Origin of the sequence: Ancylomarina salipaludis, from assembly GCF_004122035.1 — a bacterium.
Lineage (GTDB): Bacteria > Bacteroidota > Bacteroidia > Bacteroidales > Marinifilaceae > Ancylomarina > Ancylomarina salipaludis.
The window spans coordinates 173,015-230,685 of the sequence record NZ_SAXA01000001.1 but is presented as its reverse complement, the minus strand read 5'-3'; the positions used below and the strand labels follow the sequence as shown (position 1 = coordinate 230,685).

Here is a 57,671-nt window from a genome sequence, read left to right as displayed (position 1 = left end):
GTCCTTTTTTAAAATATTGTTTGGTGAACAAGTCGAATATCAAATAACCACCTGGCTTTAGCGCTTTGCGCACTTTGGTCAAAAGCAAGTCTCTTTCCTGATGTGAAAGAACACACAAATCGCCATAAATAAGGGTGATTACATCAAATTCGTTGGTGTAATCAATTTCCAAATAATTTTGGCAGAGGTATTCAATATCGTATTGTGAGGCTTTGGCTTCTTCTTTTGCATAGTTGATAGAACTTTGTGAAAAGTCAATACCAGTTACCTTAAAACCTTGTCCGTGGAAATGTTCGCTATATAAGCCTGGGCCACAGCCCAAATCGAGTAGACGTGCTCCTTTGGGCAGATCCATATATTCGGAAAGCCACAAAACAGATTTGATAATAGTCTCATATTTTCGGGAACCTTCATCACTTTCATCGTCTAAGTGCGCATACAAAATGTGTTCGGAGATGTAAGGATCCTGCCAAAAGTTGATTTTGTCTTTAGTGAAAAGTTTGGGTTTTTTAGTAATACTTTCCAATTGGGAAAAATCGAGTTTCCCATTATTAATTAGGTTCATATGCTTTTTTGTAGATGTAATATTTTGATTGAATAGGATCAGACAATTTGCTGGAGTTTAACTCGTTGTACGCCTTCGATCTGACCAATTTCTTTAGAAAGGGTATTGATTTTTACATTCTCGTTAATTTGAATAACAAAATAAAGGCTGGTTCGTTTGTCATCAAAGGTTTGTTCAATATCTATTGTACGAATGCTCACTTTATGCTTTTTCAGCAGATCTGAAATGGGATCAGTTTGCAGGTCATAACCAGCCGAAGAATATATCCTTAGGTATTTGATGAATTTTGCAGGAAACATCCATTTCTCAATAATATCAAGGAAAATCAATGCAAATAATAAAATTAGTGTTGCAATAGTTGTTGCCCAGTACATACCGGCACCAACAGCTAAACCGATAGCTGCAATCACCCAAATGGATGCTGCTGTGGTTAAGCCTTTAACGTTAAAGCCAAATTTCATGATGGCTCCTGCTCCCAAAAAACCAATACCCGACACAACTTGCGCAGCCAATCGGGCAGGATCAGCAGGTTTGTATTGGCTGAATGTTTGAGGAATATAAATAGAAAGCAACATGATAAGCGTGGCTCCCATACTAATGAGAATGTGTGTGCGTAATCCGGCAGGTTGTTTGTGGTATTCACGTTCGAATCCGACTACAGCACCAACAATAAGACTCAATAGCATTCTGAAGGCTATTGTTTCTGTAGTAATGCTCTGTTCATTTATTATGTGTTCAATGAAACTCATAGACTCTTATTTTGAGTGTAAAGATAGAGATTAAGGCTAAAGTGTCAAGTTGCAGGTTGATGTTAAAATGTTTAAAGAAAAAGAAATAAAAGAGATTGTTGCGAATAAACAGATTTATCCATTTTCACTTTTGATTACATACACTTGTCCGGTTTCGTATCTGATTACTTTAATCTCGGTGTTCTTATTGATAAAACCATCTTCTGATTTGGCATCGTAAATTTCATCATCAATTATCACTTTACCCGAAGGACGAAGATCTGTAGAGGAAATACCTTGTCTGCCAATTAATGTTTTTGGACTCATATCAACTCCGATAAAACCTTCCTCGATTTTTCCTTCTGTATTCAGAGCCAATTTGCCAAGGAAACCACTTCCGGCAAAAAGTCTTTTACTGAGATTAATTGACAAAATAACTGATGCGAGCATTGAAAAGGTGACAAGTAGAATGGCTCCTAAAAGGGATTTGACATGTCGGGGTTCAAATTCAAAGTTGACATTATCAATCAAACTTAAACTAAGACCAGCGATGATAAGAATGATACCAGAAACACCGGCAACACCAAATCCGGGAATGACAAATATTTCAACCCCAAGTAAGATGACACCTAAAACGAAAATTATAATCTCCCAGTTGGCAGCCAGCCCATCAAGATAAAGTGGCGAGAAGTATAGGAAAGCACCAATAATGGCGACAATCAAAGGAAAACCAACTCCCGGCGACTGCAATTCGAAATAAATGCCTCCAACGATGAGCATGATGAAAATACCTTGTAACATAGGATTCAGCATAAAGTCAATTAATTTCTCAATGCCGGATGGTTCGTATTTTTTAATGACATATTCTTTAACATGCACTTGTTCCAAAACTTCTTCAATCGAATTGGCGATGCCTTCACAGTACCCATTTTTAATAGCTTCGTTGGGTGTAAAAGTTAATACCTTACCCGTATCAATTACATTTTTGATATAGGTGCGCGGGTCAACCATCGCTTCAGCTATCAGAGGATCTCTTTTCCATTTTATAATGGTATCACCATTTTGAATCAGGGTATCTTTCCCATGGGATTCAGCCGTGGCTCGCATGGTTGAACGCATATAGGATTGATACTTGTCAGGCATAGCTTGTCCTGTTTGATTTACTACAGTTGCAGCACCAATATTAGCGCCCGTACGCATATATATACTATCGCAGGCTATAGAAATAAGAGCACCTGCAGAGGCTGCATTATTATCGATAAAGACATAAACCGGTATTTTACTGTTGAGAATTGCAGTGCGGATAGAGTCGGCATGAACCACCATTCCTCCATAGGTGTTCATATGAATGAGAAAGATGTTAGCTTTCCACTCTTTAGCCTCAGAGAAGGCATCTTTGGTCTGTCGCCAAACCGGAGGCCCGATTTCCTGTTTAATATCAAATTGATATACTTTGACTTTATTTGACTCTAAACTATCATTGGTTTGTTGTGAAAATGAAACAAAAGGAATGATAAGCAGAAATAATAAATGGACTATGCGCGCCTTCATATCTAAAAAGAATTGAGTTCTGATGATGTAATATTTATTAAAGATAATCATTGCGCTTAATTCATCGATTTAATTACAAAAAAACTTAGTCATAATTTTCTGTGTAGAAAGAATAATATAAGATCAGGATACATGTATTTTAAAGTATAAGTCTCAATTTAATTTGTATTTTCGAAGCTGATAAAAATTCAAGCTAATTACAAAAGACAACAAACATTTAGTTAAAAATAGATATGGGAAATTTGAAAATAACACTTCGTGATAATGCATGGATTCGTTGGGGAATGCTACTTATGGTAGGTTTTGTATTGGCAGCAAACTATTATTTTTATGATGCACTATCGCCTTTAAAATCAAAATTGACCGAAGAGTTTGGTTTTTCATCAACTGATTTTGGACTTTTTGTTTCTGTATATTCGATTCCCAATGTGTTTTTATTAATGGCCGTATTGGGTGGTGTTATTCTTGATAAATTGGGAATACGTCGAACGGGTTTCATGTTTGTTTCGTTTATGGCTTTTGGTGCTTTAATTACGGCCTATGGCGCTAGTGATATCTATACCAACGGGGGCTGGGGATACGGATTTATGTCTTCATTTATGCCATCCTATTCTCCGGAATTGAAGATGATGCTTCTAGGGCGTTTCCTTTTTGGATTGGGTGCTGAGACCAGTATTGTGGTTATATCCAAAATTATTGTGAAATGGTTTAAGGGTAAAGAGTTGGCCTTGGCTTTTGGAGTGAAATTAGGCCTGGCAAGAACAGGTTCTTTTTTGGCTTTTAATTTGTCTCCAATTTTGATTGAATCTCCGGCAGGATGGACAACAGCCATTTGGTTTGCAGCCTTCTTTGTAACAGCTTCCTTAATTGTTTTCATGATTTACATGATGCTGGACTTGAAGCTTGATAGGCAAAGTCAACAAGATGGTGAGCTTGTTAAAAGTGATCCATTCAGACTATCTGATTTGAAGAAGCTGATTCTGAATCCGTCGTTTATGTATGTGACTTTATTGTGTTTGACTTTCTATTCAGCTGTATTTCCATTTTTATCGTTCTCAGCCGATTTTTTCTTAAATAAATTTGGTTTAAGTGTGAAAGAATCGGGCTTTATTTCATCCATGTTGCCGGTTGGGACGATGTTTTTCACCCCTCTTTTTGGTTTTGTTGTTGATAAATACGGGCGTGCTGCCAGTTTGATGATTTACGGGTCTTTAATCTTAGTGTTAGTACATACTTGTTTTGCATTTACGACCATTAATCCATATGTATTGATGGTTATTTTGGGCATTGCATTTTCATTGGTCCCTGCTTCAATGTGGCCTTCAGTTGCTAAAATTGTTGATGAAAAACGTATTGGTTCGGCTTATGGATTCATGTTTTCGATTCAGAATATTGGGTTGTGGATTTTCCCTATCCTGGCTGGAGTGGTATTGGATAAGACAAATGCTGAAGGAGTTGAGAGTCTCAACTATACGTTTACTCTAATCATGTTTGCAGCTCTTGGGATTCTGGGATTATTATTTGCAATCCTTTTAAAGCGTGAAGACAAGATCTCTGGTTATGGCCTTGAGCTGCCTTCCAATTCAAAATAAGAAATATCTCATTTGATAAAAATTAGGCCACGGGTTTAAGAATTCGTGGTCTTTCTATAGTTTTACATGGTATGAAAGCAAATACAGAAGCTACAAGTCTGCATTGGAGAGTCATGGAATTTAATGATTTCACCCTTGATGAATTGTATGATTTAATGCAGCTGCGATCGCAAATTTTTGTTGTAGAGCAGGATTGTGTTTATCTTGATCAGGATGGTAAAGACAGAAAAGCTTTGCATGTTTTAGGCTGTAAGGGTAAAAAGATTTGTGCTTATGCACGTCTGTTCAATAAGGGTGATTATTTCGACGCTTGTAGTATTGGGCGGGTTATTGTTGCAGAAGATGAAAGACGATATAGTTATGGACATGCTTTGATGACTGAGAGTATTAAAGCTATAAAAGCCCATTACGGGGAAGACCGAATTAAAATATCAGCTCAGAAATATCTGAAGAAGTTCTACGAAAGCCATGGTTTTGTCCAAATGGGGGAGGAATATTTGGAAGATGGAATTCCACATATTGGAATGATTAAGGAGTAAGTATTTTCAGTATACCCTTTAAAAATATATAACCACGAATTCACGAATGAAATTTTAATTAATTTGTGTTTTTTTAAGAGGTAAGTGTATAAAATCTCACTTGTATTTATAATGATGGGAATACTAACTTCAATTTGGATTATAATACAATTCGTTTACTTGTTAAGCTTGGTTCTCCAAAATTGACAATTAAAGCTAACCTATTATTTGAAACTTTAAGATAATTAAATGCTTGTGAAGTAAAAGCTGCGTGCAACTGCGCTATGGCTTTTATTTCAAGAATTATTTTATCGTACAAAACGAAGTCTGCATAAAATTTATGTGGTAAAATAACGCCTTTATAGTTGACTTCATATTTTTTTTCTCTTTCATAAGGGATTCCAGCTTTTTTAAATTCATATTCAAGCGCATCTTTATAGACGATTTCTAGAAAACCAAAGCCTAAATTATTATGCACAGTAAAGCACTTATTCATAATTTTATAGCTTTCTTCTTTATACAAGATTTCAGTCATACAATGCAGATGGTTAAATGATTGATATTAAAATTAATAAAATAATTTAAAAAACTTAATTCGTGAATTCGTGGTGAATTATTGAAAGCTGCTAATTGTCAGTTTTTCTATTCAAAAAAAGTCATAACTTTACAGAGTTACTAAAAAGTCTGTAAGCAAGATGACTAAAACCGTAATACAAAAACCTTCCTATAAAGGCCTCTACGAATGTTGGATTTGTTGATCCGACCTCCATTTCTATATCCAAATTTTTGGAATTAATATCGACCGATATCCTACCGGTTGATAATTATACTCACATTTTATGAATTGTAATACGAGTACCAGGGCATATCCTTAATGGGATAATTGCAACTTGTTGCTAGCTCGTATTTTAAAGTTTGAAATAATGCAAGCAATTGTATTTGATATTAAACGCTATGCTGTGCATGATGGGCCAGGGATTCGAACTTCTGTTTTTTTTAAAGGCTGTCCCTTGCGTTGTGTCTGGTGTCATAATCCGGAATCTTATAAGGCAGGTATTGAGCCAATCTGCCGAAGCAATCGCCTGGGGGATATCGAAGTTGCTGATGAGTCGCAGATTGGTAAAGTCTATTCGCTTGACCAATTGATTTTTGAGATAGAAAATGATCAGCTCTTCTTTGATGAATCGGGCGGAGGTGTTACGTTTAGTGGTGGAGAGCCTTTGATGCAAATCGATTTTTTAGAGGGCATACTAAAGGCTTGTAAAGAAAGAGAAATCCATACAGCTTTGGATACCACAGCTTATGCAAAAAGGGACAAACTTGATCGTATTATCGATTATGTCGATCTTTTCCTTTTCGATTTGAAACACATGGTCGATGAGGACCATCGAAAGCACACAGGTGTTTCCAATCAGTTGATTCTGGATAATTTGGTTTATCTGTCAGAAAAAGGAAAGCGTATAATTATTCGTTTCCCTATGATCCCAGGCTATAACGATTCGAAATCAAATATCAATTTGATGCTCGATTTTTTGAACCAATTGCCTAGCAAACCCGAATTTCATATTCTACCCTATCATCGAACCGGACAGGATAAATTCCGACGCTTTGGAATTGAAACAACTATGCCTGACATCCCTTCTCTCTTGGAAGAAGATACTGTTTGGGTACAGAATGTTTTTAAGGCAGAGGGGTATACAGTGAAAGTAGGAGGCTGATTTACAATTAACGATTTACAATTAATAATCAATAATTACTAATTAAGAATATGAACACTAGAATACAAAAATTAAGAGAACAAAGTTTAAATGCAATCAACTGCATATCGCCGGAGCGTGCTTTGTTAATGACCGAATTTTATAAATCAGATGAGGCACAAATGGTTTCTACACCAGTGAAACGTGCCATGTCTTTCCAACATTTTTTTGCAAATAAAAAGATATGCATCAATCCTGATGAACTGATTGTCGGTGAGCGTGGACCAGCACCTAAAGCCTGTCCGACTTATCCTGAAATTTGCATTCATTCATTGGATGATCTCAAGATTTTGAATGAAAGAGAGAAAGTGTCTTTTAAAGTAGATGAAGAAACATTTAAGATATATGAGGATAGTATTATCCCATTTTGGACTGGCAAAACCAATCGGGACAAACTGATTGGGAATATGACTCCTGAGTGGTTAAACGCTTACGAAGCGGGTATTTTTACCGAGTTTCAGGAGCAAAGGGCTCCGGGACACACAGTTTTGGGAAAGAAAATGTTTCAAAGAGGTTTTCTTGATGTAAAAAAGGATATTGAAGCAGCGATAGAGGCGTTGGATTTTTTTTATGACAATGAAGCCTACGATAAGCAGGAAGAGCTGAAAGCCATGGATATTGTTTGCGATGGCATTATCCATTTTGCAAAGCGTCATGCTGATGAACTTGAACGTTTGGCTAAAGTAGAAGAGGATGCTATAAGAAAAGCAGAATTGGAGCAGATGGCTAAAGTTTGTCGCAGGGTGCCTGCGCATGCACCGCAGACAATGCACGAGGCATTACAGCATTATTGGTTTATACATCTGGGTGTGATTTCAGAGCTTAACCCATGGGATTCCTTTAATCCGGGCCGATTGGATCAGCACTTGTTGCCTTTTTACGAGCAGGAAGTCAAGACGGGAAAATTAAGCGAAGAGAGTATGTACGAATTACTGCATGCTTTCTGGATTAAATTCAACAATCATCCTGCACCACCTAAAATGGGGGTGACGGCTAAAGAAAGTAACACCTATACCGATTTCTGTTTGATCAATCTTGGAGGTTTGAAGGAGGATGGTTCTGATGCTGTGAACGAGATGTCATATGTTCTGTTGAATGTGATTGAAGAGATGCGTCTCTTGCAACCAAGTTCGATGGTTCAGTTGAGCAAGAAAAACCCGGATCGCTTTATCAAAAGAGCGCTTCGAATTGTAAAGACGGGTTTTGGTCAGCCTTCAATTTTCAATACCGATGCGGTGATTCAGGAGATGTTGCGTCAGGGAAAAAGTATCGAGGATGCGCGTAATGGTGGCTGTTCGGGTTGTGTTGAAACGGGTGCTTTTGGAACAGAGAACTACAGTCTGAGTGGTTATTTCAATTTGGCTAAGATTCTTGAAGTGACCATGAATAATGGTGTAGATCCACGTAAGGGTAAACTGATTGGTTTGCAAACGGGTGATTTGTCAAGCTTCGACTCTTACGAAGAACTGTTTGCTGCCTGGCAAAAGCAGGTGAAATATTTTGCTGATATTAAACTAAGAGGGAATAATGTGATTGAGCGTTTGTATGCGACTTATTTGCCAGTGCCTTTCCTTTCGGTTTTAGTTGACGATTGTATCAGCAAAGGAAAAGATTATAATGCAGGCGGTGCCCGCTACAATACCTCATACGTTCAAGGGGTAGGTTTGGGCAGTTTGACTGACATGTTGGCTTCTATAAAATTGAATGTTTTCGAAAAGAAGATGTTGAGCCTGACAGAGCTTAAGAAAGCCATGGATGCTAATTTCGAAGGTTACGATCAGTTGCGAAGCGATTTGATTTATAAGACACCCAAATATGGTAACGATGATGATTATGCTGATGATTTAGCTGTGGATATTTTTGAAACTTTTTATGAGGCAATAAATGGCAGACCTACAGCAAAGGGAGGCGTTTTTCGTATCAATATGCTTCCGACGACTTGTCATGTTTATTTTGGAAATATTATGGGCGCTACTGCCGATGGACGTTTGGCAGAAATGCCTCTTTCCGAAGGGATTTCGCCTTATCAGGGTGCCGATACCAAAGGTCCAACAGCCGTGGTGAAATCGGCATCAAAGATTGATCATTTGCGTACAGGAGGAACGCTTCTGAATCAGAAGTTCAGTCCACAGTTTATGGAAGATGAAGCGGGGATCACTCAAGTGATGAATTTGGTTCGGTCTTATTTTCGTATGGATGGACATCATATTCAGTTCAATGTGGTTAGTGCCGATACCCTTCGCGACGCACAGAAAAATCCGGAATCGTATAAAGATCTGATTGTGCGTGTAGCAGGATACAGCGACTATTTTAACGATTTGGGTGAGGATCTTCAAAATGAGATTATCCGCCGAAATGAACACACAGAATTTTAAACATCAACTCAATTAGTTTTAGTTTGGTAAATAGTTGGATTGCTTCTTTAGAGGCAGTTCAACTATTTTAAACTTAACCTTTATTCTTTAACCATATAATATGAAACGACTACTCCTAATCCCCTTATTATTGATTGCATTTATTGTTGGGGCACAAAATGGCGACAAGACTTTTTCGTTGGAAGATGTGACGTTAAAAGGAACTTTCAATGCTCAATCGGTTTACGGCTTGCGTTCGATGAACGATGGCTCGCATTACACTATTCTAAAAGATGGGCAACGAGTTGAAAAATACGCTTACGCTACCGGACAATTGATTGAAGTGCTTTTCGATTTATCTAAGATAGAAAAGACAGATATCAAGCGAATTGATAGTTACCAATTTTCCTCAGATGAGAAGAAACTTTTGTTGGCAAGTAATCGAATTAATATTTATCGCCACTCCTATTCGGCTGAATTTTTTGTTTACGATAGAGAGAATAAGAAATTAGAGGCCCTATCTTCAGGGCGTCAGCAGTTGGCCGATTTTTCACCTGCAGGCGATCAGGTTTGTTTCTTTCGAGAGAACAATTTATTTATTAAAGATCTAAAAACCAATAAGGAGAAGCAATTCACTTTTGATGGCAAATACAATCATATTATTAATGGGGCTCCGGATTGGGTTTACGAGGAGGAATTTTCGTTTAGTAAGGGTTTTCAATGGTCGCCTGATGGAAAGCGCATTGCTTTTATGCGTTTCGATGAATCTCGTGTAAAGCAGTTTAATATGACGGTTTTTAAAGGCCGATACCCGGAGAAGAAAGCCAACGCTTTATATCCTGAAAATTACACTTTCAAATACCCAAAGGCTGGTGAAGATAACTCAGTGGTAAGTATTCATGTTTACGATTTGGCTTCGGATAAAATTCAGGCTATGGATGTGGGTGAGGAGACTGACCAGTATATTCCCAGAATCAAATGGACACATAATCCTGAAGTGTTGAGTCTGGTTCGTATGAATCGTCATCAAAATCATTATGAGCTTTTGTTTGCAGATGCCCAAACGGGTGAGACTAAGCTGATCTACGAAGAGAAAAATAAGGCTTGGATTGATGTGAACGATGATTTAACTTTTACCAAAGATGGAAAATCGATTATTTTAACGAGTGAGAAATCTGGTTACAATCACATTTATCTTTACGATATTGAAGGGAATTTTAAGCGTCAGATTACTAAAGGAAATTGGGACGTGACTCAATTTTTGGGTTATGATGAGGCACACAAGCTTTTTTATTATCAGGCTGCAGCCGTTTCACCTTTGCAACGCGAGATTTATTGTGTTGATATAAAGGGAAAACGAACCAATAAAATGAGTACTGATGTGGGAACGAACTCGGCTGTTTTTTCTAAGGGATTCAAATACTACATTAATTATTTTTCGAATACTCAAACACCAACTTTGGTGACTTTGCATAATGCTAAAGGCAAACAGATTCGCGTGCTTGAAGATAATGCAGACTTGAAAAAAAGAATGGCAGCTTATCAATTGCCGCAACGAGAGTTCTTTTCTTTTAAAACCACAGAAGATGTGGAGTTGAATGCCTTTATGATTAAGCCAACAAACTTTGATGCGACGAAGAATTATCCGGCTTTACTAACTTTTTATGGAGGGCCTGGATCGCAGCGTGTTTTGGATCGTTACCGTTTCGAGTGGTTCGAATATTTGGCTCAGGAAGGTTTTGTGGTAGTTTGTGTTGATAATCGTGGAACAGGAGGTAGAGGAGAAGCCTTTAAAAAATGCACTTACATGCAAATTCAGAATCTGGAAGCCATCGACTTGATTGAAACCGGTAAATATATGGCTGGTCTGGACTATATAGATGGTAATAAAATAGGTGTGTTTGGCTGGAGTTTTGGTGGACAAATGTCTTCACTATGTATGTTTCGTGGAGCGGATGTTTTTTCTGCCGGAATAGCTGTGGCTCCTGTGACAAACTACCGTTATTACGACAGTATTTATTCTGAGCGCTACCTGCGTACACCACAGGAAAATCCCGAAGGCTATGATAAGTATGCACCAATTAGCTTTGCCGATCAGTTGAAAGGGAAATTTCTCTTAATTCACGGGACTTCTGACGATAATGTACACATGCAGAACAGCCTTGAATTGGCAGAAGAGTTGGTTCAGAACAATAAAAAATTTCAAATGCATTTATACACCAATCGAAATCATGGTATTTATGGTGGTAAAACACGCTTGCACCTTTATGGGATGATGACTGACTTTTTAAATGAGAATTTGAAGTAGGAAAGTTAAAAAGATAGGTAAGTTTAATAGCCGGGGGAAGTCGTTCCTTCGGCTTTTTTTATTTTTATTTCCCTCGAATAGTCATTAACTTAGTTAGGAAATAAGTTTAATAGCTATTATTTCCTTTCGATATGGATGATTCCTACCTCGTTAAAGCTAAAGGCTTCATTGGATGTTTTGTCTTTCTGTTGTTTTTCTTCAGCAGTCCCCATCTTATTGCCCAGGATGACGAAACTTGTATGATGTGTCATGACGATCCGTATATTGTCAGAGAAGGGAAGGCTAAAAAACAATCCGTTTGGGTGGATTATCCGCTCTTACTTAAATCCATTCATAAAGATGTAACTTGTATTTCTTGTCATCCTGAAGCGGCTGTTGGTGATGATTGGCCTCATCCTTCTATAATGAAGCCTGTTGACTGTGGAATTTGTCATGAAGAGGCTATGGCTAAATTTAAAGAGGGGATTCATGGTAAAGCCCTTGCTAAAAAGGCAAGATATGCTCCCGATTGTAGAGAATGTCATGGCTGGCATGATATTTTGTCCCATTCTAATCCTGATAGTAGAACTTATAAAATGAATATTCCCATTCTTTGCGGGAGGTGTCATCGTGAAGGTGCCCCTGTGGCTCGAACCTATAAGATTACCGAGCACAATATTTTGGAGAATTATAGTCAGGGTATTCACGGTAAAGGTTTGTATAAAAGTGGTTTGATTGTGACGGCAACCTGCAATAATTGCCATGGGAATCATTTGATTTTGCCTCATACCAATCGGCATTCCAGTATTTCTCTCAACAATATTGCTGCAACTTGTATGAAATGCCATGCAAGAATTGAACAGGTTCATACCAAGGTGATTAATGAACAGCAGTGGGAGAAAAAACCGGGTGCCATTCCCGCCTGTACTGATTGTCATCCTCCTCATGTGGTTAATATCCAGAATATTCTTGAGACGATTTCTGATCGTTCATGTTTGGTTTGTCACGAAAAGAAAGAGATTCATAAAGTGGTTGGATTGGATACCATTCCTCTTCAGGTTGATGTGAATTTTCTGACAAGTTCTGCCCATAACAATATTACTTGTGTAAAATGTCATTCAGATGTTTCTGCCAGAAAGAAACGGCCTTGTGAAACGGCTGGTAAAGTGGATTGCTCCTCTTGTCATGCCGAAATATCAGAGATTTATACTATAAGTGGCCATGGAGTCGCTCATCTCGAAGGGAAAGAATCGGCCCCTTATTGTACCGATTGTCACGGAAAACATCTGATCAAAACCAAAAAGGATGAAACCTCACCTGTTTATCGTCTTTCAATTCCAACACTTTGCGGAGGTTGTCATCGTGAAAATGGGAGGGCAATTCAGCAAACAACACTTAAGGAAGTGGATGCTTATCACGATTATTCTTTAAGTGTTCATGGTAAGGGGATGATTAAAAAGGGACTTTTGTCAAGTGCTGTGTGTACCGATTGTCATACGACCCATTTTGTGCTGAAAGATAGTGACAAAAGATCTTCGGTTTATCCGAAAAATATACCGGCAACCTGCGGGACTTGCCATAGAGGAATTTACAATACTTACATCAAGAGTGATCATAGTATTGTGAATGATAAGGAGAAGGAAAAATACCCGACCTGTACGGTTTGTCATTCGGCTCACCTGATCACCGAGATTGATAAGGATAAATTTATGCATGAAATTACCCATCAATGTGGGCTTTGTCATAAACGTTTGTCGGATACTTATATGGAAACCTATCATGGGAAAGCATATCAGCTTGGTTATTTACAAGCCGCGCGTTGTTCCGATTGTCATGGGGCGCATTCAGATATGAATGTCAAGCATCCCAACTCAGCTGTTGGCTACAACAATATTGTGGCGACTTGTCAGAAATGTCATGAGGATGCCAATATGGGATTTACGGGTTTTTTAACGCATGCCACTCACAATAATCGCGATAAATATCCGGTTTTATATTACACCTTCTGGAGCATGTCTTCGTTGTTGATTTTTGTTTTTGGATTCTTTGGTCTGCACACCTTGTTGTGGTTACCTCAATCCTTAAGGGAGAGACGGAAAAGAAAATTGCATAAACCTAAGGGCAAGGCGGTTTATATTAGACGTTTCACTGATAGTCAGCGGTATACGCACATTTTTGTCATTCTAAGTTTTGTGGTTTTAGCTTTAACAGGAATGATGCTGAAGTTTGCCAATATGCAATGGGCCAGATATCTGGTTGACTTATTGGGAGGTGTTGAGACAGCAGGTATTTTGCATCGTATGGGGGCTGTTGTGACCTTTTCATATTTTGTTTATCATCTTTATAGTCTTGTGCAGAACAAGCGTCAAAGGGGACTGAAATGGTCGGCGTTTATATTTGGCAGACATTCACTCATGTTCAATGGTCAGGATCTTAAAGATTTTTGGGCAAGTTTGAAATGGTTTGTTGGGAAAGGGAAGCGTCCAGAGTACGGACGATGGACCTATTGGGAAAAATTTGATTATTTTGCTGTATTTTGGGGCGTTGCGATTATTGGCTTTACAGGATTGATGTTGTGGTTTCCTGAAGTTTTCACCAAATTTCTACCGGGATGGTTGATCAATGTTGCCCAAATCATACATAGTGATGAAGCCCTGCTAGCTGTAGGCTTTATATTTACCATTCATTTTTTCAATACACATTTCCGTCCCGAATCTTTCCCTATGGATACGGTTATTTTTACAGGGCATGTTTTGCTTGATGAGTATAAAAATGATCGACCAAGAGATTATCAGGAACTAAAAGATTCCGGAAAATTGGATGAGCAGCTTGTCGAAATGGAGATTACAAAAGAAAGACGTCTGTCTGTTAAGCTCTTTGGTTTCTTCTTCCTGTTCCTCGGTTTCTTGTTAATTAGTTTGATTATTTATTCTTTGCTTTTAGGTGTGAAGTAAAGATTATCAGTTTCAGATTGGCGTCTTTTGTCCGGATTTAAGCTGTGAATATTCGGTTTCAAACGGTTCATTTTGTTTCAGCAGATTACCCTCTGTGCTAGATATCATAAGCATTCTTATTCGAAAATGCATTAGTAAAAGAGCGTAAAAAATCGTATCTTATAAAGAATGCAAAAAAATGAATAATGGTATCGAAAGGACATCAACTTGATCATATAGCTATTAGTGTTAAATCGCACATGCTTTTAAAACAACTTTTAAAAGTAAGTCCGATTTTAGAAGAGATTATGAGTCAGGCTAAGAATTCGACGGAAGCTTTGGAGGGAGTTCGGTATTGGGTGCTTGCAGAACTGAAAAAACACGAGGATGCTTATCGGTTTTATAAGGGGAAAGTAAAAGGCCGGGATGCCTATGAGAAATTGTCCTGGCGCGATTTTGCAGCCATTAGAATACTCGACTATATCGATAATGCCGGGCGTGAATTCCATGACCCCAACATTGGGAATGAAAAAGCGGTCACCAACCCTGTTAAATTAATTTGGCTTGCTGTTAACTACGGGACGGGCGGGGCAAAACCCTATTTTTTCAATGATATGCTTTATTTATTTCGTCAGTTTTGTGGCACTTACAAGCGCGAAATACCTGCTCGTGAAAGAATTGAGGCCTGGATGGATCGTTGGTGTACAGGGCTTGATCCCCGAATTATAAAACTCCGGGAAGAAAATAGGGAACGTATTGTTAACGTTCTGATTGAGAAAATAGATTCGGGTGAAATAAAAAGTAAGACTTATATTTTTCCTCCCGACTTGAGCGATGAGCAAAAATATTTTCTGATGCTAAAATGGTGGGATGATTACAGGTTTCACTTAAGCTTTGCGGTTCGTTCCCCCGATTTGTTAAACGAGTTATTGGATGAATCCCTCGACCCCGATTCAATGAAGATTCTTTATAAGGCTGAAAAGAAGGGGATTCCCTTTTTTGTTAATCCTTATTATTTATCCTTACTTCATGTTCGCGTCCCTTATTTTGCGATTGGTGCCGATTTGGCCATTAGGTATTATGTGCTGTATAGTCAACAATTGATTGATGAATACGGCCATATTGTGGCTTGGGAGAAGGAAGATTTGGTTGAGCCTGGAAAACCCAATGCTGCGGGTTGGCTTTTGCCATCGAATCATAATATTCATCGTCGCTATCCTGAGGTGGCTATATTAATCCCCGATACCATGGGACGAGCCTGTGCAGGCCTTTGTGCTTCCTGCCAACGCATGTTCGACTTTCAGAGAGGAAATTTGAATTTTAATCTCGACAAGCTTAAACCTAAAGATAGCTGGCCCGATAAACTAAATCGCTTGCTTGAGTATTTCGAATTTGATTCTCAATTGCGCGATATTTTAATTACAGGTGGCGATGCTTTTATGTGCTCGAATCAATCCTTAAAACAAATTTTGGATGCCGTTTATGATATGGCTGCACGAAAAAAGAAAGCGAATGAAAAGCGCCCGGATGGAGAGAAGTATGCTGAGATTTTAAGAGTTCGTTTGGGAACAAGAATACCTGTATATCTACCCCAAAGAATTAATGCTGAGTTTGTGCAGGTTTTGAAGGATTTTAAACACAATGCATCGCAATTGGGCGTGAAGAAGTTTATTGTACAAACGCATTTTGAATCGCCCATGGAACTGACACCCGAAGCACGGGAGGCGGTGCGTTTACTAAATAACGCAGGGTGGACGGTTACCAATCAACTGGTATTGACTTCGGCAGCATCACGACGGGGGCATTCTGCGAAACTCCGTCAGGTTCTGAATGAAATTGGGGTTTTGAATTATTACACCTTTAGTGTAAAAGGTTATATGGAAAATAGCTTTAATTTTGCCACCAATGAGCGATCGGTTCAGGAGTTAACTGAGGAAAAAAGAATTGGTCAGATTCCGCCTGAGTACGAAGAGGAAATATTCGAATACGCAAATCATGCTGAGGACTTAGTTGATAATATTCGAAATTTGATGCGAAAATTAGCTTTGCCATTTCTTGCGACGGATAGGAATGTTCTGAACCTACCAGGGGTAGGAAAGAGTATGACATTCAGGACGATTGGCATCACTCGTTACGGTCGTCGAATATTGGAGTTTGAGTTGGACAAAACCCGTGCCCACAGTCCGGCTGTACACGAGATGGATAAGGTGATTATTATTGAATCGAAGTCGATTGGAGAATACTTAAACCAATTGGAAGAAATGGGTGAAGAGATTTCCGATTATGAAAGTATTTGGGGTTATTCTATTGGCGAAACCGAACCCCGAATGAGTTTGTTTGAGTATCCTGAATACGACTATAAATTGACCGATGAAGTGACCAACTTGGGAGAGATTGAATAATTTTTTTTTAAGTTGAATAAATATATAGCCTTTGAAAAAATAACTAATTACTATTAATTTAATCAGTAAGAAAAGCTGTGAAAGTAATATGAATTATAAAATCTTTTAAAAATAAGAAAGCCCGTTAATAAAGGTGTTTTTAGATATTATTTAGAATGAATTGAAGGGCTGGAAGCAGGCTTGGGAATCGTAGGATTTGGAAATAAAGGATTTTATCACCTATATTTGTAGCATAGATTTGTCAGCGTAATCAGATCGAAAGAGAGATTGTAAAGGTTCGTTGACAAGATTAAAACAAAAGGATTTCAATAAATTAATGAGGAATCCGGAAATAGAAAAAGCAATATGCAATTGAATACAATCATTATTATTAACGTCATTATTCGCGTCCTAATTGGACATGAATCGAGGTTGTGCATATTAAACTAAACGAAACAAGTTTTACAAAATATTCAAAGCCTCTTCCGAAACGAAGGGGTTTTTTTTTAGATCAGATTATTGTATGTTATCAAGTAAGCTAGTCATTATTATCATTATTATGGTCATCGTCATTATTAAAATGAGGATGAGGGAAAGCGTGCACACACAATAATTCGAACAAATGAATTGATGAGCGCTCTTCCCGAAATGGAAGAGCGTTTTTTTTTGCTTTGACTCCGCTTTATTAAGCGACAACAGACAACTGATAAACGAGATTAGGATAAATAACTTAACATTTAACCAAAATGTATAAAAACCAATTACGCAGCAGCCAAACCACCGAGGGCAGACGCATGGCAGGAGCCAGAAGCTTGTGGCGGGCGAATGGCATGAAAGAGGAAATGTTTGGGAAACCCGTAATAGCCATAGTGAACTCATTTTCGCAGTTTGTTCCGGGGCATGCACACCTGCAGGATGTTGGACAAATGGTGAAAAAGCAGATTGAGAAATCAGGTTATTTTGCTGCTGAGTTCAATACCATAGCCATTGATGATGGTATCGCCATGGGACACGATGGCATGTTGTATTCGTTGCCATCTCGCGAGCTGATAGCCGATAGTGTGGAGTATGTGTGTAATGCACACAAGGTGGATGCGATGATTTGCATATCGAATTGTGACAAGATTACTCCGGGTATGATGATGGCTGCTATGCGATTGAATATCCCCACCGTTTTTGTGTCGGGTGGACCTATGGAGGCTGGCGAATCGAAAGGCGAAAAGCTTGATTTGGTTGATGCCATGGTTAAAGCTGGAGACGATAGCGTGAGTGATGAACGTCTTCAGGAAATTGAAGAATCGGCTTGTCCAACCTGTGGATCTTGTTCCGGTATGTTCACGGCCAATTCGATGAATTGTCTGAATGAGGCTTTGGGATTGGCTTTACCTGGAAACGGCACTTTATTGGCGACACACAAGTTACGCAAGGCTTTGTTTTTGGATGCGGCTGACTGCATTGTGACAATAACAGATGCTTACTACAAGCAGGGCGATGCTAGGGTTTTACCCAGATCAGTTGCCACACGTGAGGCTTTTAAGAATGCAATGACATTGGATATTGCAATGGGCGGTTCAACCAATACGGTGCTTCATCTTTTGGCTATCGCCAATGAGGCCGAAGTTGATTTTACAATGAAAGATATGGATGACTTGTCGCGCCAAACGCCAAACCTGTGTAAGGTCGCGCCCAACTCCGACAGATATTATATCGAAGATGTGAATCGCGCAGGTGGTATCATGAGCATATTGGCCGAGCTGGACAAGGGTGGCCTTTTAAACACCGAAGTGACTCGTGTTGATCAGAAAAGTTTAAAGCAAGCACTTAAGGAATATGATCTGTCAGCAGAAAGTCTGACAGAAAAAGCAAAGGCGATTTACCATGCTGCACCGGGCCGTAGTGGACGTAACTTGAGTTTTGCTTCACAAGCTTCGGAATATAAGCAAGTAGATATTGATAGAGAAGAGGGTTGTATCAGAAGTATTGCCAATGCCTATTCTCAGGATGGAGGATTGGCGGTTCTCTTTGGGAATCTTGCTCCTGATGGTTGTGTGGTGAAAACTGCCGGAGTGGCTGAAGAGGTTTTCAACTTTAAGGGAAGAGCCAAGGTGTATCATTCACAGCGGGATGCTTGCGAAGCCATTCTCACCAGACAAGTAAATGCGGGCGATGTCGTGGTTATCAAGTTCGAGGGGCCAGCGGGAGGACCTGGTATGCAAGAGATGCTTTATCCAACCTCTTACCTGAAAGCCATGGGATTGGGAGCCAAGTGTGCCCTGATTACCGATGGCCGATTTTCGGGAGGCACCTCAGGTTTATCAATCGGACATGTTTCACCCGAAGCTTCAGCGGGAGGCGCCATTGCCCTGATTAAAGAGGGAGATGTGATTGAAATCAGCATCCCAAACCGAAGCCTGAACATTTGTATTTCGGATGATGAATTGCAAGCCCGAAGAAAAGAAGAAGAGGCCTTTGGCAACAAAGCGTTCACACCAAGAGGCAGAGATCGGGTCGTATCGAAAGCCTTACAAGCCTATTCGAAACTGGTCAGTTCAGCAGACAAAGGGGCTGTGCGAAACGTTTAAAATATTCAAAGATAAAGGTTAAAGTGACGATTTGTGCTGTGTGGAAAAATGACTCATCAGTGACTATCGACCAAAGATAAATAACAAACAGAATGGAATTAGCAACAGAAACTCAGGATACGAATACCATGACTAAAGCTACAGAGCATTTATCTGGTGCAGAAATATTAGTTAGAAGTTTGATTGAAGAAGGTGTCGACAGCATATTTGGTTATATCGGTGGGGCGATTATGCCTGTATACGATGCCTTATACGATCATCAGGATGAACTGCAGCACTATCAGGCGCGTCACGAGCAAGGGGCAACTCATGCGGCACAGGCCTATGCGCGAATCAGTAAAAAGCCAGGTGTTTGTTTCACAACATCGGGACCGGGAGCCACCAATGTTTTGACCGGATTGGCAGATGCTTATCTGGATTCAACCCCACTTGTAATTATCACCGGACAGGTAGCCAGTGGCTTTTTGGGATCGGATGCTTTTCAGGAAACCAACATGATTGGTTTATCCATGCCGGTTACGAAGTGGAATTTTCAAATTACCAAAGCCGAAGAGATTGCAGAGGTGATGGCTAAAGCTTTTTATATCGCGCGCTCGGGGCGCCCGGGGCCTGTTTTGGTTGATATCACCAAGGATGCACAGATTGCAACAGCGGATTATAAATATAAAAAGTGTGATTTTATTCGCTCATACCAACCTGTACCGCAGCTGGATATGAGCCAGATAGTAGCAGCAGCCGAATTGATCAATAATGCGAAGAAACCCTTATTGCTTGCTGGTCAGGGAATTCTTTTATCAGGAGCAGAAAAGGAGTTGATGACCTTTGTTGAAAAGACTCAGATTCCGGTGGCTTGTACTCTTTTGGGCTTGTCGTCTTTCCCGACGTATCACCCCCTCTATGTGGGCATGTTGGGTATGCATGGTAATTACGGACCTAATAAAAATACTAACGAATGTGATGTGTTGATTGCTGTGGGTATGCGTTTCGACGATAGGGTAACAGGTGATACCGCGAAATATGCCCGACAGGCCAGGATTATTCATATTGATATTGACCGATCGGAACACAATAAAAATATAAAGGTTGATGTGCCCGTATTGGCTGATGCCAGACAGGCTTTAAGTGAATTGAATAAATTGGTTAAGGGAGTAGAGAAGCTTGAGTGGATGGACACTTTTAAAGCTTACCATCAGCTTGAATTTGATAAGGTAATCAGGAAACAAGCCTATTCGGACAGGGAGCAGATTAATATGGCTGAGGTGGTTCGATTGGTGTCGGAACAAACTAAGGGAGAGGCTGTTTTGTGTACTGATGTGGGGCAGCATCAGATGGCCTCAGCGCGTTATTATGAGTTTAAGAAACCCAATACACAGATTACTTCAGGCGGTTTGGGAACCATGGGATTTGGTTTGCCTGCGGCCATTGGAGCACAGATTGGAGATAAAGAGGCCACGGTTGTTTCCATATCAGGTGATGGTGGTTTTCAGATGACTTTGCAGGAATTGGCTGTAATCAGACAATACAATTTGCCAGTGAAAACCATTGTTTTGAATAATTCATTTCTGGGTATGGTTCGACAGTGGCAGGATTTGTTTTTTGACCAACGTTTTTCATGTACCCGATTGGATAATCCTGACTTTGTTAAGATTGTGGAGGGCTACGGCATACAAGCGAAACGGGTTAGTAAACGGGATGAGTTGGATGCTGCGATCAGGGAAATGTTGGAATCACCCAATGCCTATTTTCTTGAGGTTGTTGTCGAAACCGAATCAAATGTATTACCCATGATTGCACCGGGAGCAGCCGTTTCGGATATGAGACTGGAGTAAAGTTAAAATAAGGAACTAAAATTTAAAGAGATGAAAGAATATACAATAACCGTTTTTTCGGAAAACAATATTGGTCTCCTAAATGAAATAACCATCGTTTTTTCAAGAAGAAAGATCAATATTGAAAGTCTGACTGTTTCGGAGTCAGAGGTAAAGGGAGTGTCCCGATACACGATTGTCGCCTTCATGGACGAAAGTAAAGTTGAGAATATTGTGCTTCAAATTGAAAAGATTATTGGCGTTTTCAAAGCGATTTATTTCGAAGCAGAAGAGATCGTTCATCAGGAGGTCGCTCTGTTTAAAATTTCAAATTCAACCCGTTTGAATGGGAATCTTGAGGCTCTGGTCAGAAATTATAATGCAAAGATTCTAACGGTGAGTACTGATTTTATGGTGATTGAGAGAGTAGGTTATAAGGCCGAAAATCAAGACTTGTTTGAGGAGTTAGAGCAATATGGCGTATTGCAATTCGCACGATCTGGACGCGTTGCGGTATCTACCTTGAAGAAAGATTTTACAACATATTTAAAGGAATTGGCTGAAGCCAGTTAAGGCTAATTTCAGAATGATGAATTCTGATTTTAGAATTGGAAATAAAAATTGAATAAATAATAAAATGGGATAAAAGATGTATGAATTTGGTTTTCAAATCTTATATCCCGGATAAAAAATTAAAAAAGATGGCAACAATAAATTTTGGAGGAACAGAAGAACAGGTTGTAACACGAGAAGAGTTTTCATTGGAAAAAGCGCGTGAAGTGATGAAAGACGAAACCATTGCTGTTATCGGTTATGGTGTACAAGGACCGGGACAGTCTCTAAATCTGAAAGATAATGGTTTCAATGTCATCGTTGGACAACGTAAAGATTCCAAAACCTGGGATAAGGCAGTCGCTGATGGCTGGGTTCCCGGTAAAGATCTTTTCGAGATCGAAGAGGCTTTGGATAGAGCGACTGTTATTCAGTATCTATTGTCAGATGCGGGCCAGATTGCTGTTTGGCCAACAGTTCAGAAATATTTGAAGCCCGGGAAGGCGCTTTATTTCTCTCACGGATTTGGCATTACTTATAAGGAGCGAACCGGTATTGTACCTCCGGCTGATGTTGATGTGATATTGGTTGCACCAAAGGGTTCTGGCACCAGTTTGCGTCGTATGTTTCTTGAGGGACGTGGATTGAATTCGTCTTATGCCATCTTTCAGGATGCAACAGGTCGTGCTTTCGATCGTGTGGTTGCGTTGGGTATTGGGGTTGGTTCGGGTTACCTTTTCGAAACCACTTTCAAACGTGAAGTTTATTCTGACCTGACAGGTGAGCGTGGTACTTTGATGGGATGTATTCAGGGAATCTTTGCAGCTCAGTACGATGTTTTGCGTGCTAATGGTCATTCGCCATCAGAGGCTTTCAATGAGACGGTTGAAGAATTGACCCAGAGTCTGATGCCTTTGGTTGCTGAAAATGGTATGGATTGGATGTATGCCAATACATCGACAACCGCTCAGCGTGGCGCACTGGATTGGTGGAAGCCTTTCCGTGATGCAACCAAACCCGTTTTCGAAAAGTTATACAAGGAGGTTGCTGCCGGAAACGAAGCGCAACGTTCCATCGACTCGAACTCTCAGGAGGACTACCGGGTGAAATTGGATGCTGAATTGGAAGAGTTACGTGATAGTGAAATGTGGCAAGCCGGAACTGCGGTTCGTAAGCTTCGCCCGGAGAACAACTAAGTAAAGACTTAGTTGATTAGGTGTAAGACATATTTACACCTTGTTAATTTGCAATTAACTATTGGTTCCCCATACCCATTTTGGGGTGCCAATAGTATAAATGTTAAGTCGATTTAATTAAAAAAAGGATGTTGAATAACCCATTCAGTTCGAAATAGATTTGATTTTTAAGTTTCAGTCTTTTAGGTGTTTGATTAATGTTTGTTTATATGAATTTGAATCCCGAATTGATTTGAAGATCGTAATTGAATCGGATAAATTGTTTTCACTCAAGTTGTATAGTTTTTAGGTTTGTTCGGCCATCGGGAAAAGAGACTCGATGAGATATATCGCAGTAAAGAAAATATCATGAAGATGAATCTTATTCTTATTGGTTTAATTCTCATTATCGACCTCATTATTATGAGATCGAGAGGGAAGACTGTGCTGTAATTTAAATCCGATCAGATAAAATTATACGAAGTTCTTCCCATAAGGAAGGACTTTTTTTTTGGCTATTAACCGAATAAAACTTAACCACAAAACACAAGAAAAAATGAGTGATAGATTATTTATTTTCGACACCACATTGCGTGATGGGGAGCAGGTCCCTGGCTGTCAGTTGAACACAATTGAGAAGATTGAAGTCGCAAGAACGCTTGAGGCTTTAGGCGTCGATGTGATCGAAGCGGGTTTTCCTGTATCAAGTCCGGGAGATTTTCAATCTGTAGTCGAAATAGCCAAAGCAGTGAGCCATCCTACAATTTGCGCATTAACCCGTGCTGTTGAAAAGGATATTGATGTGGCTGCTCAGGCACTTAAGTTTGCTAAAAGAGGTCGAATTCATACGGGGATTGGAACCTCGTCTTATCACATATTTAATAAGTTAAATTCAAATCCTGATGAGATTCTTGATCGTGCCGTTCGAGCGGTAAAATATGCCAAGCGTTATGTTGAGGATGTGGAATTTTATTGTGAGGATGCAGGCCGCTCGGATAATGCATACCTGGCAAGAGTGGTTGAAGCTGTGATTAAAGCAGGAGCAACCGTTATCAATATTCCGGATACAACAGGCTATTGTTTGCCAAGCGAATATGGTGCGAAAATCAAATATCTGATGGAAAATGTATCCAATGTTCATAAGGCGATCTTGTCGACGCATTGTCATAACGATTTGGGTATGGCCACAGCCAATTCATTGAGTGGTGTGATCAATGGTGCGCGTCAGGTTGAAGTGACTTTGAACGGAATTGGCGAGCGTGCGGGGAATACGTCTCTTGAAGAAGTGGTGATGGCAATTAAGACGCATCACGATTTGCCTTACCATACACATATCAATACGAAAGGTATTTATGAGGCCAGCCGTTTGGTTTCTTCATTGATGAATATGCCGGTTCAGGCAAATAAGGCTATTGTTGGTCGTAATGCTTTTGCCCATTCATCGGGTATTCATCAGGATGGGGTTTTGAAAAATCGTGAGAATTACGAGATTATCGATCCTGCTGATGTCGGTATTAAGGAATCGGCTATTATTCTATCTGCCCGAAGTGGTCGTGCAGCATTGAATCATCACCTTGGTGAAATGGGCTACACCCTTTCGAAGGAAGATTTGGATGATGCTTACTCAAGATTCCTGGTGATGGCTGATGAGAGAAAGAATGTGAACGAAAATGATTTGGCTGAGTTGATGGGGGATCATGAGTTGGAAACCCAATCCGTTGAGTTGGAATTGTTGCAAGTGCTTGCCGGTAAATCGACGACTCCTATGGCCACGGTTCATCTCAAGATCAAAGGAGAATCCTGTGCAGCTACGGCTGAGGGAAATGGTCCTATTGATGCTTGTTTTAATGCAGTTAAGAAGTTGATAAAGCAGAAGTTTTCGATGGAAGAATTCCTTGTGCAAACCTTGACTCGTGGCAGCGATGATTTGGGGAAAGTGCATGTGCAGTTGCAGCACCAAGGTAAAATGTATTATGGCTTTGGAGCCAATATCGACATCATTACCGCTTCGGTTGAGGCCTTGGTGAATGCCTTGGCGAAGTTGGTTTAATTCAAGTTATCAGTAAATGATAACTGAAAACGAATGTCAGTCAATTATTTACAAACCCACAATTCATAAAATACAATATTTTGAAAGCAAAAACACTATTTGATAAGGTCTGGGATGCACACGTGGTCGAACATGTTGAAGGTGGTCCAAACATTCTTTATATCGACAAGCATTTGATTCATGAGGTAACCAGCCCGCAGGCTTTTTCGGGCTTGAATGCAAGAGGTTTAAAGGTATTTAGACCGGAAAGAACTATCGCAACGCCAGATCACAATGTTCCAACTGTGAATCAGGATTTGCCTATCGTTGATATGGAATCGCGGACGCAGGTTGAAACTTTAAAAGCGAACTGTGAGAAAAATCAGATTGAAATGTACGGTCTGAATCATCCCAATAATGGTATTGTGCATGTGGTTGGGCCGGAACTGGGACATACCCAGCCTGGTATGACTTTGGTTTGCGGCGACAGTCATACCTCAACACATGGGGCTTTTGGCGCTGTGGCTTTTGGAATTGGGACATCGGAGGTTGAGATGGTTTTTGCCACGCAATGCATTATGCAATCCAAGCCTAAAAAGATGCGGATTACTATTGATGGCGAGTTAGCTAAAGGTGTTTCAGCGAAAGATTTAACGCTTTATGTGATTGCGCAATTGGGAACCGGTGGTGCTACGGGCTACTTTGTTGAGTATGCCGGATCAGCAGTTCGAAGCCTTAGCATGGAAGGCAGAATGACTGTTTGTAATATGAGTATCGAGATGGGGGCTCGTGGCGGGATGATTGCGCCTGATGAAACCACATTTGAATATGTGAAAGGTAGAATGCATGCCCCAAAGGGAGAGGCCTGGGAACAGGCTTTAGAAAAGTGGAAGACTTTAAAAACGGATGAAGGTGCTGTATTCGATAAGGAATACACATTTAGGGCAGAAGACATTGAACCCATGATTACATACGGAACCAATCCTGGCATGGGAATGGGAATTACAGCAAGTGTTCCTGCTCTGGCAGATATTCAAGCTTCGGAGCTTCCATCGTTTAAGAAATCATTGGCTTATATGGATTATGAGTTTGGTAGAAAAATTCTGGGTAAGAAAGTTGATTACGTTTTTATTGGCTCTTGTACCAATGGGCGAATTGAAGATTTAAGAGCTTTTGCTGCTTTGGTGAAGGGACGCCAAAAGGCCGATTCAATCACAGCATGGATTGTTCCAGGCTCTAAAAAGGTCGAAAAACAGGCGATTGAAGAAGGTTTGGTTGAAATTTTAGAGGAGGCAGGATTTGAGCTTCGTCAACCCGGTTGTTCAGCGTGTTTGGCAATGAATGAGGATAAGGTGCCAGCAGGTAAATACTGTGTTTCCACGTCCAATAGGAATTTTGAAGGAAGACAGGGGCCTGGTTCACGAACTTTATTGGCAAGTCCCCTGACTGCAGCAGCAGCGGCTATTACAGGAGTGATTACCGATCCCCGGGAATTTTTGTAATACAGTATTAGTTGTCTGTTATAGACAACAGATTTCATCTTTTACATTAAACAGATATACAATGTCCGTAGATAAATTTACATATTTAGAATCATCTTGTGTACCACTTCCCAACGAGAATGTGGATACCGATCAGATTATACCTGCCCGTTTTTTGAAAGCAACCAGTCGCGATGGTTTTGGTGAAAACCTGTTTCGCGATTGGCGTTTTGATTCTTCCGGAGACCCGATTAAAGATTTCGTATTAAATCAACCCGAGTATTCAGGACAAGTCTTGGTTGCCGGAAAGAATTTTGGATCCGGTTCATCAAGAGAACATGCCGCCTGGGCCATTGCCGACTATGGTTTTAAAGTTGTTATCAGCAGTTTCTTTGCCGATATTTTCAGAAACAATGCCTTGAACAATGGGGTATTGCCGATCCAGGTGTCTGCTGAGTTTCTTGAAAAACTATTCGAGGCTATTGAGAAAGATCATTCTCAGAAATTAAGTATTGATTTGGAGAAACAAGAGCTGAGCTATAAGGATGAAGTTTTTCAGTTTGAGATTAATCCTTACAAGAAGACTTGTCTTTTAAATGGATTCGATGATATTGATTACTTGATTGATAAGAAGACTAAGATTCATGATTTTGAGGAATCAAGGTTAAAGGTTTAAGGTTAAAGGTTAAAGGTTAAAGGTTAAAGGTTAAAGGTTAAAGGTTGCGCTGGTCGTTTTCTCTTGTCGGTCATCATCCTTATAATCTAATAGAAACTGAGATAACCGATAATTGAAAGTTGATAACACGATCATATATTAATAAAAACACAAATCATCATAATGATGTCATATAAAATTGCAGTATTAGCCGGTGATGGTATCGGTCCCGAAATTGTTGCACAAGCGCGCAAAGTGATTGATGCAATTGCAGAAAAATTCGATCATCAATTTGAATATACCGAGGCTTTAATTGGAGCTTCAGCCATTAATGTACATGGAAATCCTTATCCGGATGAAACACATGAACTGTGTATGAATTCGGATGCAGTTCTTTTTGGTGCTATTGGAGATCCCAAATATGATAATGATCCCAATGCAAAAGTTCGTCCGGAGCAGGGGCTATTAGCCATGAGACAGAAGTTGGGTTTGTATGCCAATCTTCGTCCTTTGGAACCTTTTAAGGCTTTATTGCATAAGTCCCCCCTTAAAACAGAATTGCTCGAAGGGGTCGATTTTTTGTGCATACGTGAGTTAACAGGCGGCATTTATTTTGGTCGGCCCCAAGGACGTTCTGAAGATGGGCAAACAGCTTACGATACCTGTGTTTATACTGCTGAAGAGGTGGAACGAATTGTCCGTTTGGGTTTTGAATTTGCAGGTAAACGTCGAAAGAAATTAACCGTTGTAGATAAAGCCAATGTCTTGGCTACGTCCCGTCTTTGGAGAGAAATTGCTCAGAAACTTGAGCCTGAATATCCCCAAATAGAGGTGGAGTATATGTTTGTGGATAATGCGGCGATGCAAATTATCACCTGGCCGAAGCGTTTCGATGTGATGGTAACCGAGAATATGTTTGGTGATATATTAACCGATGAGGCGAGTGTTATTTCGGGATCACTGGGCATGTTGCCTTCAGCTTCAATTGGTATTCATACATCAATTTTCGAACCGATTCATGGTTCCTATCCTCAGGCTGCAGGTAAGAATATTGCGAACCCATGTGCTACCGTTCTATCAGCTGCCATGATGCTTGATCATGCTTTTGGTTTAAAAATGGAAGCAGCTTTGGTTCGTTTAGCTGTAGAGAAATCAATAGAAGCCAATTTTGTGACTGAAGATTTAGCAGAGGGAGGCAAAGCCTTTTCGACCTCTGAAGTTGGTGATTGGTTAGTCAATTTTATAAAAGAAAATAGTTTGTAGTTAATCTTGTGTTTGTGGGATTGGTTACCCCATAGCAAGTTTTACAGAATGCTCAGGTTAATGCCTGAGCATCATTTGAATTCTAAAAGGGAAAATTGTGTCAGAAAATAAAAAGGAATATTATCCTAAAATGTCGGAGATCGTCAAGGCTAACCGAACGGTTCAGGAGGTTGTCTTAGCATCTCCGTTACTAAATAATTTGAATTTGTCTTCGCGTTATCAGGCCAATATTCATCTAAAAAGAGAGGATTTGCAATTGGTTCGTTCTTATAAAATAAGAGGGGCTTTCAATAAGATTGCGAGTTTGAGCAAGGCGAATCTGGACAAAGGAATTGTTTGTGCCAGTGCGGGGAATCATGCTCAGGGGGTGGCTTATTCCTGCCAGAAACTGAAATGTTTTGGCAGTATTTATATGCCCGAAACCACACCTCGTCAGAAGATTAAACAGGTGAAAATGTTTGGTGGCGATTATGTGGAAGTTTTCCTGACAGGAGATACTTTTGATGATGCATCTTCAAAGGCGATTGCGGATGCTAAAGAGCAAGGCAAAACCTTTATTCACCCTTTTGATGATCCTAAAACCATAGAAGGGCAGGGGACAATTGGACTCGAGATATTACAACAGTTTACCGAACCGATTGATTATCTGTTGCTACCCATAGGTGGTGGGGGATTGGCTTCGGGAGTTGGTGCCTGGATCAAAGAGTTTAGTCCCAATACAAAGATTATAGGAGTAGAACCACAGGGGGCAGCTTCAATGAAATTGGCACTGGATAATCAGTGCAATCTGGCCTTGGATAGTATCGATCGATTCGTTGATGGGGCAGCCGTTCAAAAGGTGGGCGATTACACCTGGCAGATTTGCAATAAGGTTTTGGATGACATTTTGGTTGTGCCCGAAGGCTTGATTTGCTCGACCATTTTGCGCTTGTATAATGAGGATGCTATAGTTGCTGAACCTGCCGGCGTTTTGTCAATAGCTGCTTTGGAGTTGATAGGAGATAAAATTAAGGGAAAAAATGTGGTTTGTATCCTTAGTGGCAGCAATAACGACATTACCCGAATGGAAGAGATAAAGGAGAGAAGCCTTTTGTATGAAGGCCTTAAGCATTATTTTATTGTTCGATTTCCACAACGATCAGGTGCATTAAAGGAATTTGTAAACGATGTGCTTGATGCGGGTGACGATATTACTCACTTTGAATATTATAAAAAAAGCAGTCGTGAAAAAGGCCCGGCTGTAATTGGAATTGAGGTGCAAAAACCTGAAGACTTGCAGCGTCTGCAAGATAGAATGACGGATCGAAAATTTATTTTCGAATACCTGAATGATAAAACAGATTTGTTTCAGTTTATAGTTTAAGTAGATTAGAGTTAGAGAAGACAGGAGATTGGTTAGCACTTGATCTCCTGTTTTTGTTTTTACATTTTATGCTTTACTTTGTATGCTACATTTATTTTAATACTTAAAGTTCAATATGCTAAGGTTTTTCTTTTCGTTTTTATTTGTTCAGATCTTTCTTTGTCAGACCAGTATCGCTCAAACTGATTGGTCTAAGCAATTGGATCATTATATCTCAAAACGGGATGAAATTGATGCTGTAAAGAAGAAGACAATTAAAAATCTCCTGAAAGATTTGCAATCTACCAGAGAAGAAAAAAATAGAGATAAGGAATTCATAGCGTTAATGCAATCCGTAAAGGCTTACGAATATTTTGTTTACGATTCGGCATTTAAATATGCACAGTCAGCCAACCGTTTGGCTTATCAATTAAACGATAAGTCGAAAATTGCTGAGTCCAAGTCGAAGCTCAGTCTGATTATGCTTTTAAAAGGTTTGTATACGTCTTCGATTGATACTTTAAATACGGTTGAGTATCAGTACTTGTCTAATGAGAAAAGGAAAGAATTCTACAGCACGGCATATCGGGCTTATTACGATTTATCAGGCTATTCACGAGACAAACATTACAGCGAAGCCTATAAGAAATTGGGCCATTTCTACAGTCAGAAGCTGATTGATGAGTTTAAGGAGCCTTCTTTTGAGAAGCTATTAGGGTTGGCATTACAAAGCATGGTGACTGGTAAGTTGAATCAAGCTGAGGATTATTATATCGAGCTTTTGAATCAATTTAACTTGAATAATCATGAAACGGCGATTGTGACTTCGGGTTTGGGATTTATTTATTCGGACAAGGGGGAAGTGGAGAAGGCAAAAGAATACTTAATGCAAGCCAGTATTGCCGATATCAAATCCTCGACAAAGGAAACCACAGCCTGCCGATCGTTAGCTGAAATATTTTATAAGGAAGTGGAAATTGAAAAAGCATATCAATACATTTTACTAGCCAAAGCTGATGCCGATTTTTATGGTTCGGAACAACGCAAGTTTGAGATTTCATATATTTTACCTCTAATTGAGTCGGCACGTTTTCGAAAGGAAAATAAGCAGAAAAAGATGTTTGGCTTGATAGGAGTGTTGGTTTTGGTTTTTTCATTGGTTATTCTTCGACAATTGCAGAAATTACGTCAGGCGCGAAAGGAAATTGTGCGAAGCAATCAGAATTTAATTCATGTGAATGAAATGCTTCGTGAGGCAAGTCAGATAAAAGAGGAATATATCGGTTATTATTTCAATTTTAGTTCCCAATACATCGACAAACTTGAAGATTTTAAGAAGTCTATCTCTCGTCAGCTGATCACAAAGTCCTACGATAATATTGAACAGGAATTGAAGAAATACAATTCAAAAAAGGAACGTCAACGCTTATTTGAAGACTTCGATCGAATTTTCTTAAAGTTGTTTCCTGATTTTGTACAGCGCTTCAATCAGCTTTTCGATGAAAAGGATCGTATCCGTTTAAAGGACGAATTAAGTTTGAATACCGATCTTCGAATCTTTGCACTGATTCGAATTGGCGTGAACGATAGTGAGAAAATTGCCGGAATCCTCAACCTGTCGGTTAATACCATTTACACTTACAAAACCAAGATTCGGAATCGTTCCATTTATCCTAACGAGGAGTTTGATTTGAAGGTGATGGCGATTAAATCGGTATAAATTCTTTTTTATATTATCTATATTTTTGATTAAATAAATTGTATGTAATTGTCAGTTAATTAAGTATTTGTGTTTTGAGTTTGCTGATTATTGTCTATATATTGGTTTATATTTTAGTTATTGGAAATTGAATGCTCTTATTTTGAATATCGAAAACAATCAAAATCAAATTATAAACTCATGAACATTAAAAGACTTTTATTTGGCTTGGTCATTTTGACAATGGCTATGGTTTCTTGTAATGGCAATATGCAAAAACAAGAGCTTAAATCACCTGATGGTAAAATTGCAATTTCAATTAATCTTGAAAGTGGTCAACCAACTTATCAAGTAAGTTTCAATGGGAAATCAGTCATTAATCCTTCGACATTGGGGTTCGATTTTACCAATATGCCAGCTATTAAATCGGGATGGGAAATTGTATCAGCCAAAGAAACAAGTAGCAATTCTAATTGGGAGATGCCTTGGGGCGAAAAGCGTGTGGTTGAAGATCACTTTAACGAACTTATTGTGGCTTTAGTTGAAAAACAGGCTCCCAATAGAAAAATGAATTTGGAGTTTAAAGCCTATAATGATGGAATCGGTTTTAGATACGAGTTTCCTGAACAGGAAGCTATGAAAGAGCTCTTGATTGCGGAAGAGAATACAGAGTTTAATTTGACTGGAGATCATAAGGTTTGGTGGATTCCGGGAGACTGGGATATTTACGAACATCTTTATCATACAAGTCAGTTTTCTGAAATTGATGCGACTAAATTGCGTGGTCATGCAAGTTTGGCACAAACATCTATCCCAAATAATGCTATGAATACGCCTGTTAGTATGAAAACGGTAGAGGGTATTTATTTGAGTTTTCATGAGGCCAACCTGACTGATTATTCAGGGATGACACTTAAAGTAGATACTTCGAATATGAAGATGGTTTCTACTTTGGTTGGATCTGAAAGAACTGACTATAAGGTGAAACGATCGTTACCATTTCACACGCCCTGGCGTACCATTCAAATTGCAGAGAAAGCAGGTGACCTAATCGAGTCGGATTTAATTGTAAATTTAAACGAACCGAACAAGATTGGTGATGTATCCTATTTCAAACCAATGAAGTATGTGGGCATTTGGTGGGATATGCACTTGGGAACCAAGACCTGGGATAAAGCCAGTGGACGACATGGTGCAACCACCGAATATGCTAAAGAGCTGATCGATTTCGCATCGGAAAATAATATTGGAGGAATTTTAGTTGAAGGCTGGAACACGGGTTGGGAACACTGGATTGGTTTTGAAGACCGCGAAGGGGTATTTGATTTTGTAACGGCTTACGATGATTACGATTTACCGGAAGTTGTTCGTTATGGAAAAGAAAAAGGGGTTGAGTTGATAATGCATCATGAAACGTCTGCAGCACCTCGTACCTATGATCAGCAACTGGATACCGCTTATCATTTGATGAATTCATTGGGGATTCATTCGGTTAAAACAGGTTATGTGGGTAAGCTCATTCCTAAAGGAGAATATCATCATGGCCAGTGGATGGTAAATCATTATCGTCGTGCTTTGGAAATGGGGGCAAAATATAAGGTGGCTGTCAACGCGCATGAGCCAATTAAAGCGACCGGTTTGCGTCGAACTTACCCCAATGCCATTTCTCGTGAAGGTTTACGTGGTCAGGAATTTAATGCCTGGTCGAGTGATGGGGGAAACCCTGCAGAACACTTACCTATCGTGGCTTTTACACGTATGTTGGCTGGCCCTATTGATTATACACCCGGGATTTTTAATATTAAATTAAAACCATATAAAGAAAACAATCAGGTGAATACAACACTGGCGCATCAGTTGGCTTTATATGTGGTGATCAATAGCCCTATCCAGATGGTGCCGGATTTGATTGAAAATTATAAGGGGCATCCGGCTTTTCAATTTATCCGCGATGTAGCAGTTAATTGGGAACAATCAAAAGTTTTGAATGGCGAGATTGGTGACTTTGTAACGATTGCTCGTCAGGACAGAGCTTCAAAGAATTGGTTTGTTGGGGCAATTACTGATGAAAATGCCAGAGATATGAGTCTTAAACTTGATTTTCTTCCTGCAGGGAAAAAATATAAGGCAAGCCTTTATCTGGATGGAGATAATGCACATTGGGATAAAAATCCTACCGATTATAAAATAGAATCACAGGTTGTCGATTCGAAATCGGTCTTAGATCTGCATTTAGCAGCAGGTGGTGGTGCAGCCATCAGTTTGATCGAAATAAAGTAATTGATTTTTAAAAACTCGTTCGTTTTTTATCCCAACTGTAAGTCATGTACAGTTGGGATTTTTTGTTTCGAAAGACATGCAAAGAAAAAGCTCCCTCGAATGATCGAGAGAGCTTAATGATTTACTTTGAGATCTAAATTTTAGATCTAGCTATATAATTCTTTCAAACGATTGGCCATGCTCTCAGCAATGGCTTCACATTGGTTGTAATCCTTGTTCGCAGGAGCACAAAGCGCTTCTGCAGGTTCAGCAACCACTTCCCATTTAATAGTCTCAGCAAATTTGCTTAGTGTGCGAACACCACCGCCCCCCCAGGCTTTCGATCCGAAAATACCCAAGACATGATTCTTAACGGCCATATTCTGCAGTTCGTGAATCAAGGTTTCCATAGCAGGGAAAAGACCGCCATTGTAAGCACAAGAACCTAAGATGACACCACGGAAACGGAAAATATCGTTGATGATGTAAGAAGGGTGCGTTTTAGAGGCATCGTGGATTCTGATCTTTTTGATACCACGCTTAACCAATTGACGTGCAATATTGTCAGCCATCTTTTCGGTATTACCATACATCGATGAGAATACGATCACAACCCCTTCGTCAGTATCGTATTTGCTCCACTTGTCGTATTTTGCAATAATATCGGCGATATGAGTTCTCCAAACAGGACCGTGAGTCGCACAAATCATTTTAATATCCAGTCCGCCTAATTTCTTAAGCGCCTGCTGAGTTGGACTACCATATTTACCTACGATATTTGAGTAGTAGCGGCTGATTTCTTCTTCAAGATAATCCAGATCCAACTCATCGTCGAAAATACTACCGTCCAAAGTACCAAAAGCACCAAATGCATCCCCAGAGAATAGAATTCCCTTTGTTGATTCAAAAGTGACCATAGTCTCAGGCCAGTGTAACATAGGCACCATAGCGAAATTAAGTTTGTGTTCGCCTAAATCGATAGAATCGCCTTCCTTTACCTCAAGCAAATTTTCAGAAATACCATAAAAACCCTTTAGCATTGGGAAGGTTTTCTTGTTTCCAACGATTTGCATATTAGGGTAACGTTCGGTTAACGAACGAATCGATCCTGAGTGATCAGGTTCCATATGGTTCACGATCAAATAATCTGCCTGACGACCATCTAAAACCGCTTCAATATTGTCAAGGTACTCATCCATAGCCCCTTTTTCAACGGTATCAACAATGGCTATTTTCTCGTCAACAATGACATATGAATTGTAAGCGACTCCTTTAGGAATAGGCCAATAATTTTCGAAAAGATGAGTTCTTCTGTCGTTACATCCTACCCAATAAATTTTATCGCTAATGTTAACTCTATTGTGCATGCTAAAAGATTTATATGTTTTGAATATTGTTTTCTTATTGTTGAAATTGACTTGAATACACTGATATTAAGACGCGTTAAGTCAAGCCTCCTTTCAGAGCACAAAAGTAATATTATTTTTTTTCTTGAAAAGGATAAAAATGTCTTTATATCCGACCGTTGATGAAATAGAGTTTTATTATTTGTTTGATGGATAATTGTTTATGGTGTGTAAGTAAACTCTGCCTGTTATTTATATACGAGCTGAATAAGCTTATTGCTGCATCAGACTAAATAAGGCTCGTCGATCTCTAATTTTAATTTCACGCCGATTGACTTCAATCATGCCTTCTTGTTCCATCTCTTTTAGGCTACGAGCGAATGAGGGACGTGTAACACCAAAAAACTGTGCCATCTCAGCTTGTGATTTGGGTAGCTCAATTTTCTCTTTATCCGGAGCGGCTTGTTTCAATATATAATTGGCCAGTTTCCCTTTTATGGTTTTGAAACTGAGGAAAAGCAGCTTTTGAGCCAGGAATTGTGATCTGTTTGAAATGGAATTGAGATAGTTGACCAAGAACGTTTTATTGTTTTGAAAAAGTTCGATGACCGATTGCTTATCGAGGAAGAATATTTCGACATCGGCATTGGCTGTAACGTTTACCGGAAATTGATTTTTTTGCCCAAAAAGGAAAGCTGAAGCAATAGGATAGGGGGCCATAATATCTTCTATCTTAATCGTTTTTCCTGAAGGATCGAGCATCTCCCCCTTAACACTGCCTTTGAGAACAATCATTAGGTTTTCACATCGATCTTCCCGAAAGGCAACCATGTCGCCTTTATGGTATTTTCGAATGCGGTATTGTACTTTTTGCAGAAGCTCTTCCATTTCTTCGGCGTTGATACCTCTAAAAACAGGAGATTGTATGAGTTGTTGACTAAGCATTGTAATGTGTTATAATTTCAAGTCTAAGATATTAAGATTTAAAATGAATACAATTAAAGAGCTAAAAATCTTTTATTCGAGGACATATAAAAAAAAGCGACTCATTTTATATGAATCGCTTTTGTAACTGGTTGTGACCAATACTTTATTTTGTATTCTGATCAATAATGAGTTTGATGGCTCTTTGACAAGCCGGACAAAATTTATCGTGACGAGTGAACATGATGCAGTTGGCAGCACTTCTGTACAAGCCTTTTGATTTATATTGGGCTCCTTCAAATGCACCCACTTTGCCGCTGTATTTCATATTAGCCAATAGTTCGTCATCCCAGGTTCTTTTCTTGATAAAGAAGTCTTCCATTACCTTTTCGTCAACTTTAGCTTTACGCATTTCGACACGTTTCTTCTGAGTGGCAATACTGTGTTTGTCATATTTTTCTTTCTCCCAAGGGGTTGGAATAGGCGTATTTTCAGTTACAATATCTTTCCACTTGATGGTTTCAGGATCGGCATTAGCTGTTACGTTCAACTCCCATGGCTCAAGATGTTTGGCATCCATTTCGTAAGCTGTAGCTGATGTGTAATATTCATCAGCCAAATCGGCAAAGTGATGGCCGAATTCATGAACGAATAAGTATTCCTGAAACGCATTATCAACTGCGGCAGTGATGTATAAGTTGTAAATACCGCCACCGCCATAGATAGAGTCATTCATCAGAATAGCAGTAAATTCATAGGGTACGGCAGCAGCTGCATTGCGAATGGTTTTATTATCGAAACCTAAGGCGTAGCGTTCTGAATCGAAAGCGCCATATGTTACAGAAAGCGCTGATCGAGTGTGAATATCCTGATGAGGGTGGTTAACACCTGAATCCGGAGATGGCGTTTCAACGGCTCTGATTGAGAATTTGTCTTTGAAAGATGCGTAAGGTTCTGTATTCAAAAGCACTTCAGCAAAACGTTGAGCATCTTTTCTAAATTTAGCCATGTCTTTTTTTGCATATCCTTCACCTAGAACAACAATATCAACTTGATTTTCGGGTTTTCCGTTTACAACTAAATCTATGGTGTTATAGTAATTTTTAACAGGACTTGTAAAAGCGCGGTAGTGTTGGGGATTTACCTTATAAGTCCAAACAGGATCGAAACCATTATTAATATTACGTTTCGATAGGGTTACATTTACTTCGGTTTTGGGCCAGGGAAAACGAATTGATTCATGAAAACTTCCCCATTCGTTATCTGCTTCGGGTGTGGTTTCCCACTCGCCATAAATACTTGAAAAGCCTCTTGAATAAAGCAGTTTGCCAGTTTTAATGTCTTTGACTTCGAAAAAGTATTTGCCTAATTTCAAGTCGTCAATTAAAACTGTTTTGCTTCCGGCCCATTCGCCGTCGTTGACCATTTGGTCGAATGCAAAGTGTTCCTCATTTGAGTTTCCCACATGATTATAATCCAATCGCATGGTTGCTGAGGTAAAATATTCAGCATATTGTGCCTTTGCAAAAATGGAGCTTCCCATTAGTAATAAGGCTAATACAAACGTTTTTTTCATAGTTCTGTGTTTTAGCGTCGTGTTGTTTTGCGGTACAAGATAATGAATATCTAAAAGAGGAAGTATGCCTAATATCATATCCTGATCAGTATTAAGTTTGCGAATATCCTGGCATTATTAACTTAAATTGGATATTCCAAAGGATTATGAATGATAATACGAATTGATATTTTACTTTTGTGTAAGTTATGGATTGGTTTAGTTAAGGCATTTGTACTTAAAGATTGTTAATGTTTTATGGATGACTCTTCCATTTTGGTTAGCTTAAATTTAATATCGATTTTTATAATGAATTTTATCTTATTCCCATTTAAACTGATTTACAAAATCTATTTTCTGCTCTATTTTGTATTGACTTTAATCTTATTTTATCCTTTATTTTATTTCTTTTTGGCTAAAAAAGAGAGGTTTCCTACGGCTTTTAAAATCATTAGAGTTTATGCTAAGGTTTGGCTTTATGGTTCGGGTATTTATTTGCGAGTAAAAGGAAGGGAGAATATTTTAAGAGACCAGCCTTTTTTAATCTGTTCCAATCACACATCATTTCTCGATCCGGCGCCTCTTTATGCTATTTTCGATCAGCACTTTGTTTTTACAGGTAAAAAGGAAATTGAAAAATGGCCTCTGTTTCACATTTTTTATACCTCAGGTATGAATATATTGGTCGATAGACACAACAGGCTTGGGGCTTTAAAAAGTTTTAAAACGATGATGGATGTGGTAAAGGAAGGTCATCCTTTGGTGATATTACCTGAGGGGACTATACCGAAAAATGCACCAAAATTAGGCGAGTTTAAATCGGGAGCGGTATCAATTGCCATACAAATGGGTATTCCTATTTTACCTGTGACACAAACGACCAATTGGAAAAGATTGCAACGAAGCAGCTTGTTTAAGGGAAATGCTAGTCCGGGTGTAGCTGAAGTTATTATTCATCCGCCTATTTCAACTGAGGGATTAACAAAACAAGATACTGAGGCTTTGCAAGAGAAACTTAAGGAGGTGATTAACCAACCCTTAAAACAAAAATATGGCGTGTAGATAAACCTACGTTAATGGTTTAATAAAAAAGGCTTGCCCTAAAATAGAATTTAGGGTAAGCCTTTTTAATTTGTCAAGCTAATCTTCGGATTAGTCTGTTATTCATTAACTTTTATAAGGTTGACATCAAAAATAAGAACTGTGCCGCCAGGAATTGAACCTCCACCGTAGGCGCCATATCCTAAATGTGAGGGAATTAATAGTTTACCTTTACCACCTTCTTTAAAATAGGGAATACCTTCAGTCCACCCTTTAATAACTTTATCCAAACCAATAGAAATACCATTAGAACCACTTTGATCAAATACCTTATCATTGGTGAAATAGCCTTTGTAAGCTACTGTGACATTTGAGTTGGCAGTGGGTTGAATGCCCGTTCCTTCTTCTTCAATTATATAATATAAGCCAGAATCGCTTCTTTGAGCTTCCAGTTTATGGTTTGTTATGTAATTGGTAATTTCGGTTTCGTTTTTAGCTTTTAAACAGGTTTCTAAATTGTCATATACTGTTTTAAGTTGAATATCAAAAATAAGAACAGAACCTCCAGGTATTGGGCCATTGCTTGAATTACCATATGCCAGACGAGATGGAATTAAAAGCTTCCCACAACCGCCTTCATTAAAATGACTAATTCCTTCTGTCCAACCTTGTATTACTTGCTGTAAGTTCGTGAAAATGCCATTAGAATCACTTTCGTCAAATACGTCTCCGTTAGTTAAATAACCTTTGTATGTTACATTTACATAGGAATCCGGGCTGGCAGCTTTACCAGTACCGATTTCTTCAATCACATAATACAAACCTGAGCTACTCTTTTCTGCATTCAGATTGTGTGTTGTAATGTAGTCTTGAATTTCGGTTTCATTTTTCACTGTATAATCAGCTTCTTCGTCTTTATTACAGGAAGTAAAGAGGCAAATGGCTAAAATAAATAGGGTATATTTCATATCTAAATTTTTTTATTGCGGGCAAATATAGTAAAAACTGCCTGTATTGAAAGGAGATACTGTTTAGAGTGATAATGGATTAGTCTCTAATGAAAAATACTTTTAAAAAATATTTTAAAAGATGATATTTCTTTTAAAAATAAATTTACTTTTATCACGAAATAATCGCTAACTAAAGAGAAACAGATTGAGACCGGAATTCAAATATGAAAAAGAGATTGCAGGAACTGCAAATGCAAGAAATCGAAAACAAGAACAGTATCGAAAGATTGTTTCGTTTTTGTATGAAACAGGGAATGCGTCAATTGCCGAAATTGTAAAACATTCGAAAATCAGCCAACCTTTGGTTGCTTCGTTGGTTGATGATTTGTTGGGTTTTGGAGTATTACTTGATAATGGGATTGGAGAATCGATAGGAGGAAGACGTCCAAATTTGTATTGTATTAATCCGGCATATCAATATGTTGTAGGTGTTGATATCAATTTGCATACGCTTACTATTGCTCTGTTTGATTTAAGCAATCAGCTTATTCGTCGTGAAGAGTATAAGAATTTTGATCTTGAAAATTCATCAGCATATACCGACAAGTTGGTGGGGAAGATAAATGACGTACTTAATGAGAAGAACATTTCGACATCGCAGGTTTTAGCTATGGGGCTATCCATTCCCGGTTTGATTGATGCTAAAAATGGGGTGTCATTTACGCACCTAACTTTTGCAGAGCAGGGCCTGGGAAATTATTTGAGTGAGAAGCTAGGTTTCTCAGTTGTATTGGATAATGATGCCAGAATGATGGCTTTGGGAGAAAAAGCTTTTGGAAAAGCAAAAGGAAAAAAAGATGTTTTATGTCTGAATTTAAGTAACCGAATCGGTCTGGGGATTATTTTAAATGAGCAGTTGTATTCAGGTAAAAATGGTTTTGCAGGTGAGTTTGGTCATATTTTAATCGATCCGGAAGGCGAGCAGTGTTATTGTGGAAAAATTGGTTGCTTGGAGACTTTAACCTCGGGTGAGATTCTGGTCAGAAATGTAAATGAAGGCATTGAAAAAGGGCAGGCAAGTTTTTTACGTCAAGCTAAAGACGAAGGCAAATCAATCGATTTGCGAGAGGTTGTCGCTGCTATCAATAATGGCGATCAATTTGCAATCGATCAGCTAAATAAAATGAGTGATTATCTGGGGAAAGGTCTGGTGACTTTGATTCACTTACTGAATCCCGAAATGATAATCATTGGTGGGCGATTGGCTCAAACCGGAAAGTATATTGTAGATCCTGTGAGAATGGCCTTAAATAAATATGCTATGGACCGAATTAGTTCAGAAACAGAAGTTGTTTGTTCCGACCTGATTGATGATGCAGCACTGATGGGAACCCTATCCAATGTGATGAAAGAAGTTTTAAGAATAAGCTAAGATATAAATTAAGATATAATGAAACCGACATTACTCGTACTTGCAGCAGGAATGGGAAGCCGTTATGGCGGATTAAAACAAATTGATCCTATAGGCCCATCAAATGAAACGATTATCGATTATTCAATTTATGATGCGATTGAAGCTGGCTTTGGAAAAATTGTTTTTGTGATCAGAGAAAGTTTTGAAAAGGAATTCAAAGAAATTTTTAATGCAAAATTAGCTGGCAAAATTGAAGTTGCTTATGTGAATCAGGAAATTGGGAATGTGCCTGAGGGGGCATCATTTAATCCTGATCGGGAAAAACCATGGGGAACTGGTCATGCTATTTTAATGGCTAAAGATTGTATTAATGAGCCTTTTGCAGTGATTAATGCGGATGATTATTATGGTGTGGAAGCATTTACTACGATGGCTAATTTCTTAAAAAATTCAATTACAGAACAAGAATATGGGATGGTTGGCTATCAGCTGGCTAATACGATATCCGAAAATGGTTCTGTCTCACGTGGTGTTTGTTCTACGAATGCAGATGATCATCTGGTAACAGTTGTTGAGCGTACTCATATTGAGAAATTGAAAGAGGGAATAGCCTATAAGGAAGACGATAAGTGGATACCGCTTGCTGGAGAGACAACTGTGTCGATGAATTTTTGGGGATTCACGCCTCAATTGTTTAAGCATCTGGAAGAACAGTTTATCAGTTTTTTAGCAGCCGAAGGAGAAGCCTTAACATCGGAGTTTTATATTCCTTCAGTTGTTGCTAAAATAATTGAGGGAGGAAATACCAAGGTTAAGGTGTTGAAATCAGATGCGCAGTGGTTTGGTGTAACCTATCGTGAGGATAAAGAAAAAGCAGCCAAGGCTATTTTAGAATTGGTTGAAAAAGGCATTTATCCTGCAAAGCTTTGGAGCTAAAATAGGATGAATTATTAAGGATAAAGGTAGCCATGGGGCTATAACAATGAAATTACCCTAAAGAGAACAAGAATGACTTTAATTAAATCGATATCTGGAATTAGAGGCACAATAGGTGGCAGACCAGGTCAGGCTTTGACACCTATGGACGTAGTCAGTATTGCCGGGGCTTTTGGTATTTGGCTACAAAAAAATGGAGCGAGCAAAAAGCTTGTGATTGGGCGCGATGCCAGAATCAGTGGTGAAATGGTGAACCAACTTGTCGTTGGCTCTCTGATGGCAGTTGGGGTGGAGGTCATCGACCTTGGCTTAGCAACAACGCCAACTGTGGAAATGGCAGTGACCGATATGAATGCAGGTGGTGGTATTATCATTACAGCCAGTCATAATCCTAAAAACTGGAATGCCCTTAAATTGTTGAACAGTGAAGGTGAGTTTATTTCCGATCAGGACGGAAAAGAGATTCTTCAGCTGGTTGAAGATAAAAGCTACACTTACAATGCTGTAGATGAGTTGGGAACTTATACGAGAGACGAAACCTATTTAGATAAGCATATTCAACATATTCTTGATTTAGATTTGGTTGATGTTGATGCTATTGCTGCTGCTGATTTTTCTGTTGCTGTTGATGCTGTTAATTCGGTTGGAGGAATTGCGATTCCACGTCTTTTAAAAGCTTTAGGGGTTAATCGAGTGACTGAAATCAATTGTGTGCCTGATGGACATTTCGCTCACAATCCGGAACCCCTTCCCGAGAATATTGTGGAGATAAGCGAGTTGGTTAAAAAAGAGAAATTAGACTTGGGGATTATTGTTGATCCTGATGTTGATCGTTTGGCTTTGGTATGCAATGACGGAACGCCTTTCGGTGAAGAATACACGCTGGTTTCTGTTGCCGATTATGTCCTTCAACAGACCAAAGGAGCATTGGTTGCCAATTTATCATCGACAATGGCTTTGCGCGGGATTGCTGAAAAAAATGGTGTTGAGTTTTTTGAATCGGCAGTTGGTGAAGTCAATGTGGTACGAGAAATGAAGAAGCAATCAGCTGTTATTGGTGGTGAAGGTAATGGAGGAGTCATTTATCCGGAATTACACTATGGCAGAGATGCTTTGGTTGGTGTTGCGTTATTTCTGACTTATTTGGCTAAAAGTAAGATGACATCTTCGGAGTTGCGTGCAACTTATCCGGATTACAAAATAGAGAAACAAAAAATCGAATTGGAAGGCGTTGTTGATTTGGATAATATTCTGGAGCAAGTTCGTAGAAAATTTATCGATTACCCATGTCATACCATTGATGGACTGAAAATTATATTTCCGGAAGGCTGGGTTCATATGAGAAAATCCAATACGGAACAAATTATTCGCATTTATGCCGAAGCAACGACCGAAAAATATGCTAAGGATTTGGCAGAGTGTGTTAAACAATTAATGAAAAATCAAAATTAACAGAATCGATTCTTACAGATTGTATATCGATTTTTTAACCTAAAATCATTTATAAAATGAGTACTTCTCAATCTTCATTCAAGAGCTTTGTTCTGCCAATGATTATCATTTGCGCCTTGTTCTTCATTTTTGGCTTTGTAACATGGCTGAATGGAATTTTAATTCCTTATTTACAAATTGCATGTGATCTGACTGATTTTCAGGCTATGTTTGTTGCTTTTTCTTTTTATATCGCCTACACTATTATGGCCTTGCCATCGTCGTGGATATTAAAAAAGACGGGTTTTAAAAATGGTATGATGGTTGGTTTATGGGTCATGGCAGTGGGAACTTTAATCTTTATTCCGGCAGCTTTATCCAGAACTTTCCTAACTTTTTTAACAGGTCTTTTTGTGATGGGAACCGGACTTGCAATTTTGCAAACAGCTTCAAATCCCTACGTAACGGTAATTGGTCCCAAAGAAAGTGCTGCGAGTCGAATTAGTATTTTGGGAATTTGCAACAAGTTTGCAGGAGCGATGGCACCTCTTATTTTGGCTTATTATATTCTGCACGATGGCGATGCTTTTAAACAAAGTTTAGAAACAATGAGTGCGGTTGCCCGTGTTGCAGCTTTAGACAGTTTAGCGGCTCGCGTGATCAATCCATATATTGTGATGACCATTGTACTTATACTAATGGGATTCGGGGTACGTATGGCTCCGCTACCTGAAATTGACGTTACAAAAAATGGAGATGACGAATCAGTAGATCATTCCAATAAGAAAAATATTTTTGCCTTTCCTCATTTAATACTAGGTGTTTTAGCTCTGTTTTTTTACGTTGGGGCTGAAGTTGTCGCAGGCGATACCATTATTCGTTATGGCCTTTCCTTGGGAATAGAATTAAATGTCGCAAAAGCCTTTACATCGTATACAATGGTCACAATGGTTGTGGGATATTTGTTAGGAATTACCTTAATTCCCCGGGTTATTTCACAACGATTTGCACTTCAGATGTCCGCTATTTTTGGTGTTATTTTCGCATTGGGAGTTGTCTTTACATCAGGTCTTACTTCAGTTGTTTTTGTTGCTCTGTTTGGATTTGCAAATGCTTTGGTTTGGCCAGCCATTTGGCCATTAGCTCTTTCCAATCTGGGAAGATTTATAAATACCGGATCAGCTCTTTTAATTATGGCTATTTCAGGTGGTGCAATTATGCCATTGGTTTGGGGACATCTTTCTGATTCATTTGGAAGTCAACAAGCCTATTGGGTTATGATACCTTGTTATCTATTCATTCTTTTTTATTCAATAAAGGGATACAAGTTGAAATCTTGGAAATAAGCAGAATATTTTGCGGGAAATTAATTTAAACAGATGGATAGAAATCTAAATTATATTGCATCGAAGTTTCAGGTTGAGGGGAATATCGAAAATATTCGTCCTTTAGGCGAGGGGTTTATCAACGACACATTTTTTGTGAAAACAGTTGGGAATACTGATCCTGATTATTTGTTGCAACGAAAGAATAAAAATATTTTCAAAGATGTTCCCGGAATGATGGGGAATATTCAGAAAGTCACGACGCATCTAAAAGCTAAAATTACTGCTGCTGATGGCGATACCAGTCGTGAAGCAATGACACTTATTTTCACTGATGAGAATGACCTTTTCTTTATTGATGAGGAAGGTAATTATTGGACCATGTGTCTTTTCATTAAGGATAATCTGACTTATGAATCTGCTGATAGCCCGGAACTTGCTTTTGCCGGAGGAAAGGGAATTGGCAAGTTTCAATCCATGTTATCGGATATGAAAGATCCCTTGGTTGATATTCTTCCCGGGTTCCATAATATCAGATATCGTTTTGAGCAATGGGATGAAATATTAAAAAATGATCCTGTTGGACGCAAGAAAAATTTAAGTGAAGAAATTGCCTGGGTTGAAACCAGAAGAGACGAAATGCTTGAATTCTGGACGTTGGTTGAAAATGGCACAATTCCGATTCGGGTCACTCATAATGATACAAAAATCAATAATATTCTATTCGATAAAAAAGGCGATGTATTGTGCGTGATCGATTTGGATACAGTGTTGAATAGTACCGTTTTAAACGACTTTGGAGACGCAATGCGATCGTATACCAATACCGGGTTAGAGGATGATGAAAATCTTGAAAATGTCGGTATGGATATCGAAATATTCAAGGGGTTTACCCGAGGTTATCTTCAGGAGGCCATCTCGTTTTTAACGGCATCTGAATTGGAATATTTGGCTTTTTCTGCCAAGTACATAACGTACGAGCAAGTCCTTCGTTTTCTGATGGATTATATCGATGGGGATCAATATTATAAAACAAAATCAACAGAGCATAACTTAATCCGCACACATGCACAATATAAGTTACTAACGAGTATGGAAGAGCAGTTTGAGGAGATGAAAAGCTTTGTTGAAACCTGTAGTCGGCAATTAAAAAATAGTTAGTCAAATGAAAAATATATTCGATTCAAAAGTAGAACAGGCATTCTACGAATTGTCTGGTGTTGGGGAGATCACCACAAAAATTCCTTATGTAGAGGTTGATAATTTTCCGAAATTGGGTTTGATGACTTCACTTCGTTTTTTGGAGTGGGCTGATCAAAATCCTCAAGGAGTTATCAGTTTGCCTACGGGAAAAACACCCGAGTATTTTATTAAATATACGCAGTATCTGCTTGAGAACTGGAACAATAATAAGGGACTGGATATTCGTAGCAAATACGGTTTAGGCAATATGGTTAAGCCGGATCTTCGAGGTTTGGAATTTGTTCAGATCGATGAATTTTATCCCATCAATCCGGCTCAGCACAATAGTTTCTACAATTATGTGATGAACTATTATATCAAAGGTTTTGGTTTGGAAGAGAAGAACTCTTTATTAATCAATTCTAACGAAATTCCATTGGTGGATAATAAACACTTTCTGGAAGTTTTTCCTGATTACAATATCGATTTGTCATTGCGTTACCGCGATGCTAAGAGTGTCGTGGAAGAAATGCAACAAAAATCAATTTTCATGATTGATAATTGGTGTACCGAATACGAGCATCAAATCCGTGAAAAGGGTGGTATTGGTTTCTTCCTGGGAGGTATCGGACCTGATGGTCATATTGCTTTCAATACACGTGGTTCTGATCATTATTCTACCACACGATTAACCAAAACCAACTTTGAGACACAGGCAGTTGCAGCTGGTGATTTGGGCGGCATCGAAGTTTCGAGAAATCGTTTGGTTATTACCATCGGATTGGATACCATTACGCATAATCCGGATGCCGTTTCTATTATTTTTGCAGCGGGTGAGGCTAAGGCTGATATTGTGAAAGGATCATTGGAAAGTGCTCCGGATGCAATTTATCCGGCAACTGTATTGCAGCGTCAGAAAAATAGTCGTTTTTATTTGACTACCGGTGCGGCTTGCAAATTAACTGATAGTGTCAATCGTTATTATAAGTCAGGAGATTGGACGCATACAAAAACGGAGAAATCAATCATCGATCTTTGTAATAAGTCAAACACATACGGGCATCATTTGACGCTTGAAGATTTAAAGGCTGATCCATATACCCGTTTAATTCCCAATTTGAACGAAAACACAGTTCAGTCTGTAATCGATTCAATCAAAAAGAAATTAGAGAAGGGTATGAAACCTGATGTGAATGAGGTGATTTATCATACAGGTCCTCACCACGATGATATCATGTTGGGGATTATGCCTTACACAAATCGTCAGATGCGTTCGGCCAGTAACGAAATTCACTTTTCAGTTTTAACGTCCGGTTTTACTGCTGTAACCAATCGTTTTGTTATTGATGTATTAAAAGAATGTCAGGATTTTATCGCAAATGGTAAGATTGAGATGTTGAATTATCCTGACTTTTTTGAACTTGGTTATACTAAGAAATGGGATAAGGATGTTTATCATTTCTTGAATTCCGTGGCTGATCGTAACACGAGCGGAAAACGAAGAGGATTGTGTCATCGTCTGGTTCGTGCTATTGTTGATACCTGGAAAGTGACTGATAAAGCAAATCTGGATGTGACCATTAAAAACATTATCGACGAGCTTGAAAGTTCTTACGATGGCGGAAAAAATTCGCCTGAAGTGCAGCGAATGAAGGGAATGATTCGTGAGTTTGAAGAAGAGTTGGTTTGGGCTCATTTTGGAACACCGGTTAAGAATATTCATCATTTGCGATTGGGATTTTATAAGGGGGATGTCTTTACAGAGACGCCTGAAAAGAATCGTGATATGCTTCCTGTTCTCGAAGAATTCAGAAAGTATAAACCAACCACTATTAGTTTGGCCATGGATCCTGAGGGCTCCGGACCTGATACGCATTATAAAGTTTTGCAAGCCATCGCGGGTGCTGTGAAAGAATGGAAAGAAGAGGCCGATTTGTCGAATTTACGTATTATCGGTTATCGAAATGTATGGTTTAAATACCATCCTGCTGATGCTGATACCATTGTTCCGGTTTCGTTGAATGCGCTTGATGTGCTTGAGAATTCTTTTACCGAAGCGTATATGAGTCAAGTGAATGCATCTTTCCCAAGTTATGAATATGACGGGAAATTCAATGAGTTGACACAAAAGGTCTGGGTTAATCAATTGAAACAGATACAGATGTTGTTGGGTAAGAACTTTTTCTACGAAAACAATCATCCCTTAGTTCGTGCAACACATGGACTTGTTTATATGAAAGAAATGAATGCTGATGAGTTTGTTGCTATGGCACAAGACTTGGAAAAAGCAGTTGAAGAAAATCCGTTTTAGATCCACACTCTAAAATGGAATAGGATTGGAGGATTTTTGCCTTCAATCCTATTTTTTTACTTTTACGTGTTCATCACCTAATATCCCTTTTCAATGAAAATATATCGAGTAAAACGCCTTTCGTCTAATCAACCCATTACAGCTTGTAAGTTGAAAGATAGTATTTGGGAACAGGCCAATTTAAATACGGATTTTGGTTTTCATTGGGAAGACGAAATAGCTCCTCAAACAAGTTTCAGGGCTCTTTATGATACTGATAAATTTTACTTTAGATTCGACGTGGAAGATGCTAAAGTCTTGACTTATATTGTTGAAGATGATAAGATGGAAGTTGTAAATTCTGATCGTGTGGAGATTTTTTTCAGGCAAAACGAAGAACTAAATCCATACTATTGCCTGGAGATGGATGCTCGTGGACGCGTATTGGATTATGTGACCAGATATTATCGGGATTTTGATTACCAGTGGAGTTGGCCCGGTGTAGATAATCTTCATGTAACAGCTTCAGAAAATAAAGGTGGTTATGTGGTTGAAGGGGCCATTCGTTTATCTTCTTTGGAAGAACTGGGTTTATTGAAAGATAATAAACTGGAAGCAGGCTTATATCGCGGATATTGTATGAAATTGCCGGATCCCCAAGCTGATTTAAGATGGATTTCCTGGGTTGAACCTGATTCGAAAAAACCAGATTTTCATATACCATCTTCATTCGGAATTCTTAGGTTTGAAGATTGTGAGAAGCCTTAATTAACTAAAAATAATTTGCTTATAATATTTAAAGCCCAATCTATTGTTTTAATAGATTGGGCTTTTTAGTATACAGAGTTTTATTTAGATCCGCTTTATGAGACTTAATCTAAATTTGGATTTCATTTAAAGCAGAATATAATGTAAGAGGATTATGAAACTCTATTGGCTTCAATTTTCATTAACAAATCATAAACAATTGATAAGCCTTGAGTTGAATCCAGAAGTGAATCAGGAGTTACATCACCCAAAGCTTCATTTTCAGTTTCAATCCAATTTATAAAACGAGTTTTAGTTCCAAATATTTTAATGCCTTTTTCTAAGAGTTCTTTCATATGAATATAATTTTGGATTATTGTTTTTTTAATGGATTGTATTGCTTGCTATCAGGATAATACATATAGATTGTTGTTACTTATGCTGTCACTTTTACATTTTTTCATTTAAAAATAGTGAGTGAAATAATTATAAATTGATTTCTACTACTATATTAATAAAATTTCAGCACTTTTCCATGTTAAATTATCAGAATAATCATTAAAATAAAATCTTATTTAGGCTGATTATTTTCAATATTTTGATAAGTATTGTATTTGGATGTAATCTTGGAAGTTAGCTTGTTTAGAATATTTCTAAGTTTGGCATAATCCAAACTTGTCTTTTGATATTTATCAGTATCATTTATTGATTGTTTTTTAAAGCGTTCTCAAAGCATTAAAATAGATGCAAATTTTGCTTTTTAGACCTTAACAATATCCCATTTTAGTCGATCAGGAGAATTAGTTAGTTTGTCTTGTTAGATTTCATATTCATCAAATGGGGGTCAAATATATTCTTCAAATTTAAATAAAAGGCCATAAATTTAATACACCAAAGCTACTAGAACTCAAAATGTGATTGTGAAAAAATACCATAGAAATGGTGTTCAGATTAGCAATACGATCCTATAACCTCTTATCCCTAACGGGAACTATTATTGATTTTACTTTATTTTCAGAATTGGAGAATATGGTGGGAAGAGAAAATATGATAAACTCTAAAGTAGATTCAAGAAAAACTGTTGCTGATTGTGAGTTGGCAGGCAAATCTTATTTTACGGGTAGTTTTAAAATTAGGTTTATTAAGACTGATGCCCATTGGGTACTATTATCACCCCATCTATATTTTAATATGGTACTCTAGCTTTTAATGTTAGAGTAAATAGAGATCCTTTGTTTTTTATTCAGAGGAATCTATTGGAACACTATCTTATCGACTCTGATTAAGATAGATACTCTCTACGAAAACTCTTACGTTTTCATTTTGACACAAAAATAATTTGTTCTGTATATCCTGTAAATAAGGATTTTCGAAAGAATATTGATTGAAATACCTCTTTAGGGTATTGATGTTTATCCGAAAAGCAGAATGAAATTTATTAAGACATTTTAAAACTGATCTTCTTGATCTTGTTTATGAATGTATAAAATGATAGGCTCCATTTTGAAATACAAAATGGGACTGAAAGAGCGAAGCTGTGTTTATCTCATCTTAATTAGTAAGCCTTTTTGCTTTAAAATCTGATTAGTTCTAATATCTAAATTATAAAACATTGAAGGTACTTAAACGAAATTATAGGTGGTATGCCATATATACCCGATCCCGATCGGAAAAAAAGTTGTATAAGGAGCTTTTGGATAAAAGCATTGAAGTCTTTTTACCTCTAAAGAAGGAATTGAGAGTTTGGAGCGATCGGAAAAAATGGGTTGAAAATCCACTGTTTACGTCTTATATTTTTGTGAGAGTAAGTGAACGTGAATACTATGAGGCTATAAATTCGATCTGGGCTGTTCGCTATGTTTGTTTTGAAGGCCGTGCGGTACCTATCCCTGATTCTCAAATTGATTCGTTAAAACTTTTTTTGGAAGATACGAAGAGAGATGTGGAGTTGACGTCTCGTAGTTTGAAAAAAGGCGACCATCTTGAAATTACGATTGGTCCTTTAAAGGGAGTTCGTGGCGAACTCGTACAACTTCGTGGTCAGCATCGGATTGTTCTGCGCTTCATTAGCTTAGGTTGTTGTGTACATGCTGATATTTCAATGGATGAAGTGAAAAGATTAAAGACTCCAGCCGAGCTTACTTACAACGAAAATTGACTTGATTTTTTTTTTGTTTTAAAATAAACAGGGGTGGAACAAGACTGGATACTCTCCTGAACAAGCTTGGATAAAGCCAAGGATGATATGATGGCGATAGGGAGATCTTGAATATGCATTAGCTGATTATTCTTAGGATACCAAGTAAGAAAATGGGGTTCTGTTGATTCGTCTTTCAATCCCCTAAATCAATCTCTAAAAAAAATCTCATCTAAAATTTAACTATACACAAGCTAAGAAGAAAAGATAGATTTATGAAGTTGGAAGTTTTTTGCTTCTGACTGTTTCAAAGAAATAGGATGGCAAGTATTAAAGACAAATTATTATCCGGACTTGTAGGACCTGTGATTATTTCTAATCGCTATGGTAAAACTTACATCAGAAGCAAGCCAAGCAGGGTTAAAAATCCTCGAACGCCTGGCCAGCTAAATCAGCGTGGCAAATTTAAGGCTGCAACTCAGTTTGTCAGTCGAAACTTAGACGAGTTGATCAGACCTTATTGGAATCCTGAAGCCAAACGAAATTCAATGAGTGGGCAAAACTTATTTTGCAAACTTAACACGCATGCTTTCGATTCGGATGGTTTCCCGGATATAACTCGCTTAAAGTTAACGACTGGTAATTTGGGAGAGGTTAATAATCTTAGATTAGAGATGGCCGGAGATACCATTATTCGATTTGCCTGGGATGATAATTCACGAGATAAAAAAACAAGTGAGCAAAATCAATTTAAGTTATTCGGTATGAGTTTGGATTGGGTCGTAAAAGAAATACCCTGTGATGCTCTTCGTGAGAACGAATCATTTATTCTGGATTTTAAGAAATTTAGTTATTCCTATTTGTTTTGTTTTTTCTGGAATCCGGATCTTCAACTCGCCTCCAAAAGTGAATGGATTGATTGTAGATAAGATTAATGTAGAAGTTGATTGTAAAAACAGTATTGATTTTTAAATGATCCCTACCATGGAAAAGCGCACATATCAAGAAGAGGTTAATAAACTGATTGAAGTTGTAAATTATATTTACAAGCAATTGGGACACGGTTGTCAGGAGCATGTTTACAGTGAAGTGCTTGAGCTTGAATTAGAGCTAAGAAATATTCCTTATGCCAGAAGAACAGATTCGGCAGATATTCGGAGTGATAGCAATGAATTTATTTGTTTTGATAAGATTATTGTTGGCATAAATACGCATTCATTTTTGTCAGAGGAGCAAGAAATTTTGTTTATGAATAGTCTAAAAGATATTGACTCTCCGGTTGGTTTACTTTTCAACTTTGGATATAAAAATCTTCAGTATATCAAAGTCGGAGGTTCGTGTGTGTTTCAATAGTGTGAAAATATAGAATCAGGTCTTTAATATTAGAATAATATGAATAATCCTTTCGATACAGGATATTATACAGAGCTTGATTTAGCCGATGCAGGTTTCAAATCTCTTGGGAACAATATTAAAATTGCCAGGAATTGTACCATTATGGGGCTCAGTAATATTGCGATTGGCAACAATGTAATTATTGATGCCTACTGTACGATTTGTGCAGTGGGAGACGGTTTTCTCGAAATTGGATCTTACGTTCATATTGGCGGGTATTGTTTGCTTTCAGCCGGCGATGGAATCTTTATTAATGATTATAGTGGTTTGTCGCAAGGGGTGAAAATCTATAGCCGATCTGATGATTATACCGGGAAATACCTTACGAATCCAACAATTCCTGAAAAATACACGGGGGTTAAACGAGGTACAGTAAAGCTTGAATCTTATGTAATTATTGGTGCCGAATCTATTATTCTTCCTGATGTTACAATCGGCAAAGGTTCTTCGGTTGGCGCATTGTCCTTAGTCAGTAGAAATTTACCGGAGTGGGGAATGTATTTGGGACATCCTTTGAGAAGATTAGGAAATCGATCAAAAGACATGCTAAAACTTCAGCGTGAATTCATGAAAGAACACAAACAAATTTTTAACGGTCTTGTGAAAAAGACATTAAAATTTTAAATGAAATATACACCATATCTGTAATCGAATTAAATGAAGAATAGTATGACCAAGGATAGAAGAATACACGAAAAACTTCTGAAGTACATTATAGAAGTAACCTTTTTGGATAAGGATGTTATTAAAGATGATACGCTTTTGTTTGAAGAAGGAATTTTTGATTCTATGGGACTTTTGTTTTTGATTGATTTCATAAGAGATACCTTTCATATCGATACTAAAGACAATGAGTTGTTAGTCGAAAATTTTGCTTCAGTAAACAGCATTGCTGCATTTATTTCGAAACGAATTGGCTTCGAAGAATCGAAGAAATTGGTTATATCTGATAAATAATATGTGTGGAATAGCTGGATTTTATCCTCGTTGTAAATCCCATGATTCTGTTGATGTTTTAAAGTGTATGCTGACACGAATAAAGCATCGCGGACCAGATCAGAGTGGTATTTTACTGACTAATGATATCGGTTTAGGAAGTGTTCGCTTGAGTATCATCGATATTGATAATGGTCGGATGCCCCTATCAAATGAAGATGAAAGCTTGTGGATTGTATTTAATGGTGAGATCTACAATTATTTGGATCTCAAGAAAGATCTTCAGCAAAAGGGGCATATTTTTAAGACAACTACTGATACCGAAGTGGTTTTACATCTTTATGAGGAATATGGCGTTGAATGTTTGAATCAATTGAATGGACAGTTTGCCATCGCTATTTGGGATACTTTAAAAAAAGAGTTGTTTCTTGCCAGAGATAGGGTTGGGATTCGGCCCTTGTTTTATTATAAACTTGATGATGGGATTGTGTTTGCTTCTGAAATGAAAGCCTTATTTGAACATCCACAAATCGAAGCGCAGATTTCTTCTCAAGCTTTAAGTCAGGTATTCACTTTTTGGACAACGCTTTCGCCACTTACAATTTTTAAAGATGTTTTTGAAGTGCAGCCGGGACACTTTATTTTGGTAGATGACAAGGGGATAAAAGAAGAAAAATATTGGGAGCTCCCCCTTTGTAAATCGGATGAATACCAAGATTTGAATATTGATGAGGCGATTGATGAATTTCGTACTCTTTTTTCAGATGCTGTGAAGATAAGGTTGAAAGCTGATGTTCCTGTGGGCGCTTATTTGAGTGGGGGACTTGACTCCAGTATAACAACTTCATTTATTAAGGGCAATATTCAAAGTCAATTACAGACTTTCTCTTTGAGCTTTGAAGATAAAGAATACGATGAAGCTGATTATCAAAAGCAAGCTGTCGATTTTTTCGGAACAGAACATCGAAGTGTTCAGTGTGTGCAGAATGATATTTCACAAAAAATTGCAGATGTAATCTGGCATCTTGAATCACCTGTATTGCGAAGTGCTCCAGCACCAATGGGTATATTGTCAGGTTTAGTTAAGAAGAATGATATAAAAGTCGTTATTACCGGTGAAGGTGCTGATGAACTTTTAGGTGGGTATAATATTTTTAAAGAAGCGATCATCAGACAGTTTTGGGCGAAAGACCCTCAATCTAAAATTCGTCCTTTATTATTGAAACGCTTATATCCTTATTTGTCGCAAATGAACGGGGCAAAGGCCTTGAATCTATTTTTCTCCTACAAGTTGACAGAAACCGACTCTTTGGTTTATTCACATTTGCTCAGGTGGAAAAATACGTCGAGGATAAAACAGTATTTGTCTGATCATTTAAAGTTTGAACTTAATGATTACGATCCTGTTCCGGAACTGGAATCAAAATTAGGTGATAAATTCAAGGGTGTAGATTTATTGTCCCGGGCACAGTGGCTCGAAATCAATTTATTTATGTCTGGGTATTTGTTATCCTCTCAGGGCGATCGAATGGCTATGGCAAATTCAGTGGAAGGACGGTATCCGTTTTTGGATCATCGAATTATTGAATTTTGTATGAAACTTCCTCCCGAATTTAAATTGAAATGTCTGGATGAGAAGTTTTTATTGAAAAAGATGATGCATGGGCAATTACCCGATGCAATTATTAATCGCCCCAAGCAGGCTTACCGATCACCTTTAGTAAATTATAATGATTCTGATTATGTGAAAGATTTGTTGTCAGATAAAGCAATTGAATCTGCAGGTCTTTTTAATCCGGATAGAGTGAAAAGGCTGAGTTTGAAAATACATTCCGGACAGAATATTTCAGAAGTTGACAAGATGGCTTTTATGGGAATTCTATCAACTCAAATCTTAAATGATTTGTTTGTGAACAAGCATAAAAAGACTTTAAATAAATCTGAATTAATTGATTGTAAATTAACGCTGTTGAATTTAGTCTAGCATGGAAACAACAAGCAAAGCTTTCTCAAAAGAGATTTTAAATATCGAAAATATCGAGTTGGTATGTGATGAAATTTGTCACAAACTTAGGGGAAATATTAAGAATCAGTTGAGACGAAGAGGTGCTGTAGTAGGCATAAGCGGAGGTATTGATTCTTCGGTTGTACTTGCTTTGGCATGTCGCGCATTAGGGCAGGAAAATGTGATCGGCATTTTAATGCCGGAGAGAGATTCGAGTCCTGAAAGTTTAACATTAGCACAAGCTTTAGCCAATAAGTTTGGCGTCAGGACAGTTGTTGAAAATATTACTGCAACGCTTGAAGGTTTCGGGTGTTATAAGCGAAGAGATGAGGCGATTGCAAGAGTGTTTCCTGAATTTAATCCATTAACAGATAAAGCCAAGATTGAAATCAAGCAGAATATTGGGCAGAATCTTCCTTCATTATTTTCATTGACGATTATTACATCTGCGGGGGAGATATTGAGCAAGCTTTTGCCGGTTAATGAATATTTGCAGATTGTAGCTGCAACAAATTTTAAGCAGCGCAGTAGAATGGCAATGCTGTATTATCATGCAGAAAGTCTTCATTACGCTGTTGTTGGAACACCCAATAAGCATGAGGTTGAGCAAGGTTTTTTTGTGAAGTTTGGTGATGGGGGGGCTGATCTCATGCCTATAGGGCATCTTTATAAAACTCAGGTTTATCAATTGGCTGAATACCTGGGTATTCCTCAAGAGATAATCGATCGTACGCCAACTACTGATACCTATAGTGCCGAACAGACTCAAGAGGAATTTTTCTACCAAATGCCTTTTAAAGAAATGGACCTGATTTGGTATGCCTGGGAGAATCAATATCGTGAAGAGGAAATTGCTAAAGTGCTTCAAAAGTCAGTAGACGAAATTCATAATATCTTTAAGAATTTTGAAAGAAAACAACACACAACCAGCTATTTGAGAGCTGCGCCTATTTTTTGAGCTTATAAATCCGATTGTATGAATGCATTTGATTATTTGTTTGATGAATCAAAAAATCTGACTTGCGATTTTTTATTGGGAGAGAGTCGGGACGCATCCTTTATACAGATTTATCAGCATAGTCTTGCGTTTGCTTTTCATCTAAAAAATAACATTAGCGAAAATCGAAATATCATACTGATCTCTGAGAATTCATTATTCTCAATCATTGCTTATTTGGCAATTTTAAAATCGGGTAATGTGTGTGTGCCTTTGGATCCGTCAATCGAGAATTCAAATTTATCTTATATTGTTAAGACGACCGATGCAGCTTGCATAATCGATTTCAGAATGAAGAAATCTGCACCGGAAAATTCAAGAGCTGTTTGTTTTAATGAGGTCGATTTTGAAGAGATTATATCTCAAAAGGTAATTGACTCAAAGCTTAACGAAAAGAAGTTTGATGACAACCGTTTAGCCTTGATTCTTTACACATCCGGTTCAACGGGAATCCCTAAGGGAGTCATGTTAAGTCATCGGAACATTATAGCCAATACGCATTCCATAATTGATTATTTGGAATTGAGAACCACTGATATTATGGGTGTTGTGCTGCCGTTTTATTACTGCTATGGTTTATCGCTTTTGCATACCCATCTGAAAGTTGGGGCGGCATTGGTCTTGATCAATAATTTCATTTTTATTGGTTCGTTTATTGAGAAGTTGAAAAAATATAAGTGTACCGGTTTTGCAGGCGTACCAAGTCATTTTCAGATTTTGCTGAAGAAATCGAAAAGCTTTTTATCCTCAGACTTTCCGGATCTGAGGTATGTGACTCAAGCAGGAGGCAAGTTGCATAATGTTTTTATCGAAACCTTTATTCAGGTGTTTCCTCAGATTGCATTTTATGTGATGTATGGTCAGACTGAGGCAACAGCACGTCTATCGTTTTTACCACCGGAGCTACTCACTGAAAAGATGGGATCGATAGGCAAAGCAATTGCGGGTGTTGAGCTTAGAATTATTGATTCAGATGGAAATATTTTAAAAACAGGAGAATTGGGAGAGATTGTTGCTAAAGGCGACAACATTATGCAAGGCTATTATAAAGATTTGGCTGGGACAGAAGAGGTGCTAAAAAAGGGGTGGTTGCATACTGGCGATATCGGATCAGTTGATGATGATGGTTACATTTTTCTGGATAGTCGTAAAAAAGAAATTATCAAGCTCGGAGGAAAAAGGGTAAGTCCTAAGGAAATTGAGTCGGTTATATTATCAGTTACAGAGGTTGTTGATTGCACAATTGAAGGCGTATTTGATGAATTATTGGGAGAGAGTCTTAAAGCCCATATCGTTTTGAATGGTGAAACAGAAATCGAGCAAGTAAAATCCAAAATATTAAGAACCTGTAGTCAGAATTTGGCTACTTATAAAATACCACAATTCATGTCTTTTGCGAGGCATATGCATGTGAATGCTTCTGGTAAAAAAGTGAAAAACATCCATGCAGTTTAAATGTTGAAGATTAGTTAATTCGAATTTGTAAATCAATACTTCATATTATGAAATTTAATAGGCTTATCATTTTTCTGTTGTTGTCAGCCATGTT

At 38.3% G+C, this 57,671-nt stretch carries 44 protein-coding genes and 1 pseudogene (2 of these 45 running past the window's edge); 35 read left to right on the top strand and 10 right to left on the bottom strand.

The window, feature by feature from the left end; translation table 11 throughout:
* The 4 genes and pseudogenes from EO244_RS00980 to EO244_RS17250 form a co-directional block, all read right to left on the bottom strand.
* Positions 1-565, bottom strand: the 5' portion of a protein-coding gene (locus EO244_RS00980) for a class I SAM-dependent methyltransferase (protein WP_129252059.1). 314 nt of this gene lie to the left of the window's left edge; only the first 565 of its 879 coding nucleotides appear in the window; its start codon is at positions 563-565; its stop codon lies off the left edge, out of view.
* A 38-nt stretch (positions 566-603) separates the two neighbouring features.
* A complete protein-coding gene (locus EO244_RS00975; protein WP_129252057.1) occupies positions 604-1,314 on the bottom strand; it encodes an MgtC/SapB family protein in 711 nt (236 codons plus the stop codon).
* Positions 1,315-1,428: 114 nt separating this feature from the next.
* Positions 1,429-2,094 (bottom strand): NfeD family protein, encoded by a 666-nt coding sequence (locus EO244_RS17255; RefSeq protein WP_449371681.1) that lies wholly within the window; start codon positions 2,092-2,094, stop codon positions 1,429-1,431.
* A gap of 63 nt (positions 2,095-2,157) precedes the next feature.
* Positions 2,158-2,844: pseudogene (locus tag EO244_RS17250) on the bottom strand (NfeD family protein); the annotation flags it as partial.
* A gap of 233 nt (positions 2,845-3,077) precedes the next feature.
* On the opposite strand from EO244_RS17250, the gene EO244_RS00965 reads away from it, so the two are divergent.
* Positions 3,078-4,436 (top strand): MFS transporter, encoded by a 1,359-nt coding sequence (locus tag EO244_RS00965; protein WP_129252052.1) that lies wholly within the window; start codon positions 3,078-3,080, stop codon positions 4,434-4,436.
* 71 nt (positions 4,437-4,507) lie between these two features.
* On the top strand, positions 4,508-4,975 hold the full coding sequence (locus EO244_RS00960) for a GNAT family N-acetyltransferase (protein ID WP_206734436.1): 468 nt from the start codon (positions 4,508-4,510) through the stop codon (positions 4,973-4,975).
* Positions 4,976-5,114: 139 nt separating this feature from the next.
* Here EO244_RS00960 and EO244_RS00955 read toward each other — a convergent pair whose 3' ends face one another.
* On the bottom strand, positions 5,115-5,489 hold the full coding sequence (locus EO244_RS00955; RefSeq protein WP_129252050.1) for a GxxExxY protein: 375 nt from the start codon (positions 5,487-5,489) through the stop codon (positions 5,115-5,117).
* A 388-nt stretch (positions 5,490-5,877) separates the two neighbouring features.
* Between EO244_RS00955 and EO244_RS00950 the strand changes: the two genes are divergently transcribed.
* The 16 genes from EO244_RS00950 (at position 5,878) to EO244_RS00875 (ending at position 33,532) form a co-directional block, all read left to right on the top strand.
* Positions 5,878-6,672 (top strand): glycyl-radical enzyme activating protein, encoded by a 795-nt coding sequence (locus tag EO244_RS00950; RefSeq protein WP_206734435.1) that lies wholly within the window; start codon positions 5,878-5,880, stop codon positions 6,670-6,672.
* A gap of 50 nt (positions 6,673-6,722) precedes the next feature.
* A complete protein-coding gene (hypD, locus tag EO244_RS00945) occupies positions 6,723-9,086 on the top strand; it encodes a trans-4-hydroxy-L-proline dehydratase (protein ID WP_129252048.1) in 2,364 nt (787 codons plus the stop codon).
* A gap of 100 nt (positions 9,087-9,186) precedes the next feature.
* Positions 9,187-11,373, top strand: coding sequence for a S9 family peptidase (locus EO244_RS00940; RefSeq protein ID WP_129252046.1), 2,187 nt, complete (start codon positions 9,187-9,189; stop codon positions 11,371-11,373).
* Positions 11,374-11,504: 131 nt separating this feature from the next.
* The gene (locus tag EO244_RS00935) at positions 11,505-14,306 is read left to right on the top strand and encodes a cytochrome c3 family protein (RefSeq protein WP_129252044.1); all 2,802 of its coding nucleotides are present in this window, start codon (positions 11,505-11,507) and stop codon (positions 14,304-14,306) included.
* 185 nt (positions 14,307-14,491) lie between these two features.
* Complete coding sequence (locus tag EO244_RS00930) at positions 14,492-16,687, top strand: KamA family radical SAM protein (protein ID WP_129252042.1); 2,196 nt, start codon at positions 14,492-14,494, stop codon at positions 16,685-16,687.
* A 725-nt stretch (positions 16,688-17,412) separates the two neighbouring features.
* A complete protein-coding gene (gene ilvD / locus EO244_RS00925; RefSeq protein WP_129252040.1) occupies positions 17,413-19,248 on the top strand; it encodes a dihydroxy-acid dehydratase in 1,836 nt (611 codons plus the stop codon).
* A 92-nt stretch (positions 19,249-19,340) separates the two neighbouring features.
* Positions 19,341-21,077, top strand: a complete 1,737-nt coding sequence (gene ilvB / locus EO244_RS00920) for a biosynthetic-type acetolactate synthase large subunit (protein WP_129252038.1) — start codon at positions 19,341-19,343, stop codon at positions 21,075-21,077.
* A 30-nt stretch (positions 21,078-21,107) separates the two neighbouring features.
* A complete protein-coding gene (gene ilvN / locus EO244_RS00915; protein ID WP_129252036.1) occupies positions 21,108-21,629 on the top strand; it encodes an acetolactate synthase small subunit in 522 nt (173 codons plus the stop codon).
* Between the two features lie 128 nt (positions 21,630-21,757).
* The gene (gene ilvC, locus EO244_RS00910) at positions 21,758-22,804 is read left to right on the top strand and encodes a ketol-acid reductoisomerase (RefSeq protein WP_129252034.1); all 1,047 of its coding nucleotides are present in this window, start codon (positions 21,758-21,760) and stop codon (positions 22,802-22,804) included.
* Between the two features lie 535 nt (positions 22,805-23,339).
* A complete protein-coding gene (locus EO244_RS00905; protein ID WP_129252032.1) occupies positions 23,340-24,833 on the top strand; it encodes a 2-isopropylmalate synthase in 1,494 nt (497 codons plus the stop codon).
* An 80-nt stretch (positions 24,834-24,913) separates the two neighbouring features.
* Positions 24,914-26,314, top strand: coding sequence for a 3-isopropylmalate dehydratase large subunit (gene leuC, locus EO244_RS00900; protein WP_129252030.1), 1,401 nt, complete (start codon positions 24,914-24,916; stop codon positions 26,312-26,314).
* Between the two features lie 61 nt (positions 26,315-26,375).
* Positions 26,376-26,969 carry a 3-isopropylmalate dehydratase small subunit gene (gene leuD / locus EO244_RS00895; RefSeq protein WP_129252028.1) on the top strand — a complete coding sequence of 198 codons (594 nt, stop codon included), beginning with the start codon at positions 26,376-26,378 and terminating at the stop codon, positions 26,967-26,969.
* Positions 26,970-27,134: 165 nt separating this feature from the next.
* Complete coding sequence (leuB, locus tag EO244_RS00890; RefSeq protein ID WP_129252026.1) at positions 27,135-28,211, top strand: 3-isopropylmalate dehydrogenase; 1,077 nt, start codon at positions 27,135-27,137, stop codon at positions 28,209-28,211.
* A gap of 97 nt (positions 28,212-28,308) precedes the next feature.
* Positions 28,309-29,574, top strand: coding sequence for a threonine ammonia-lyase IlvA (ilvA, locus tag EO244_RS00885; protein ID WP_206734434.1), 1,266 nt, complete (start codon positions 28,309-28,311; stop codon positions 29,572-29,574).
* Between the two features lie 115 nt (positions 29,575-29,689).
* Positions 29,690-31,273, top strand: coding sequence for a DUF6377 domain-containing protein (locus EO244_RS00880; protein WP_129252024.1), 1,584 nt, complete (start codon positions 29,690-29,692; stop codon positions 31,271-31,273).
* Between the two features lie 180 nt (positions 31,274-31,453).
* The gene (locus tag EO244_RS00875) at positions 31,454-33,532 is read left to right on the top strand and encodes a glycoside hydrolase family 97 protein (protein ID WP_129252023.1); all 2,079 of its coding nucleotides are present in this window, start codon (positions 31,454-31,456) and stop codon (positions 33,530-33,532) included.
* Positions 33,533-33,678: 146 nt separating this feature from the next.
* Here EO244_RS00875 and EO244_RS00870 read toward each other — a convergent pair whose 3' ends face one another.
* The 3 genes from EO244_RS00870 to EO244_RS00860 all read right to left on the bottom strand — a co-directional run bounded on the left by EO244_RS00870 (position 33,679) and on the right by EO244_RS00860 (position 37,357).
* The gene (locus EO244_RS00870) at positions 33,679-34,878 is read right to left on the bottom strand and encodes an FprA family A-type flavoprotein (protein WP_129252021.1); all 1,200 of its coding nucleotides are present in this window, start codon (positions 34,876-34,878) and stop codon (positions 33,679-33,681) included.
* A 252-nt stretch (positions 34,879-35,130) separates the two neighbouring features.
* Positions 35,131-35,802: a Crp/Fnr family transcriptional regulator gene (locus EO244_RS00865; protein ID WP_129252019.1), complete on the bottom strand. Its 672-nt coding sequence runs from the start codon at positions 35,800-35,802 to the stop codon at positions 35,131-35,133.
* A 145-nt stretch (positions 35,803-35,947) separates the two neighbouring features.
* Positions 35,948-37,357: a M64 family metallopeptidase gene (locus EO244_RS00860; protein WP_164977379.1), complete on the bottom strand. Its 1,410-nt coding sequence runs from the start codon at positions 37,355-37,357 to the stop codon at positions 35,948-35,950.
* Positions 37,358-37,645: 288 nt separating this feature from the next.
* On the opposite strand from EO244_RS00860, the gene EO244_RS00855 reads away from it, so the two are divergent.
* On the top strand, positions 37,646-38,398 hold the full coding sequence (locus EO244_RS00855; protein ID WP_164977378.1) for a lysophospholipid acyltransferase family protein: 753 nt from the start codon (positions 37,646-37,648) through the stop codon (positions 38,396-38,398).
* Between the two features lie 98 nt (positions 38,399-38,496).
* Here EO244_RS00855 and EO244_RS16985 read toward each other — a convergent pair whose 3' ends face one another.
* Positions 38,497-39,345, bottom strand: coding sequence for an FKBP-type peptidyl-prolyl cis-trans isomerase (locus EO244_RS16985; RefSeq protein ID WP_206734433.1), 849 nt, complete (start codon positions 39,343-39,345; stop codon positions 38,497-38,499).
* A 187-nt stretch (positions 39,346-39,532) separates the two neighbouring features.
* On the opposite strand from EO244_RS16985, the gene EO244_RS00845 reads away from it, so the two are divergent.
* The 7 genes from EO244_RS00845 to EO244_RS00815 all read left to right on the top strand — a co-directional run bounded on the left by EO244_RS00845 (position 39,533) and on the right by EO244_RS00815 (position 48,673).
* Positions 39,533-40,759, top strand: coding sequence for an ROK family protein (locus EO244_RS00845; RefSeq protein ID WP_129252012.1), 1,227 nt, complete (start codon positions 39,533-39,535; stop codon positions 40,757-40,759).
* An 18-nt stretch (positions 40,760-40,777) separates the two neighbouring features.
* Complete coding sequence (locus EO244_RS00840; protein WP_129252010.1) at positions 40,778-41,677, top strand: nucleotidyltransferase family protein; 900 nt, start codon at positions 40,778-40,780, stop codon at positions 41,675-41,677.
* A gap of 72 nt (positions 41,678-41,749) precedes the next feature.
* Complete coding sequence (gene glmM / locus EO244_RS00835; RefSeq protein ID WP_129252008.1) at positions 41,750-43,129, top strand: phosphoglucosamine mutase; 1,380 nt, start codon at positions 41,750-41,752, stop codon at positions 43,127-43,129.
* Positions 43,130-43,185: 56 nt separating this feature from the next.
* Complete coding sequence (locus EO244_RS00830; RefSeq protein WP_129252006.1) at positions 43,186-44,454, top strand: sugar MFS transporter; 1,269 nt, start codon at positions 43,186-43,188, stop codon at positions 44,452-44,454.
* Between the two features lie 33 nt (positions 44,455-44,487).
* The gene (locus EO244_RS00825; RefSeq protein ID WP_129252004.1) at positions 44,488-45,594 is read left to right on the top strand and encodes a phosphotransferase enzyme family protein; all 1,107 of its coding nucleotides are present in this window, start codon (positions 44,488-44,490) and stop codon (positions 45,592-45,594) included.
* Between the two features lie 4 nt (positions 45,595-45,598).
* On the top strand, positions 45,599-47,926 hold the full coding sequence (locus EO244_RS00820) for a glucosamine-6-phosphate isomerase (protein WP_129252002.1): 2,328 nt from the start codon (positions 45,599-45,601) through the stop codon (positions 47,924-47,926).
* A 93-nt stretch (positions 47,927-48,019) separates the two neighbouring features.
* Positions 48,020-48,673, top strand: a complete 654-nt coding sequence (locus tag EO244_RS00815; RefSeq protein WP_129252000.1) for a sugar-binding protein — start codon at positions 48,020-48,022, stop codon at positions 48,671-48,673.
* A gap of 152 nt (positions 48,674-48,825) precedes the next feature.
* On the opposite strand, the gene EO244_RS00810 is transcribed toward EO244_RS00815, so the two are convergent.
* Positions 48,826-49,008: an MbcA/ParS/Xre antitoxin family protein gene (locus EO244_RS00810; protein WP_129251998.1), complete on the bottom strand. Its 183-nt coding sequence runs from the start codon at positions 49,006-49,008 to the stop codon at positions 48,826-48,828.
* A 1,256-nt stretch (positions 49,009-50,264) separates the two neighbouring features.
* On the opposite strand from EO244_RS00810, the gene EO244_RS00805 reads away from it, so the two are divergent.
* The 9 genes from EO244_RS00805 to EO244_RS00765 form a co-directional block, all read left to right on the top strand.
* Complete coding sequence (locus EO244_RS00805; protein ID WP_129251996.1) at positions 50,265-50,810, top strand: UpxY family transcription antiterminator; 546 nt, start codon at positions 50,265-50,267, stop codon at positions 50,808-50,810.
* A gap of 299 nt (positions 50,811-51,109) precedes the next feature.
* A complete protein-coding gene (locus EO244_RS00800; protein WP_129251994.1) occupies positions 51,110-51,718 on the top strand; it encodes a DUF6266 family protein in 609 nt (202 codons plus the stop codon).
* Between the two features lie 55 nt (positions 51,719-51,773).
* Positions 51,774-52,142, top strand: a complete 369-nt coding sequence (locus EO244_RS00795) for a GxxExxY protein (RefSeq protein ID WP_164977377.1) — start codon at positions 51,774-51,776, stop codon at positions 52,140-52,142.
* A gap of 39 nt (positions 52,143-52,181) precedes the next feature.
* A complete protein-coding gene (locus EO244_RS00790; protein ID WP_129251990.1) occupies positions 52,182-52,808 on the top strand; it encodes an acyltransferase in 627 nt (208 codons plus the stop codon).
* A 33-nt stretch (positions 52,809-52,841) separates the two neighbouring features.
* The gene (locus EO244_RS00785) at positions 52,842-53,141 is read left to right on the top strand and encodes an acyl carrier protein (RefSeq protein WP_241687921.1); all 300 of its coding nucleotides are present in this window, start codon (positions 52,842-52,844) and stop codon (positions 53,139-53,141) included.
* Between the two features lies 1 nt (position 53,142).
* Positions 53,143-55,104 carry an asparagine synthase (glutamine-hydrolyzing) gene (asnB, locus tag EO244_RS00780; RefSeq protein WP_129251988.1) on the top strand — a complete coding sequence of 654 codons (1,962 nt, stop codon included), beginning with the start codon at positions 53,143-53,145 and terminating at the stop codon, positions 55,102-55,104.
* Between the two features lies 1 nt (position 55,105).
* A complete protein-coding gene (nadE, locus tag EO244_RS00775) occupies positions 55,106-56,083 on the top strand; it encodes an NAD(+) synthase (protein ID WP_129251986.1) in 978 nt (325 codons plus the stop codon).
* Between the two features lie 18 nt (positions 56,084-56,101).
* A complete protein-coding gene (locus EO244_RS00770) occupies positions 56,102-57,577 on the top strand; it encodes a class I adenylate-forming enzyme family protein (protein ID WP_129251984.1) in 1,476 nt (491 codons plus the stop codon).
* A gap of 47 nt (positions 57,578-57,624) precedes the next feature.
* Positions 57,625-57,671, top strand: the 5' portion of a protein-coding gene (locus EO244_RS00765) for a polysaccharide biosynthesis/export family protein (RefSeq protein WP_129251982.1). Its footprint extends 736 nt past the window's final position; 47 of the gene's 783 nt are visible here — the first part of the coding sequence; it begins with the start codon at positions 57,625-57,627; its stop codon lies beyond the right edge, outside the window.

Bases quoted from the DNA above. Each gene is read 5' to 3' on its own strand.
- EO244_RS00975 (WP_129252057.1), bottom strand. From the start codon at position 1,314: ATGAGTTTCATTGAACACATAATAAATGAACAGAGCATTACTACAGAA.
- EO244_RS17255 (WP_449371681.1), bottom strand. From the start codon at position 2,094: ATGTTACAAGGTATTTTCATCATGCTCATCGTTGGAGGCATTTATTTC.
- EO244_RS00965 (WP_129252052.1), top strand. From the start codon at position 3,078: ATGGGAAATTTGAAAATAACACTTCGTGATAATGCATGGATTCGTTGG.
- EO244_RS00960 (WP_206734436.1), top strand. From the start codon at position 4,508: ATGAAAGCAAATACAGAAGCTACAAGTCTGCATTGGAGAGTCATGGAA.
- EO244_RS00955 (WP_129252050.1), bottom strand. From the start codon at position 5,489: ATGACTGAAATCTTGTATAAAGAAGAAAGCTATAAAATTATGAATAAG.
- EO244_RS00950 (WP_206734435.1), top strand. From the start codon at position 5,878: ATGCAAGCAATTGTATTTGATATTAAACGCTATGCTGTGCATGATGGG.
- hypD (WP_129252048.1), top strand. From the start codon at position 6,723: ATGAACACTAGAATACAAAAATTAAGAGAACAAAGTTTAAATGCAATC.
- EO244_RS00940 (WP_129252046.1), top strand. From the start codon at position 9,187: ATGAAACGACTACTCCTAATCCCCTTATTATTGATTGCATTTATTGTT.
- EO244_RS00935 (WP_129252044.1), top strand. From the start codon at position 11,505: ATGGATGATTCCTACCTCGTTAAAGCTAAAGGCTTCATTGGATGTTTT.
- EO244_RS00930 (WP_129252042.1), top strand. From the start codon at position 14,492: ATGGTATCGAAAGGACATCAACTTGATCATATAGCTATTAGTGTTAAA.
- ilvD (WP_129252040.1), top strand. From the start codon at position 17,413: ATGTATAAAAACCAATTACGCAGCAGCCAAACCACCGAGGGCAGACGC.
- ilvB (WP_129252038.1), top strand. From the start codon at position 19,341: ATGGAATTAGCAACAGAAACTCAGGATACGAATACCATGACTAAAGCT.
- ilvN (WP_129252036.1), top strand. From the start codon at position 21,108: ATGAAAGAATATACAATAACCGTTTTTTCGGAAAACAATATTGGTCTC.
- ilvC (WP_129252034.1), top strand. From the start codon at position 21,758: ATGGCAACAATAAATTTTGGAGGAACAGAAGAACAGGTTGTAACACGA.
- EO244_RS00905 (WP_129252032.1), top strand. From the start codon at position 23,340: ATGAGTGATAGATTATTTATTTTCGACACCACATTGCGTGATGGGGAG.
- leuD (WP_129252028.1), top strand. From the start codon at position 26,376: ATGTCCGTAGATAAATTTACATATTTAGAATCATCTTGTGTACCACTT.
- leuB (WP_129252026.1), top strand. From the start codon at position 27,135: ATGTCATATAAAATTGCAGTATTAGCCGGTGATGGTATCGGTCCCGAA.
- EO244_RS00880 (WP_129252024.1), top strand. From the start codon at position 29,690: ATGCTAAGGTTTTTCTTTTCGTTTTTATTTGTTCAGATCTTTCTTTGT.
- EO244_RS00875 (WP_129252023.1), top strand. From the start codon at position 31,454: ATGAACATTAAAAGACTTTTATTTGGCTTGGTCATTTTGACAATGGCT.
- EO244_RS00870 (WP_129252021.1), bottom strand. From the start codon at position 34,878: ATGCACAATAGAGTTAACATTAGCGATAAAATTTATTGGGTAGGATGT.
- EO244_RS00865 (WP_129252019.1), bottom strand. From the start codon at position 35,802: ATGCTTAGTCAACAACTCATACAATCTCCTGTTTTTAGAGGTATCAAC.
- EO244_RS00860 (WP_164977379.1), bottom strand. From the start codon at position 37,357: ATGAAAAAAACGTTTGTATTAGCCTTATTACTAATGGGAAGCTCCATT.
- EO244_RS00855 (WP_164977378.1), top strand. From the start codon at position 37,646: ATGAATTTTATCTTATTCCCATTTAAACTGATTTACAAAATCTATTTT.
- EO244_RS16985 (WP_206734433.1), bottom strand. From the start codon at position 39,345: ATGAAATATACCCTATTTATTTTAGCCATTTGCCTCTTTACTTCCTGT.
- EO244_RS00840 (WP_129252010.1), top strand. From the start codon at position 40,778: ATGAAACCGACATTACTCGTACTTGCAGCAGGAATGGGAAGCCGTTAT.
- glmM (WP_129252008.1), top strand. From the start codon at position 41,750: ATGACTTTAATTAAATCGATATCTGGAATTAGAGGCACAATAGGTGGC.
- EO244_RS00830 (WP_129252006.1), top strand. From the start codon at position 43,186: ATGAGTACTTCTCAATCTTCATTCAAGAGCTTTGTTCTGCCAATGATT.
- EO244_RS00825 (WP_129252004.1), top strand. From the start codon at position 44,488: ATGGATAGAAATCTAAATTATATTGCATCGAAGTTTCAGGTTGAGGGG.
- EO244_RS00820 (WP_129252002.1), top strand. From the start codon at position 45,599: ATGAAAAATATATTCGATTCAAAAGTAGAACAGGCATTCTACGAATTG.
- EO244_RS00815 (WP_129252000.1), top strand. From the start codon at position 48,020: ATGAAAATATATCGAGTAAAACGCCTTTCGTCTAATCAACCCATTACA.
- EO244_RS00810 (WP_129251998.1), bottom strand. From the start codon at position 49,008: ATGAAAGAACTCTTAGAAAAAGGCATTAAAATATTTGGAACTAAAACT.
- EO244_RS00800 (WP_129251994.1), top strand. From the start codon at position 51,110: ATGGCAAGTATTAAAGACAAATTATTATCCGGACTTGTAGGACCTGTG.
- EO244_RS00795 (WP_164977377.1), top strand. From the start codon at position 51,774: ATGGAAAAGCGCACATATCAAGAAGAGGTTAATAAACTGATTGAAGTT.
- EO244_RS00790 (WP_129251990.1), top strand. From the start codon at position 52,182: ATGAATAATCCTTTCGATACAGGATATTATACAGAGCTTGATTTAGCC.
- EO244_RS00785 (WP_241687921.1), top strand. From the start codon at position 52,842: ATGAAGAATAGTATGACCAAGGATAGAAGAATACACGAAAAACTTCTG.
- asnB (WP_129251988.1), top strand. From the start codon at position 53,143: ATGTGTGGAATAGCTGGATTTTATCCTCGTTGTAAATCCCATGATTCT.
- nadE (WP_129251986.1), top strand. From the start codon at position 55,106: ATGGAAACAACAAGCAAAGCTTTCTCAAAAGAGATTTTAAATATCGAA.
- EO244_RS00770 (WP_129251984.1), top strand. From the start codon at position 56,102: ATGAATGCATTTGATTATTTGTTTGATGAATCAAAAAATCTGACTTGC.